Annotated in this window: 57 protein-coding genes, 23 tRNA genes, 1 other RNA gene and 1 pseudogene; 1 reads left to right on the forward strand and 81 read right to left on the reverse strand. The window is 67.3% G+C overall.

Annotated elements, in window-relative coordinates; all coding sequences use genetic code 11:
- Positions 1-2,264: 2,264 nt before the first annotated feature.
- From FFS51_RS11645 to FFS51_RS11820, 39 genes and pseudogenes are all read right to left on the reverse strand, one after another.
- Positions 2,265-3,263, reverse strand: coding sequence for a helicase associated domain-containing protein (locus FFS51_RS11645; RefSeq protein ID WP_137878434.1), 999 nt, complete (start codon positions 3,261-3,263; stop codon positions 2,265-2,267).
- A gap of 105 nt (positions 3,264-3,368) precedes the next feature.
- Positions 3,369-3,548: pseudogene (locus FFS51_RS15025) on the reverse strand (helicase associated domain-containing protein); the annotation flags it as partial.
- A gap of 298 nt (positions 3,549-3,846) precedes the next feature.
- Complete coding sequence (locus FFS51_RS11650; RefSeq protein WP_137878435.1) at positions 3,847-4,143, reverse strand: hypothetical protein; 297 nt, start codon at positions 4,141-4,143, stop codon at positions 3,847-3,849.
- 5 nt (positions 4,144-4,148) lie between these two features.
- Positions 4,149-4,412 (reverse strand): helix-turn-helix domain-containing protein, encoded by a 264-nt coding sequence (locus FFS51_RS11655; RefSeq protein ID WP_137878436.1) that lies wholly within the window; start codon positions 4,410-4,412, stop codon positions 4,149-4,151.
- A 144-nt stretch (positions 4,413-4,556) separates the two neighbouring features.
- Positions 4,557-4,871 (reverse strand): hypothetical protein, encoded by a 315-nt coding sequence (locus FFS51_RS11660; protein WP_137878437.1) that lies wholly within the window; start codon positions 4,869-4,871, stop codon positions 4,557-4,559.
- 22 nt (positions 4,872-4,893) lie between these two features.
- The gene (locus FFS51_RS11665) at positions 4,894-5,337 is read right to left on the reverse strand and encodes a hypothetical protein (protein ID WP_137878438.1); all 444 of its coding nucleotides are present in this window, start codon (positions 5,335-5,337) and stop codon (positions 4,894-4,896) included.
- Positions 5,334-5,597 carry a hypothetical protein gene (locus FFS51_RS11670; RefSeq protein WP_137878439.1) on the reverse strand — a complete coding sequence of 88 codons (264 nt, stop codon included), beginning with the start codon at positions 5,595-5,597 and terminating at the stop codon, positions 5,334-5,336. The genes FFS51_RS11665 and FFS51_RS11670 overlap by 4 nt, the downstream gene beginning before the upstream one ends.
- A gap of 25 nt (positions 5,598-5,622) precedes the next feature.
- Entirely contained in the window at positions 5,623-6,129 is a 507-nt protein-coding gene (locus FFS51_RS11675; RefSeq protein WP_137878440.1) for an HNH endonuclease, read from the reverse strand.
- A 58-nt stretch (positions 6,130-6,187) separates the two neighbouring features.
- Positions 6,188-6,258: transfer RNA gene (locus FFS51_RS11680), tRNA-Cys, on the reverse strand.
- Positions 6,259-6,270: 12 nt separating this feature from the next.
- A tRNA-Arg gene (locus tag FFS51_RS11685) sits at positions 6,271-6,342 on the reverse strand.
- A gap of 10 nt (positions 6,343-6,352) precedes the next feature.
- Positions 6,353-6,426: transfer RNA gene (locus FFS51_RS11690), tRNA-Gln, on the reverse strand.
- A gap of 1 nt (position 6,427) precedes the next feature.
- Positions 6,428-6,503 (reverse strand) — tRNA-Arg (locus FFS51_RS11695).
- 1 nt (position 6,504) lies between these two features.
- Positions 6,505-6,577 (reverse strand) — tRNA-Lys (locus FFS51_RS11700).
- On the reverse strand, positions 6,568-6,885 hold the full coding sequence (locus FFS51_RS11705) for a hypothetical protein (protein ID WP_137878441.1): 318 nt from the start codon (positions 6,883-6,885) through the stop codon (positions 6,568-6,570). The genes FFS51_RS11700 and FFS51_RS11705 overlap by 10 nt, the downstream gene beginning before the upstream one ends.
- Before the next feature lie 32 nt (positions 6,886-6,917).
- A tRNA-Pro gene (locus tag FFS51_RS11710) sits at positions 6,918-6,991 on the reverse strand.
- An 83-nt stretch (positions 6,992-7,074) separates the two neighbouring features.
- Positions 7,075-7,147: transfer RNA gene (locus FFS51_RS11715), tRNA-His, on the reverse strand.
- Positions 7,148-7,149: 2 nt separating this feature from the next.
- Positions 7,150-7,223: transfer RNA gene (locus FFS51_RS14715), tRNA-Gln, on the reverse strand.
- 20 nt (positions 7,224-7,243) lie between these two features.
- A tRNA-Ile gene (locus FFS51_RS11720) sits at positions 7,244-7,316 on the reverse strand.
- Between the two features lies 1 nt (position 7,317).
- Positions 7,318-7,401: transfer RNA gene (locus FFS51_RS11725), tRNA-Leu, on the reverse strand.
- Positions 7,402-7,474: 73 nt separating this feature from the next.
- Positions 7,475-7,560: transfer RNA gene (locus tag FFS51_RS11730), tRNA-Ser, on the reverse strand.
- 5 nt (positions 7,561-7,565) lie between these two features.
- A tRNA-Val gene (locus FFS51_RS11735) sits at positions 7,566-7,638 on the reverse strand.
- Positions 7,639-7,798: 160 nt separating this feature from the next.
- A tRNA-Thr gene (locus FFS51_RS11740) sits at positions 7,799-7,871 on the reverse strand.
- 105 nt (positions 7,872-7,976) lie between these two features.
- Positions 7,977-8,049, reverse strand: a tRNA-Ala gene (locus FFS51_RS11745).
- A 62-nt stretch (positions 8,050-8,111) separates the two neighbouring features.
- Positions 8,112-8,475: a transfer-messenger RNA gene (ssrA, locus tag FFS51_RS11750) on the reverse strand.
- A gap of 297 nt (positions 8,476-8,772) precedes the next feature.
- Positions 8,773-8,845 (reverse strand) — tRNA-Asn (locus tag FFS51_RS11755).
- Between the two features lie 19 nt (positions 8,846-8,864).
- Positions 8,865-8,941 (reverse strand) — tRNA-Ile (locus tag FFS51_RS11760).
- Positions 8,942-8,997: 56 nt separating this feature from the next.
- Positions 8,998-9,071 (reverse strand) — tRNA-Leu (locus FFS51_RS11765).
- Between the two features lies 1 nt (position 9,072).
- Positions 9,073-9,167: transfer RNA gene (locus FFS51_RS11770), tRNA-Ser, on the reverse strand.
- A gap of 87 nt (positions 9,168-9,254) precedes the next feature.
- A tRNA-Gly gene (locus FFS51_RS11775) sits at positions 9,255-9,330 on the reverse strand.
- A gap of 22 nt (positions 9,331-9,352) precedes the next feature.
- Positions 9,353-9,426, reverse strand: a tRNA-Asp gene (locus FFS51_RS11780).
- A 52-nt stretch (positions 9,427-9,478) separates the two neighbouring features.
- A tRNA-Lys gene (locus tag FFS51_RS11785) sits at positions 9,479-9,554 on the reverse strand.
- Between the two features lie 4 nt (positions 9,555-9,558).
- Positions 9,559-9,640, reverse strand: a tRNA-Tyr gene (locus FFS51_RS11790).
- A 149-nt stretch (positions 9,641-9,789) separates the two neighbouring features.
- Positions 9,790-9,862: transfer RNA gene (locus FFS51_RS11795), tRNA-Trp, on the reverse strand.
- A gap of 78 nt (positions 9,863-9,940) precedes the next feature.
- On the reverse strand, positions 9,941-10,075 hold the full coding sequence (locus FFS51_RS14960; protein WP_283205737.1) for a hypothetical protein: 135 nt from the start codon (positions 10,073-10,075) through the stop codon (positions 9,941-9,943).
- A 150-nt stretch (positions 10,076-10,225) separates the two neighbouring features.
- Positions 10,226-10,657, reverse strand: coding sequence for a DUF2493 domain-containing protein (locus tag FFS51_RS15030; RefSeq protein ID WP_137878442.1), 432 nt, complete (start codon positions 10,655-10,657; stop codon positions 10,226-10,228).
- A 5-nt stretch (positions 10,658-10,662) separates the two neighbouring features.
- The gene (locus FFS51_RS11805; RefSeq protein WP_137878443.1) at positions 10,663-11,829 is read right to left on the reverse strand and encodes an alpha/beta hydrolase family protein; all 1,167 of its coding nucleotides are present in this window, start codon (positions 11,827-11,829) and stop codon (positions 10,663-10,665) included.
- Positions 11,826-12,815, reverse strand: coding sequence for a hypothetical protein (locus FFS51_RS11810; RefSeq protein ID WP_137878444.1), 990 nt, complete (start codon positions 12,813-12,815; stop codon positions 11,826-11,828). Before FFS51_RS11810 ends, FFS51_RS11805 begins: the two co-directional genes overlap by 4 nt.
- An 8-nt stretch (positions 12,816-12,823) precedes the next feature.
- On the reverse strand, positions 12,824-13,288 hold the full coding sequence (locus FFS51_RS11815) for an ImmA/IrrE family metallo-endopeptidase (protein ID WP_137878445.1): 465 nt from the start codon (positions 13,286-13,288) through the stop codon (positions 12,824-12,826).
- A 68-nt stretch (positions 13,289-13,356) separates the two neighbouring features.
- Complete coding sequence (locus FFS51_RS11820) at positions 13,357-13,779, reverse strand: hypothetical protein (protein ID WP_137878446.1); 423 nt, start codon at positions 13,777-13,779, stop codon at positions 13,357-13,359.
- Between the two features lie 147 nt (positions 13,780-13,926).
- On the opposite strand from FFS51_RS11820, the gene FFS51_RS11825 reads away from it, so the two are divergent.
- On the forward strand, positions 13,927-14,754 hold the full coding sequence (locus FFS51_RS11825; RefSeq protein WP_137878447.1) for a sigma-70 family RNA polymerase sigma factor: 828 nt from the start codon (positions 13,927-13,929) through the stop codon (positions 14,752-14,754).
- Here FFS51_RS11825 and FFS51_RS11830 read toward each other — a convergent pair.
- The 42 genes from FFS51_RS11830 to FFS51_RS12020 all read right to left on the reverse strand — a co-directional run bounded on the left by FFS51_RS11830 (position 14,751) and on the right by FFS51_RS12020 (position 47,332).
- Positions 14,751-15,530 carry a metallophosphoesterase gene (locus tag FFS51_RS11830; protein ID WP_171006175.1) on the reverse strand — a complete coding sequence of 260 codons (780 nt, stop codon included), beginning with the start codon at positions 15,528-15,530 and terminating at the stop codon, positions 14,751-14,753. The genes FFS51_RS11825 and FFS51_RS11830 overlap by 4 nt on opposite strands.
- Positions 15,520-15,822: a hypothetical protein gene (locus FFS51_RS14720; RefSeq protein WP_171006176.1), complete on the reverse strand. Its 303-nt coding sequence runs from the start codon at positions 15,820-15,822 to the stop codon at positions 15,520-15,522. Before FFS51_RS14720 ends, FFS51_RS11830 begins: the two co-directional genes overlap by 11 nt.
- A 60-nt stretch (positions 15,823-15,882) precedes the next feature.
- Positions 15,883-17,907, reverse strand: coding sequence for an NAD-dependent DNA ligase LigA (ligA, locus tag FFS51_RS11835; protein WP_137878449.1), 2,025 nt, complete (start codon positions 17,905-17,907; stop codon positions 15,883-15,885).
- 256 nt (positions 17,908-18,163) lie between these two features.
- Positions 18,164-19,492 carry a WGR domain-containing protein gene (locus FFS51_RS11840; RefSeq protein ID WP_137878450.1) on the reverse strand — a complete coding sequence of 443 codons (1,329 nt, stop codon included), beginning with the start codon at positions 19,490-19,492 and terminating at the stop codon, positions 18,164-18,166.
- A 21-nt stretch (positions 19,493-19,513) separates the two neighbouring features.
- Positions 19,514-20,782 (reverse strand): DNA methyltransferase, encoded by a 1,269-nt coding sequence (locus tag FFS51_RS11845; RefSeq protein WP_171006177.1) that lies wholly within the window; start codon positions 20,780-20,782, stop codon positions 19,514-19,516.
- Positions 20,783-20,858: 76 nt separating this feature from the next.
- On the reverse strand, positions 20,859-21,434 hold the full coding sequence (locus FFS51_RS11850) for a ribonuclease H family protein (protein ID WP_137878452.1): 576 nt from the start codon (positions 21,432-21,434) through the stop codon (positions 20,859-20,861).
- 22 nt (positions 21,435-21,456) lie between these two features.
- The gene (locus FFS51_RS11855; protein ID WP_137878453.1) at positions 21,457-21,816 is read right to left on the reverse strand and encodes a hypothetical protein; all 360 of its coding nucleotides are present in this window, start codon (positions 21,814-21,816) and stop codon (positions 21,457-21,459) included.
- Positions 21,813-23,771: a hypothetical protein gene (locus FFS51_RS11860; protein WP_137878454.1), complete on the reverse strand. Its 1,959-nt coding sequence runs from the start codon at positions 23,769-23,771 to the stop codon at positions 21,813-21,815. The genes FFS51_RS11855 and FFS51_RS11860 overlap by 4 nt, the downstream gene beginning before the upstream one ends.
- Positions 23,768-24,307 carry a hypothetical protein gene (locus FFS51_RS11865; protein WP_137878455.1) on the reverse strand — a complete coding sequence of 180 codons (540 nt, stop codon included), beginning with the start codon at positions 24,305-24,307 and terminating at the stop codon, positions 23,768-23,770. Before FFS51_RS11865 ends, FFS51_RS11860 begins: the two co-directional genes overlap by 4 nt.
- Positions 24,304-26,088: an RCC1 domain-containing protein gene (locus tag FFS51_RS11870; RefSeq protein WP_137878456.1), complete on the reverse strand. Its 1,785-nt coding sequence runs from the start codon at positions 26,086-26,088 to the stop codon at positions 24,304-24,306. Before FFS51_RS11870 ends, FFS51_RS11865 begins: the two co-directional genes overlap by 4 nt.
- A 45-nt stretch (positions 26,089-26,133) precedes the next feature.
- Positions 26,134-26,550, reverse strand: a complete 417-nt coding sequence (locus FFS51_RS11875; protein WP_137878457.1) for a hypothetical protein — start codon at positions 26,548-26,550, stop codon at positions 26,134-26,136.
- A gap of 93 nt (positions 26,551-26,643) precedes the next feature.
- The gene (locus FFS51_RS11880) at positions 26,644-27,057 is read right to left on the reverse strand and encodes a hypothetical protein (protein WP_137878458.1); all 414 of its coding nucleotides are present in this window, start codon (positions 27,055-27,057) and stop codon (positions 26,644-26,646) included.
- Positions 27,058-27,165: 108 nt separating this feature from the next.
- Positions 27,166-27,594, reverse strand: a complete 429-nt coding sequence (locus FFS51_RS11885; RefSeq protein ID WP_137878459.1) for a hypothetical protein — start codon at positions 27,592-27,594, stop codon at positions 27,166-27,168.
- Positions 27,595-27,710: 116 nt separating this feature from the next.
- Positions 27,711-28,277, reverse strand: a complete 567-nt coding sequence (locus FFS51_RS11890; RefSeq protein ID WP_137878460.1) for a hypothetical protein — start codon at positions 28,275-28,277, stop codon at positions 27,711-27,713.
- Positions 28,274-30,139 carry a type II secretion system F family protein gene (locus tag FFS51_RS11895; protein WP_137878461.1) on the reverse strand — a complete coding sequence of 622 codons (1,866 nt, stop codon included), beginning with the start codon at positions 30,137-30,139 and terminating at the stop codon, positions 28,274-28,276. The genes FFS51_RS11890 and FFS51_RS11895 overlap by 4 nt, the downstream gene beginning before the upstream one ends.
- Complete coding sequence (locus FFS51_RS11900) at positions 30,139-31,302, reverse strand: type IV pilus twitching motility protein PilT (protein WP_137878462.1); 1,164 nt, start codon at positions 31,300-31,302, stop codon at positions 30,139-30,141. The genes FFS51_RS11895 and FFS51_RS11900 overlap by 1 nt, the downstream gene beginning before the upstream one ends.
- A complete protein-coding gene (locus FFS51_RS11905; RefSeq protein ID WP_137878463.1) occupies positions 31,295-32,422 on the reverse strand; it encodes a GspE/PulE family protein in 1,128 nt (375 codons plus the stop codon). The genes FFS51_RS11900 and FFS51_RS11905 overlap by 8 nt, the downstream gene beginning before the upstream one ends.
- A 12-nt stretch (positions 32,423-32,434) precedes the next feature.
- Entirely contained in the window at positions 32,435-32,839 is a 405-nt protein-coding gene (locus tag FFS51_RS11910; protein WP_137878464.1) for a hypothetical protein, read from the reverse strand.
- A gap of 12 nt (positions 32,840-32,851) precedes the next feature.
- Positions 32,852-33,832, reverse strand: a complete 981-nt coding sequence (locus FFS51_RS11915; RefSeq protein WP_137878465.1) for a ParB/RepB/Spo0J family partition protein — start codon at positions 33,830-33,832, stop codon at positions 32,852-32,854.
- Positions 33,829-34,728, reverse strand: a complete 900-nt coding sequence (locus FFS51_RS11920) for a hypothetical protein (RefSeq protein ID WP_137878466.1) — start codon at positions 34,726-34,728, stop codon at positions 33,829-33,831. The genes FFS51_RS11915 and FFS51_RS11920 overlap by 4 nt, the downstream gene beginning before the upstream one ends.
- Complete coding sequence (locus FFS51_RS11925; protein WP_137878467.1) at positions 34,725-35,366, reverse strand: hypothetical protein; 642 nt, start codon at positions 35,364-35,366, stop codon at positions 34,725-34,727. Before FFS51_RS11925 ends, FFS51_RS11920 begins: the two co-directional genes overlap by 4 nt.
- A 37-nt stretch (positions 35,367-35,403) precedes the next feature.
- Positions 35,404-35,940, reverse strand: coding sequence for a hypothetical protein (locus FFS51_RS11930; protein ID WP_137878468.1), 537 nt, complete (start codon positions 35,938-35,940; stop codon positions 35,404-35,406).
- An 850-nt stretch (positions 35,941-36,790) separates the two neighbouring features.
- Entirely contained in the window at positions 36,791-37,522 is a 732-nt protein-coding gene (locus FFS51_RS11935) for a hypothetical protein (protein ID WP_137878469.1), read from the reverse strand.
- Positions 37,519-37,929 (reverse strand): hypothetical protein, encoded by a 411-nt coding sequence (locus FFS51_RS11940; protein ID WP_137878470.1) that lies wholly within the window; start codon positions 37,927-37,929, stop codon positions 37,519-37,521. Before FFS51_RS11940 ends, FFS51_RS11935 begins: the two co-directional genes overlap by 4 nt.
- 22 nt (positions 37,930-37,951) lie before the next feature.
- Positions 37,952-38,095, reverse strand: coding sequence for a hypothetical protein (locus tag FFS51_RS14725; RefSeq protein WP_171006178.1), 144 nt, complete (start codon positions 38,093-38,095; stop codon positions 37,952-37,954).
- Positions 38,092-38,418 carry a hypothetical protein gene (locus FFS51_RS11945; RefSeq protein ID WP_137878471.1) on the reverse strand — a complete coding sequence of 109 codons (327 nt, stop codon included), beginning with the start codon at positions 38,416-38,418 and terminating at the stop codon, positions 38,092-38,094. Before FFS51_RS11945 ends, FFS51_RS14725 begins: the two co-directional genes overlap by 4 nt.
- Entirely contained in the window at positions 38,415-39,053 is a 639-nt protein-coding gene (locus FFS51_RS11950) for an exonuclease domain-containing protein (RefSeq protein WP_137878472.1), read from the reverse strand. The genes FFS51_RS11945 and FFS51_RS11950 overlap by 4 nt, the downstream gene beginning before the upstream one ends.
- Positions 39,054-39,058: 5 nt before the next feature.
- Positions 39,059-39,493, reverse strand: a complete 435-nt coding sequence (locus FFS51_RS11955; RefSeq protein WP_137878473.1) for a hypothetical protein — start codon at positions 39,491-39,493, stop codon at positions 39,059-39,061.
- Between the two features lie 1,343 nt (positions 39,494-40,836).
- A complete protein-coding gene (locus FFS51_RS11960; RefSeq protein ID WP_137878474.1) occupies positions 40,837-41,391 on the reverse strand; it encodes a hypothetical protein in 555 nt (184 codons plus the stop codon).
- A complete protein-coding gene (locus FFS51_RS11965; protein ID WP_137878475.1) occupies positions 41,388-41,642 on the reverse strand; it encodes a hypothetical protein in 255 nt (84 codons plus the stop codon). The genes FFS51_RS11960 and FFS51_RS11965 overlap by 4 nt, the downstream gene beginning before the upstream one ends.
- Positions 41,639-42,070 (reverse strand): hypothetical protein, encoded by a 432-nt coding sequence (locus FFS51_RS11970; protein WP_137878476.1) that lies wholly within the window; start codon positions 42,068-42,070, stop codon positions 41,639-41,641. Before FFS51_RS11970 ends, FFS51_RS11965 begins: the two co-directional genes overlap by 4 nt.
- Before the next feature lie 357 nt (positions 42,071-42,427).
- On the reverse strand, positions 42,428-42,568 hold the full coding sequence (locus FFS51_RS14730) for a hypothetical protein (RefSeq protein ID WP_171006179.1): 141 nt from the start codon (positions 42,566-42,568) through the stop codon (positions 42,428-42,430).
- A 185-nt stretch (positions 42,569-42,753) separates the two neighbouring features.
- On the reverse strand, positions 42,754-43,260 hold the full coding sequence (locus FFS51_RS11975) for a class I SAM-dependent methyltransferase (protein ID WP_137878477.1): 507 nt from the start codon (positions 43,258-43,260) through the stop codon (positions 42,754-42,756).
- Positions 43,261-43,531: 271 nt separating this feature from the next.
- Positions 43,532-43,861 (reverse strand): DUF4031 domain-containing protein, encoded by a 330-nt coding sequence (locus FFS51_RS11980; protein WP_137878478.1) that lies wholly within the window; start codon positions 43,859-43,861, stop codon positions 43,532-43,534.
- A 58-nt stretch (positions 43,862-43,919) separates the two neighbouring features.
- Positions 43,920-44,378: an ASCH domain-containing protein gene (locus FFS51_RS11985; protein ID WP_137878479.1), complete on the reverse strand. Its 459-nt coding sequence runs from the start codon at positions 44,376-44,378 to the stop codon at positions 43,920-43,922.
- Positions 44,378-44,665 carry a hypothetical protein gene (locus FFS51_RS11990; protein ID WP_137878480.1) on the reverse strand — a complete coding sequence of 96 codons (288 nt, stop codon included), beginning with the start codon at positions 44,663-44,665 and terminating at the stop codon, positions 44,378-44,380. Before FFS51_RS11990 ends, FFS51_RS11985 begins: the two co-directional genes overlap by 1 nt.
- Entirely contained in the window at positions 44,662-44,958 is a 297-nt protein-coding gene (locus FFS51_RS11995) for a hypothetical protein (RefSeq protein ID WP_137878481.1), read from the reverse strand. Before FFS51_RS11995 ends, FFS51_RS11990 begins: the two co-directional genes overlap by 4 nt.
- Positions 44,958-45,413 carry a hypothetical protein gene (locus FFS51_RS12000; protein WP_137878482.1) on the reverse strand — a complete coding sequence of 152 codons (456 nt, stop codon included), beginning with the start codon at positions 45,411-45,413 and terminating at the stop codon, positions 44,958-44,960. The genes FFS51_RS11995 and FFS51_RS12000 overlap by 1 nt, the downstream gene beginning before the upstream one ends.
- Complete coding sequence (locus tag FFS51_RS12005) at positions 45,410-45,820, reverse strand: hypothetical protein (RefSeq protein WP_137878483.1); 411 nt, start codon at positions 45,818-45,820, stop codon at positions 45,410-45,412. The genes FFS51_RS12000 and FFS51_RS12005 overlap by 4 nt, the downstream gene beginning before the upstream one ends.
- Entirely contained in the window at positions 45,817-46,149 is a 333-nt protein-coding gene (locus FFS51_RS12010) for a hypothetical protein (protein ID WP_137878484.1), read from the reverse strand. Before FFS51_RS12010 ends, FFS51_RS12005 begins: the two co-directional genes overlap by 4 nt.
- Positions 46,150-46,273: 124 nt before the next feature.
- A complete protein-coding gene (locus tag FFS51_RS12015) occupies positions 46,274-47,020 on the reverse strand; it encodes a hypothetical protein (RefSeq protein WP_137878485.1) in 747 nt (248 codons plus the stop codon).
- A 120-nt stretch (positions 47,021-47,140) separates the two neighbouring features.
- Positions 47,141-47,332 (reverse strand): hypothetical protein, encoded by a 192-nt coding sequence (locus FFS51_RS12020; protein WP_137878486.1) that lies wholly within the window; start codon positions 47,330-47,332, stop codon positions 47,141-47,143.
- Positions 47,333-47,608: the final 276 nt, after the last annotated feature.

Consider the following 47,608-nt stretch of genomic DNA (forward strand, 5'->3'; position numbering starts at 1 on the left):
CAAAGCCACCTGCGCTCGGTCTCTGCTTCCGAGTGCGGTCGCGCTGATGCTGTCGCCAGCTCGCGAGGGACCGTTCGGCAGGGTCATCGGCGGACCACCGTGGCCATCGGCCGGATTCTCGCGTGAAGCACCCAAGCTGGTCAGCGCGCTCCTTCCACGGGGTCAGGAGCCTTCGGTCAGCACGCCCCTCGCTCCGGCCCAGGGGCCTTCGGTCAGCACGCCACCCCGGTGCGACTTCGTTGAGGTACGCATGCCGGTCGAGCCCAGCCAAGAGTTGCTTCGGTGCCCGCCCGGGATCGCCCTGCCATCCCAGCCAGAGCGCGAGGGAGTGCTCGATCGGGTCAGATGAACCTTGCCGCGGCCACCTGCCGTGCTCGTGAACGAACCGACCTAGGTCGTCAGCTCGTACCTTCCAGCGCCCAGCTATCGCAGACTCCCGCTCCTGCTTTTGCGTGAGTCGAATCCTGAGAATCTCGGCGAAGAATGCCTCTCTGCTCGGTGTCCACAAGCCGCGGCCTCCGCTGCGCGCGCGATCCTGTCGTATGACCCACACGGCGAGGGCGCGCTCGGCCGCAACATCAGTGGACGGCAGCCGCGAGTTCTCTCGGAAGAACGCGACGTAGTCGTTGTACCGGCTCAGCCAATACTGCTCGCTTGACTCCAACGTTCGAGCATCGGACCACCAGGGGAAGTGCGCGTCGAGCTTGGCGATTTGCTCAGCCGTGGGTCCCGGTACCTTCTTCCGCTGCGTGCGCAACCACAACGCAAGTCGCCGCTCATCCAGAGAAGGTGAGTTCTCCTTCGGCCGACGGCCGTGCTCGCTCACGAACTGCGCGTAGGCACTGAAGGATGAGTCCCAGGCGCGCAGCAGGTGAGGTTGGCGACGTACCTCGCTCGACGCATCACGGTCACTGACCGATTCGACCATTGACCGTCACCCCCCTCCCGACACGCTGGTCACTCATACCCACATGCGCGGTCTAGCCACCCAGTGGGCTCCCGGCGCGTGCCACAGCCCATCCCTGAACTGTTCGATCGAGCACGGCCCGACGTTCACGCTGCGTCGGCCCAGCGTCTGAGCGGTGCAGCTTCAGCCGCTGCACCTTCCGCCATTCGGCAAGTCGGCGTTCCCCAGCCTCAGGCCCGGTTGGGGACGGCCATCGCTGATGGTGGGCAACGAAGCCGGCAAGCTCAGCGGCCTGGGCTTCCCAAGGGATCAGTCCTCGACCTTCCCATCCCGGCACGATCGCATCCAGGTGCTGTCGACGAGCTGCCGCCTGAGCGTTCGCGCCCTGCGCCACGTACGCTCGCTGCCTCAGTTGCCAATCCGCAAGCGACAATTCGTGAGGGTTGTTCGACCGAAAAGAAGGCCAGCGTCCATGCTCTCGGTGGAACTCGCGGAGAGCATCAGCGCGTTCCAGCCACGAGTCCCAGCGGACCGTCGACGCCCATCCTGGAGCCACCCGGTCAAGGTACTCGTGTCGCTCGGCCCCGCCGGCGCTTCGCGTCACATCCTTGGCTTCGGCGCGCTGATCCCGCAGCCACCGTGCTAGGGATCGTTCGGCAGGGTCATTGGCGTACTGCCGTGGCCGCCGGCCGTGGTCGCGCGTGAAGCACCCAAGCTCGTCAGCGCGCTCCTCCCACCGGCTAGCGCTCCACCCCGGCGCTACCTGGTCGAGGTACGCGCGCCGGTCCGACGTGCCGTACCGCGCCTCCTCCTTGCGGACCGACATGCGCTGGTTCTTTCGCCAGTGCGCGAGGGACTGTTCGGCGGGGTCATCAGAACGCTTCTGCGGCCACCGGCCGTGGTCTCGCTTGAACAGACCAAGCTCGTCGACGCGTCTCTTCCACTGATCGAGGCTTCTTCTACTTCCAAAGTGCGGCGCGCGCTCGCGCCACCCCGGTGCCGCTCTCTCCAGATAGGCGTGTCGGTCGAACCCATCAACGCCGACCTGCACGGCCCGGCTTGGATCGAGCTGAGTCCCTCGCCATCTGGCGAGGGACCGCTCACCTGGGTCGGCGGAGCGTACACGTGGCCACCTGCCGTTCTCACGGTTGAAGCGGCCAAGCTCGTCAGCACGCTCCCTCCAGCGAGCGTCCTGACGCAATGACGGATCGCGTCGAGGCATCTGATCCTCCTAGTGACGGACGTTAGGCGTGAATCTCAGTGTGGAGGTCGCCACGCCACCCCTGCGACACGGATGGACACACCTCGCCGTAGTCGAGAGAGAGACGTTCCATCCCTTTCGTCTCACATGCGCGGTCTAGTCCACGGACGCTTCCCGACGCTCGCCAGCCCACCCGGGCGCAACCTGGTCGAGATATGCGCGCCGGTCAAAGCCGTCCACGCTCGGGCACTCCATCCGGTTGCGCTGCTGCTCTCGCCAGCGAGCGAGGGACCGTTCGGCCGCGTCTTCGGCGTACTGTCCTGGCCACCGGCCGTGGTCGCGCGTGAAGCGCGCAAGCTCGTCAGCACGCTCCTTCCACCGGGCCGGGGACATTCGGGTGGCGCTCCACCCAGGCGCAACCTCGTCGAGGTACGCACGTCGATCAGCGACGCTCGGGGTTGAACGCCCGCCTTGAACGCGGTTGCGCTGCTGCTCTCGCCAGCGAGCGAGGGACCGTTCGGCAAGATCATCGGTGTCCACTCGTGGCCACCGGCCGTTCTCGCGCGTGAAGCGCCCAAGCTGATCAGCACGTGCTTTCCACCGGTCCGCGAGCATCAACCCTTCAAGGGCATCCTGAAAGAGCGCTTCTCGCCGTTCATCCCAGCGACCTTGTCCGCCCTTTCGTGCGGTTCGTTGGTTGGCGAGCCAAATCGCCAGAGGCCGCTCCTCTCCGGTGTGTCGCGGCAGCCGGCTGTGAGCGCGCGCGAATCGTTCGAGATCGCGAAGTCGCTTCACCCACAGCGCGTCGAGCGATTCGCTCGTCCTTCGGGAGGACCATCCTGGCGCGATCCGGTTGAGCTCGCGGATCTGATCTGTGCCCGCCGGCGCATGCAGTAGGCGCCGGCGCTGCGCACGTAACCAGAAGCCAAGCGATCTCTCCGACAGGTCATCGCCATACTCACTCGGCCATCGACCGTGATCGGTGACGAAAGTCTCGAACTCGTGCGCACTCTCCTCCCACGAGCGTCGAACGTGCTCGACTACCGTCCGGCCGTCCCACTCGGGCAGGTACACACGAATCTCCGCCACCCGCTCGTCAGAGAACGAGCTGACATTGCGCTTCAGCCACCCGGCGAGAGCGATTTCCTCGCTCACGCTAGTGCGTCGCGGTAGGCGTCCATGGGTACTCACGAACTGGACGAGCTCGCGATAGCGATGTCGCGCCACCCATCCAAGGCGGCCCTGTCTCCATCCGGGAGTCGCGTCGTCCAGAGCAGCGACCTGGGCTGGCGTAAGCGCCCCCGAGCGGCCCGCGCGCTGTTGCCTGTGGAGCCAGTTCGCGACCGAGCGCTCTTCCGCAGGCGTGCCGGCCGAGCGGCTGGGCCATTCGCCTGTCCGTGCAATGAATGCGACGGCCTCTCGCAACGACCGGTCCCACATTGACGCTCGGGAGCGGTCGGAGGGATTCTTCCGAAGCCACGCTTCGCGTCCCCCTTCCCAGCCCGGCACGGCACCATCCAATGCGTCGACCTGGGCTGGTGTCAAAGCTCCCGCCTTGTGCCGTCGTCTCTGCAGCGAGATCCACCTGGCGACAGCACGTTCTGCACCCGGTCGTTGCTTGCCGCTTGACGGCCAGGCGTGCTCTCTCTCTCGATGAACGTGGACGCGTCATGCAGCGCACGCGTCCACGACGGCGCGGGCAAGTCGAAGGTGCCGCCCGCCGCTCCCGCGTGCACTGTCACCAGAGACCCCCATCATCCGGATCGCTCACGACCTGCTCCAGGTAGTCGCCGGCGGCGTTCACGCCGCAGACCTGACAGCGGAGTGTGGCGATGTCGCTCGAGACCTCCCAGAGGTCTGACCCGAGATCGCCGGCAGACCACGCGACCGCTTCGAAGGTTCGCTTGTGCTCGTCGCTCATATGGTGAATGCACAGAGCGGTTTCGGCCATCGCGATACCCGTCAGAGAGACGAGGGCGTACATCGTGACGGGCGCGACCGCGACGTCGAACGTGCTCGGGAGTAGATCGCTCACCCTCCCTACATGCGCGGCGCCTCGGGTGGGACCGCGATCCGCAGGTGCATCGTCAGCCCGAGGCCCTCGACAATCTGGGTGAGGGTGACGAGCGCCGGGTAGGACTGGCCACGTTCGATCCGGCTGATCTTCCCCTGGGGCACGCCGCTCACCCGCTCCAGATCGCGCTGGGTGATGCCGAGGGCCTTCCGGCGTTCGGCGAGCAGCGCCCCGAGCGCGGCCCTGTCGGCGGCGATGAGGGTGGTGGGCGAGAAGTCCAGCTCGGTCATGGGATCTCCGTTGTCGTGGATCCCGAGGATAGTCGTAGCGGGTCACTACCGGCCCGCTCGCGCGTGATCGACGTCCTCCGGGGCTCACGGCCCGCAGACGCCAACGTCAGCCGCTCCAGTCGCGGCGGCGCGTCCGCCGCCTGTTCAGCGCCCGTCGACGGCAGCTGCGGCGACTGCACGGAGACGCTCGAGGAGGGTGCTCCCCGGCGGAAGATTCCGGAACGCGGCGAGGAGCTTGCTGTCGCTCGGAGCCGCGGCGGGCTGCGACAGGCTCTCGAGCGCTTCGCCGGCTTCCGCGGTCTCCTCCGGCTTCCACCGGAAGACAGCGTTCAAGGTGGAAAGGTCGCGGCGCCACGCGGCCGCAGCAGCCCGCGCATCCTCGTCGGGACGGTGCCCGTGAAGTTCGGCGAACAGCACGAGCACCGGGTTGGTGGACTCTGCGGCACGGGAGGTCGTCATGATGCCCACATGCGCGGTGTGATCAGCGCTGGTGCGCGAGCTCGACCCCGGAGCCGTCGTTGACCAGGATCAGCTCGCGACCATCCCACACCAGCCGTGCGGACGTGGGATGTCCGCGCAGGGTGAGCACGGTCACGCCGAACCGTTCCCGTGACCCGGCTGGTGGAACGTAGGAGGGGTACTGCAGGTCCTGCAGCTGGGGAACGGTCAACGTCACCCCGTACGTGCTTGCGGCGGCCGCGGCCCGCTCATCGTCCGTGAACGTCTGGCCGGCGACTGCGATCCCAAAGAGAGCGACCGCTGCAGCGGCGATGAAGGACACGATGGAGATCGACCGGAAGACAGGCACGCGAGCGGATGGAGTGCGCGGCCCGAACCACACGGCAACGAACATCCCCACCAACGCGAGGGGCGGCACCCCGTAGAACAGGGGCTGCACCCACCACGGGGTCAACACGACCGTCACTTCCGCCTGCCCCTGATGATCGCCCGGACCTTTCCCGCGACACCGAACAGGTCGGGGATGAAGGTCCACCAGCCCCACGTCGCCACGGCTGCAGCGACTGTTCGGGCGGGCTCGATCTCAACCCACCCGAACAGTGCGAGCACCGCGCACCCGATGATGATCGCGCCGGCGATGCGGGAGAGCAGGACGGTGATGTTCCAGACGACCCCGACAGCGACGCGAGCACGCTTCGGCAACCGTGAGAGGGCATGCAGGACCATGTCTCCTACATGCGCGGTGCCCGGCTCAGGCGATCCCGAGCCGGGCGATGTCCGCTCCCGTGGAAGCGATCCCCACGATGAGCGTGTCCCGGCGGGTGACGACACGCGGGTGACGCCTGAGCACCATGCCCGCCTCGAGCGGTGTTCGGTCCGCCTTCTTCCCGTTGCACGATGCGCATGCCGCGACCGTGTTCAGCCAGGTGTTCTGACCTCCCCGGCTGCGTGGGAGCACATGGTCGACGGTGGCAGCTGCCCGGCCGCAGTACGCGCACGAGTGGCCGTCACGTCGGATGACTCCACGGCGGCTCCATGGCTCCTCCGCCCACCGGTATGGGGCGCGGACCATCTCACGGAACTGCACCACCCGCGGCAGCGGGAGCTCAGCGCTGGCGGACTTGACCGTCATGCCGGGGACAGCGTCGACGATGACAGCTCGCTCACGCACCAGGTAGACGAGGGCGCGAGCGAGCGGAACTATGCCGAGGGGCTCGTAGGAGGCGTTGAGGACGACAACGCCAGGTGTTGCGCGCATCATGGCCTCCTTCGGTGTGTGCGTGCGTGAATGTGGGGTAGCGGAAGACATCCGTGTGAGGTGCCGGCCGGGCTCGAACCGGCGTTGACGGTGTTGCAGACCGTTGCCTTGCCTCTCAGCCACGACACCAGGTGATGCTCGTGCCCCGAGCAGGAATCGAACCCGCGCGCGCCGGGTAGAAGCCGGCTGCTCTGTCCGCTGAGCTATCGGGGCGTGGACGGTATGGCTCCCCCGCCTGGGATCGAACCAGGGCTGTCCGCTCCAAAGGCGGGCGTGCTCCCGCTACACCACGGGGGAATGGTGCGCTCGACAGGACTCGAACCTGCAATCTCCCGATCCGAAGTCGGGTGCCGTATCCATTGGGCTACGAACGCGTGGGCCCTCCGGGTCTCGATCCCGGGACCATCGAGGTAAAAGCTCGCTGCTCTGCCATCTGAGCTAAAGGCCCTTGCCGCGCCGTCCAGTGAGATTGCGCGGACTTCCCCACAGTCGTGCAGCGTTCCGCCCGATCGTGAAGATGTAGATCAGCAACGCGATGAAGAACACGATCGCAACACCGATCGGCGGCCCGGTGACGTGGGTGACGTTCGGGAAGATGAACTGCACGATGACTGACACCACAGTGACGATCGCGACCCAACGCCATTTCCGCCAGGTGGCCGGCTTCATCGGCATCATCATCATGATCGGGATCTGGCTCGCGAGCAGAGCTGTCGTCAGGCTGACGATGGTGATGTAGACGTCGTCGAGTTTCACGGGTGCCTCCTAGCTCGGACCATCCGAGCTCGTCGGGATGACACGATTCGAACGTGCGACTTCCCGCTCCCAAAGCGGGCGCTCTGCCAAGCTGAGCTACATCCCGGTGCGGTGTCTGTCACCGCCTCCCACCTACATGCGCGGTGCGCGCGAGCTGCCGGCGTGGCGCCGTGTGCAGGTGAGAGTTCGGGCGACCGGAGGGACTCGAACCCTCGAAGACCGGGTCCACAACCCAGCGCATTACCAGCTCTGCCACGGCCGCAGCTCCCAGGGCAGGAATCGAACCTGCGAACCCTCGATCCAGAGTCGAGGTGGCCGTGCCAGCAGACCGCCTGGGATCATCGCGATAACGCGAGAGTCGTCGAAGGTGGGCTCGAACCACCGACCTGCGGGTTATGAGTCCGCTGCTCTTCCACCTGAGCTATTCGACGTTGGTGCCCCCGCCGAGTCTCGACCTCGGACGCCCGCGGGCACAGCCGTTTGAGGGCTGCGTGTCTGCCGTTCCACCACGGGGGCTTGTGCCATTGACCTGGCGTTCCTGTGGCTTCCTCGCGGGCACGTCTGCCCGGTGAGGGTTCCACAGTCGGCGCGGAGCGGGTGGGATTCGAACCCACGAGGGATGGTTACCCCACGCCCTTAGCGGGGGCGCGCCTTCGGCCACTCAGCCACCGCTCCACAGGTGGTCCCGGAGGGGATCGAACCCCCGACATCCTCGGTGTAGGCGAGGCGCTCTCCCAGCTGAGCTACGGGACCAGGTGCGGTCAGGCTCGGCACCTGACCGCTTCCCGCGTTGATGCGGGCGTTCCGCCCCGGAGGGCGCGGACCGTGAGAGGCCCGGAGGTGCCGAAGCGTTCCCCTCCGGGCGTGACGGACCGGGCTCACCCGGGATCGTGGCCACTCCCCCGGGTGTGCGTGCCGCCGACAGGCATCGAACCTGCGACATCCGGTTTACAAGACCGGCGCTCTACCAGCTGAGCTACAGCGGCGTTCCGTCCTGGCCGTCGGGCGGCTCTCGCAGGACGTGGTCAGTTGCCGTGCACGGCTCCTGACCAATCGCTAGCCGCGCCCCTGCAGAGGATCGGCTTGCGACGTGGACCCTGCCGGGATCGAACCGGCGGCCTCCTGCGTGCGAGGCAGGCGCTCTACCAAGTGAGCTAAGGGCCCGTGTGACGGCCCGCCTGGGGAAGTGGGCCGTCACTTCTTTCATGCGCGGTGCCGTGCTGCTCTGGTGGAGATGGCGGGAATCGAACCCGCGTCCACGCTCCGTCTTCATGTTCTTCTCCGTGCGCAGCCCGGCTGGTTCCTTTCTCGACCCCTGCGTCCGCGTCGGGCGGCGTATCAGGCTGGTCTACCCGCGCTGGGGTTCGGGTGGCGCTGGCGCGGTGGCAGCATCCCCCTAGACCTGGGTGGCGACTGAGCCCCGCTGGCCCTGGTCATCCTGGGCGGGGCTCAGGCTCACGCAGCGAGGGCGTGGGCGGAGCGAGAAGCGTCGGCGTCTCTGGGTGCGAGGTGTGATTTACGAGGTCGCCGCGCAACCCTCGGCACGCTTCACCATGAAGCAATCGGAGCATGTCGAAACCGATCATCCCCGTGCGATCGACGTTCGGGCATCCTTTCGGTGGTTGCCCTGGCGTCGTCCGAGCCGTTCCTGGGAGTCGAACCCAGCTGCTCCGACCTACCAAGTCGGTGCTCGCCCACGCGAGCATGAACGGCAGGGCGGACGCAGGCGGGGAATTGCACCAGACCCGTGGGTCTCCGCTGGACACAGCGGCCGCCGGCTCCCCTCTCGGGTGCGCCCAGTCCACAGCCCGTTCGCGTTTCGAGGAGGGCAAGCACCTCGCAGGCTCTTTGGTTCCCTCGCCGGGCCGAGTACCTGATCTCTGGGCGCTCCCACGGCTGGATTCGAACCAGCACCCATCTCGTTAACAGCGAGCCGCACTGCCAGTTGTGCTTCGTGGGATCAACTGCCCGTCCGGGCATGGTCGCCGACCGAGGAATTGAACCTCGGACCTCCGCCTTATCAGGGCGGCGCTCTGACCATCTGAGCTAGTCGACGCGGTGCTACTTCGGGTAGACGCCGAGCAGCCGCAGCGGAACCTCGGCGGGTTCCCGTGCCCGACCAGGGGGTCGAACCCTGAACCTCCGGACCCTGAATCCGGCGCCTCTACCAGTTGGGCTAGTCGGGCGTGGCGGTGGAAGCGGGGATCGAACCCGCACGCCCCGCTGAAGGGGCCTTCTGTTTTCAAGACAGCTGCCGTCGCCGGCCTTCGGCTGGTCCCACCACTGTGCGTGCAATCGCACGGTCATGCACGCGACGCCGGTTGGCGTTTCGCCCCATCAGGGCTCATCAGGCGTGCTTCGTCATGATCTGGAGCGGATGACGGGCCTCGAACCCGCTACCTGGAGTTTGGAAGACTCCCGCCCGTCCACATGGGCCTCATCCGCGTGTGAGCTTTGTCTGCTCGAGCGGCCCCGACCGGACTTGAACCGGCGACCTCCCGGCTGACAACCGGGTGCTCTGACCATCTGAGCTACGGGGTCGAATGCTGGCTGCGCTGTCGCAGCTCTTCGCTCGGACGATGCGCATCGCCCGTGGTGCACCCCCTCGAGTTCGAACCGAGGACCCACCGGTTAAGAGCCGGTTGCTCTACCTGCTGAGCTAGAGGTGCAGGGTGGGAGTGGCGGGACTCGAACCCGCGATGTCAGATGACGGCGGATTTACAGTCCGCGGCGATGGCCGCTACGCGACACTCCCAGACCTGCATCGTGAGATGCAGGCTCGGCGTGGGGATGGCGCCCCACGCCTCATCACCACCCCCTTTCGGTGGGTGGTGGACGTCTTCCGCTGTTGTCTTGTGAGTGGGCGTTCGCCCGTCGTGCACCTTCGGCTGCGCCGTGGTGTCGCACGTGCGACAGGGGTCGAACCTGCAACCGCCGGTTTTGGAGACCGGTGCTCTTCCAGTTGAGCTACGCACGTATGAAGTTGTTCTCGGAGAAACAAGAAGCCCACCGTCCCGGCGGGGTTCGGTGGGCTGCGTGTACGCGGTTTCATCCGCTACATGTAGTCCACCTGGATCAGCTGCTTGTGCCCACCGTTCAGCACGGGAAGGTGTGACGGGCTCGTGAGCGCAGCGTCGACGGCGATGGGCGTCCGATACGCCGATCCCCAGCCGGTGTTGCGCTGATTCATCAGTGGTCCTCTCATCCTTCGATCCGTCCGGAGCGAAGCCTTTCAGGATACACAGTGGTGCCGACATTGCAAGGCACCGCTGTCGTGGTGCGGTCCTGCCCCGTGTGCCCAGGAGCAGGACCGCCTCACACCACCTACATGCGCGGTCCGTCACGATGTGGCATTCAGCCGCCCCGCGTCCCCCGCCTCATCGAACAACCAGGTCTCAATCCCCGCCCGGGCCGCCAGTCTCGCGGTCATCATCGAGCCCGCCGACTGTGCGATCACGAACACCAGGCACAGGTCAGCTCCGAGCTCCACCATCTGGGCGTTACGCCGGAAGCCCGCCGCCCTGCACCGAGCGAGACCCCGATGCCACTCCGGGCACCGCTCGGTGTGGGTCCCCCAGTCCGCGGGATGCCGTTCTGTGGGGACGCCGCGCGCGGTCCCCCACCGGTCCGCGATCGAATCGGCGCCCTGAGGGCACGCGCCGTGGACAAGGGTCACCTCACCCAGCTGCGCGAGCGCACCGTCGAGGCGCCAGAAGATCGCTGCCTCATCAGTCCACGCTCGAGAGCCCGCCACGAGAAGTCGTGTTCGCACCCTTCCTACATGCGCGGTGCGGCAGGCCCTCCGTGACGTTCAAGCCAGGCGTCAACGAGTTCGTCCCAACGCTCCGGGTCGCTGTTCCACGTGAGCGTGTGCCCGGCGGTGAACTCCTCCAACTGCACGTGAGCGTTCCGTGCTGCGAGCTCACGAGAGGCACCGATCGGAGCGGACCAGTCAGCGCTTCCATGCAGGATGAGGGTCGGGGTGACGAGCTCCTTCGCACGCGAGATCCAGTCGAGTGAGTCCAAGGAGATCGGCTGCGTCAGCCCGATCAATCGCGCGAGGGGGCGCCGCTGTAGCCACGGTTCGGCGGCCGTCAGGGCCTGTGCGGGTAGATGCGCGTGGCGGAGGTTCGCGCGGATCGCTGCCCTCCAGTCGATGATCGGGGACTCCAGAACGAGCGCTCCGACGAGCCCTGCGCCGCTGGGATCGTGCGCGGCTCGAAGGCAGATCGCTGCACCCATAGACCAGCCGAACAGCACCACACGGGTGGCGCCGGACTCGCGGGCGTACGCGATTGCGGAGACCATATCGGATGTCTCGCCGACACCGAGCGTGGAGCGCCCACCTCGGGTTCGTGGTCCGCCTGTACCGTTGCGGTAGGTGACCACCAGGGACGTCATGTGCTGCTTCTGCGCGGCGAGCACTCCGCGGAGCGTCCCCTCTCGGCCGGACCCGAGACCGTGAACGTGGATCGCCCACACTCCGGAGGGGCTACTGGGGCTGATCAACCATGCAGGCGCCGCACCTGCCGGGGTGGGGATGCTGACGTCGCGGGCCGCTAAACCCGCCGCCCGCGGGCTCTCGAACATGACGCCGCTCCACGACGCTCGCCGGGCCTCGTTGAGCGCGCTGGCGTCCGTGGGGTTGATCGCCCATCCGTTCCGGTCCGCGCCGCTGAAGGGTGCGCGGGCACCGACCGGAACGATGCGCTCCGCGGCACCTGCCGGCGCGGCGAGCCTGAGGCTGTAATGCCCGTCCGGGGTTGGTGCATCGGCGCCGTCGACCAGGACCATCGGGGCACCGTCGCTCGAGCGGACAACCCCGAGCAGCCGCAGCGGGTACCGCCGAGCGAAGGACGCGGCGGTTATCCGTCGAGCAACGTACGCCCCGCCGGCCGCGAGGAGGACGCCGGCGGTGACGATGATCCCCGCGAGAGCTTTCACGTCGCTGGCCTGACCGTCCGGGCGCGGGGCGCGCGGACCCGGTCCCCCGCGAGAAGGTGTGCTTCTGCGCGGTCGATGATCGTGGCTGCTCGCTCGTCCAGAGCGAACTCTGATCGAGGGTCGATTGTCGCGTCGCGAATCTCCACGACCTGGCGGTGCAGGAGCTGCTCCGGGTTCTCCGCCTGCCGGGTGATCGACCCCAGGCGTGTGGCTGTCGGGCGCTGCGCCGCGGCAGCCTCCCATGACGGGGTGAGCAGCTTGATGTAGCGCTTGGTGACCTGCAGGCGGGCAGTGTTCCGTGTCCATCTGGCCGCCGGCGGCAGGGCGAGCCCGAAGCACAGAAGCGCGATCGCCCCGACGTAAGACGGCCCGTAGAACAGGCGCATGACGTTCATCAGGGCGAGGTCTCCGGTGACGTGCGCGAGGTCCATGGTGATGACGACCGCGCACGCGATGATCGCGAGTCCGCTGCCGGCAGCGAGGGACGTGACGGACGCCCGAAGGGAGCCGGTCGCGCTGCGCTGCTGGTCCAGGCATATCCAGCCCATCGCTCCGACGACGACCCCGTAGTAGACGTACTGCAGGATCGAGTACACGGCGGCTGCCGGCTGCGAGCCGAAGTCGAGCATGAACTGGGTCGACGTGTGGGCGTGGTCGACGAGCATGAACGAGATGACCACTCCGGCGAGGGCGACGGTGAGTACTCCCCGTCCGAGCGCGAGGCGGGTCACGATGTTGCTGAAGTCGTACGCGGCGGTGACGCCGCGGCCGAGGAAGAAGATGCCGACCATGAGGGCGATGTTCGCGAGAAGGTCGCCCCAGTTCGTGCCACCGAGGAAGCGGTCGAACGGCACGTAGAGCGTGTCGATGTTGAGGGTCATCGACAGGGCGATCGCGACGGCGGAGTAAGTGACGGTGCGTGAGGAACGGCGCCGCCGGAAGAACAGCAGGATGATGACGAGCGCCCACATCAAGGCGGCCGCCACGATCGCTGTCAACCGAAGACTTCCAGGAAGCGGGACTTCCGCATGCTCGACTGCCGGATGCCGGCGGCGAGGATGTCCGCGAGGTGTTCTGCAGCGACCTCGATGTCGCTGTCGATCTCGTGCCGCGCGAGCATCTTGGTCACCGTTTCCGGCGGGATGTCGGGGAGCAGCGAGGTCGCGGCGGTCGCTTCCTCGAGCTGATCGTGGTGGAGGACCATGTGCGCGAGCTCGTGGAGGATGAACTGCTGGCGGTGCAGCTGGGATTCGCTGCGCGCGTGGAGGACGATGTCCTCCGACTCGGTCACCAGCCAGAGCGCGCAGACGCCGTCGGTCTGTCCGAGCTCGCTGAGCTCGACGATGCGCAGGGGTCGCTCTCGGGTTGTCTGGACGGCGCCGATCAGCTCATCGAACGTGAACCGGTCGCCGAGACCGAGATCAGCGATCGCCGCGGCGACGTCGTGCGGGTCGGTCATCCCGAGAATCATTCCTACTAGTTGCCAGCGGGTGTCGCGCGTGCACACCCACACGACTCTCCCCGTCGTCAACGTCGACCGGCGTCCTCGTCCAGGAATCTGCTGATCGCTGCCAACGCCTCTGGTGAGATGTCCCCGAGGGTCCTCGCGGCGTACGACTTTACCTTGGCTTTCCGCATCGCGCGTACCAGGTCGAGCTGCGCTTGCACCTGTGGTGGGAGCGAGCCGGTCTCCGCGGCGGTGAGGAACTCAGGGTCGACCTTGAAGAAGTCGGCGAGGGCGGCAAGGATCTCTGGTTCCTCGACGTGGCGGTGGCCGTTGATCATGTACGACCATCGTGCGCGCCCAAGGCTGAGCCCTCGACTTTCGACGAACGCGGCGATGTCCTTGTAGGTCGGTTCAGTTCCGGTCGCGGCGATCTCGGCGTCGATGAGCAGCCGGAGCCGCTTCGCGAGCGCGTCGGCCGCGTCGGCCTTGTCCTGTGGGTCCATGTGAACTCCTGATCGCGACGGGTGCCCCCTCCCGCCTGTCCCGGCGGTTGCGGACGCCGTTTTAGACATGTCCAACGTAGCGTGGTAGACATGTCCAACGCAAGCCGTTAGACATGTCCAACGCGCATCCCGGGGGAAAGGGAACCGATGCCAGCACACACCGACGTGGACCGTCACCTCGATCACGAGCCGCAACCGAACACAGCGCTCGCGACCATCACCGAGATCGGCGTCAGCCGAACAGCAGGCGACGACACCGCCGAAGGTGTCCGCGGCATCGCCGACGTCGACCTCCTCGCCGCAACACGGCAGAACGACCCGGACGCGTTCGGAGAACTCTGGCGCCGGCACTACAGCGCCGGCGTCGCGGCCGCCCGGCGGATCAGCGCAGACCTCGACGCTGAGGACCTCACCCAAGAGTCCTTCGCATCCATCTACACCGCACTCCTCCGCGGGCACGGCCCAACATCCGCCTTCCGCGCCTACCTCATCGCGACGATCCGCAACACGGCGGCCGCATGGGCGCGAGCTCGACGCGAGGACGCGGACGACCAGCTCGACCTCAAGGTCGACCCACGCCCGGCCGAGAAGGGAACCTCCGATGAGAGCGAGCTCGCGCTCACCGCCTTCGCCTCGCTCCCCCAACGCTGGCAGGACGTCCTGTGGCTCACGGAAGTCGAAGGCATCCGCCCTGCCGTCATCGCATCACGAATGGGGATGACCGCCGCCGGAGTAGCGCAACTGGCCTTCCGAGCTCGAGAAGGCCTCCGCCAAGCGTGGATTCAAGCCCACCTCACCACCCTCCCCGCCGCGTCGGACTGCCGCTGGGCAGTGTCCCGCCTCGGCGTGTTCATTCGCGGCAACTGCTCACCCCGCGACCAGGCGAAGACCGAGACCCACATCGCCGTGTGCGGCGTCTGCTCAACGGTGGCAACCGAAGCGCGCGAAGCGGTGCCCCTCAGACGGCTCGCCTAGTCGGCGATCCGCCGAACATGGACGCCGGCGGCGCTCACCTCGAGCAGGACGACGTTCATCGGCTGCCGGTCGCACCCGAGCGACACGACCGTCCTTCCGTCACTCGTCTTCCCGATCCCCGGCGCGTGCATGTGCCCGTGGAAGAGCACGTCAGGGCGCAGCGCATCCCACACCTCGGACACGCGAGCTCGTGACGCGGCTGACGCGAGAAGCGCTGCGCGCGGGAAACCGTGCGGGTTCGATGCGAGGACCGCGGCAACCGCCGCGACGGGAGTCGACTCCGGAGACTCGTGGGTGATCATGATCGCCACGTCACCGGCGTGAACGGCGCGGGACACCATGTCGTCCGTGATCTCCTCATCGGGCCACCAGCTGTCACCCTCAACACGCCACTGACGGTCGACGGATGACGCCCCACCGAGCGACAGGGCAGGAAGGCCGGCGACAGTGAACACGTACGGTCGTGGGAGCACCCAGACCCGCTCGGAGAGAAGCGCCGGCTGTCCATCCGTGATCAGCGGCGTGAGCTCAGCCCACGGCTCGTGGTTCCCCAATGTGACGATCACCCGTTCGATCCCGGCGTCCGCGCACGCGGCGTCAACGCTGGCGAGGAAAGACGGGGAAGGCCAGAAGTCACCCGCGTGGAGGATGTCCCGCACCTGAGGGTCCGCGATCGCGATCCGCGCGATCGCCTGCGTCGCCCAGGCCGCGTTCCCATGCCAATCTCCCGCGACCGCCACGGTCGGCCCAGCGAGCGTCAGTCGGTCAGCGCGCATGTTCCATCCAAGGCAGGGCCTGATGCCAGGCGTTCGAGTAGTCATTCCGCCCGAGCCGGAACACATCGAACCGCGGCGCGAGCGACGCGCCCGCGTACAGAAGGCTCAGATGGATGCGGTGCACGCTCGCATCCGAACCGTCGATCAGGCGGCCGTTCGTGAGGTGGATGACCACCCAGTCACCGACTTCCGCCGCGGTCTCTCCCCCGATGCGCACACGCTCGGTGATCTGAACGATCGAGCCGACCGGCGGCCAATGCTCCGGTCGCGTGGAACCCTTACCGACACCCACCGTGAGTCTCCACTGTCGAAGCGACGACGCTCGTGACCCGGCGCCGGGACGAGCCCGCCATCAGAGCAGCCCGAGGCGCGCTGCGAACTCGTCGGGCGAGATGACCTCGACGCCGAGTTCGGTGGCCTTCGCGAGCTTCGACCCGGCACCATCGCCAGCGACGAGGAGGCCAGTGTTCTTCGACACGGAGCCCGACGACTTCCCGCCGTGGCGCTCGATGAGCTCGTTCATCTCGTTCCGGCCGTACGCCTCCAGCGCGGTGCCCTTGGTGGAGCCCGTGACGACGACGGAGAGCCCGGTGAGGGTCGCGGAGCCCGCGTGCTCGTCGTCCTCGATCTCGCTGGTGACGCCCATGTCGATGAGCGCGCGGATCACGTGCTGGTTGCGGCGGATACCGTCGAGAATGACCCTGGCGCGCTCCGGCCCAATGCCGTCGACGGCGAGCAGGTCAGCCTCGGAGGCCGCGAGCAGTGCGCCCAGCGACCGGAAGTGCGCGGCGAGGCGACGACCGAACGTGCGACCAGTCAGGCGGATGCCGAGCGCAGTGATGACGCGGTTCAGCGGCTGGGAGCGCGCAACGTCGATCTGGTCGACAAGCTTGCGCGCCGTGACCGTCCCGAGGCGGCGGACACTGCCCGTGCTGGTGAACCCCATGTCGAGGTCGGCGAGCACATCCACGTCGAGAGTGAATAGGTCGCTCACGTTGTCGACGATGTTCTCCGAAGCGAGCGCGTCCGCGATCTCGCCCCCGAGCCCGTCGATGTCCAGCACGTCCCGGGACGCCGCGTAGCGGATGAGCGCACCGACCGAGTCGGCGGGGTTGGTGGAGGTGAGGAACTTCCCACGCTCGACGTACGGGAACCCGTCTGCGTCCTCGGTCGGCGCGACCCACGGGACGGTGCTCTCGTCGTTGGTCACCGACAGCACCTGGGGGATGATGTCGTTAGCCTTGTAGACCACGGCCTTCGAGCCGATGCGGATGTCCTTCTCGGCGATGAGCGACGTGTTGTGCAGCGACGCTCGACTGATCGTGGAACCGTCGACGAGCACCGGGTCGAAGACGGCGGTGAAGGAGAGGTTGCCGGTGCGTCCGACCTCCACGATGATGTCGCGGATGGTGGTCTCCCCCGTCTGCGCCTCGTACTTGAAGGCGACTGCCCACTTCGGTGCGCGAGACCCCTCACCGAGCCGTTCCCGCACCGCGGCGGACGCGGCCTTGATCACGATTCCGTCCGTCGGGTAGAGGTAGTCGGCGCGCTGGGCACCGAAGTCCTCAACGCGCGAGAGCACACCGGACTCGCCGTCTCCGGGAAGGGTGCTGTCCGTGATGAACGTGCCTGAGCCAGGAAGATCGTCCGCGAAGATGAACCCGGCAAGGCCGCCGGTCTCCTCCATCGCATGCTGAGTGCCGATCGTGTGGTCGTAGGTGACGAACGTCAGCTGCACGTCGTACTCGAGGGTCTCCGCGCGGACGGACCCGGCGGTCGCGTTCCGCGGGTTCGCGAACCCCGGCTTACCTGCGGCGATCCGGTTCCGGTTGCTGACCTCGAAGTCGTCACGGCTCATCAGCAGTTCGCCACGCACCTCGAACGCGACCGGAGCGGAAGTGCCAAGCTGCCGGGGAAGGCCCGTGATCGTGACGTTGTCGCGCAGGATGCGCTCGGTGACGTCCTCCCCGGTACGCCCGTCACCGCGGGTGACGACCTGAATGAGGTGCGCATCGTCATACACAGCGCGGATCGCCATCCCGTCCAGCTTCGGCTGGACGCTCACTCGAGTGGCCCATCCGGCATCCGCCAGACGCTCGAGGAACTTGCGGATGCCGTCCTCGTCGGTGACCTTCTCCAGACTGAGCATCGGGCTCGGGTGTGCAACATCGCCACCGGCCGAGACGCCCGCTGCGACCTGCGTGAACAGGCCGTGGTCGCGAACCTGCTCGGGGTGATCAGCCTCGTGCTGCGAAATCTCGCCGAGGAGCTCGTCGTACTCGCTGTCGGTCATCAGCAGGTCGGTGCCCGCGTAATACGCGGCGGCCGCGGACTGCGCGCGGGTGATTGCGGCTTCGTAGTGGAACAGGTTCGTCATGCTACTCACATGCGCGGTCTTGCGACCTCCGCCAGCCCTCCACCCATTCCGGTATGTGATCTGGGCAGTACTTCGCCTGCCTGCCCAGGAACCAGCCCGCACCGCCAGCCTTGATGTGACCCCAGTAGTGATCAGGGAACGAGGCATCGCAGTCCGGTTCCGCACAGACCGCGCGAGGGACCTGGTAGGTCATGATCGCTCCACCCTATGTGTTGCAGTCTGGTTCCGACCGCGACGAGTCACCAGCACGATCCGGTCAGTCGAACTCCACCAGGAACGCGAGTTTCACCTGCATCGGGTCCCACACGATCGCCTCATGGTTGCGCACACCACCAGTGCCCGGCTTCACGTTGATCGAGTCGTAGCTCTGGCCGCGTGCGTCCTTGGACGAGCGGGCGAGCGCGGGGATCCGGGGGCTGTACTGGGCGCCCGGACGGTACTCGTTACCCATCGCCGTCTCGGTCAGGAACATGAACGTCGAGCCGGCACGTGAACCGCCCCAGAAGCCCGTCGAGTAGTTCAGAGACTTCGTCGACGAGCGCGACAGGTAGACGCCGTCACCGAACATGCGCCCTGCGATGTGAATGCCCGAGCCCTTCACCGGGGGAACGTACAGTCCCCGCGCGAGGATCGAGAGGACATTGGCCGCCCCCGTCCCATGCCAGTAGCGGTGCACGTTACCGACGCGGGCGGCGGTCGCTGCGATCTCGTCACCGTGACGTCGGTCCTCGAGGGCGAACACGCGGGCGATGCGGCGGGAGGCCGACAGATGGAATGACTGTTTCGTGTCCTCATAGCGGGCGGTGACCATCGTGAACTCCGCCGATGCCGGGTCAACCACTCGAACCCGGTACCGGAACACATCGGGTACCGTGCCCTCCGAACCTCCCGCCTGTGCAGCTGCAGCAGCATCGGCGTAGCGGACGGTGGCATCCAGGGCATCAAGGAGCGCGTACTGCTTCTCCGCCGACGTCAGCTGGGTGATCCAGTTGGAAGCCCACCCGCGACCGGCTCGAACGGGCACCTGCTGCGGCACATGGCGCAGGAACGACTCGGTGAGAGTGGCGCGGTCACGGTCCGTGGGCGCCTCAACCAGTTCGCCGAGGAGCGCACGGGCACGCGTCAGCGACGCGGCGGACACGGCGCCGAGAGGGGTGGTCACCTTGCCGGCAAGGTCGACGCTGATCATGCCGCCCGACGCTTCCAGGATCTGGTGCTTGTTCGCGCTCACCAGACGCTCGATCAGACCGGTGAGAATCGGGTCCGAGGAGCCGTCAGCGAGGACGGAGGCCGCCGCCTTCAGACGCGCGGATGACGCGGACGCGGCACCCTTCTCGGGCGCGACAACGTCGACCCGGGAATAGCCGCGTCCGAGCTTTTGCGTGACGATGCTGTCGTACGCGCTCCGCCCTCCACTGCTGACGGACACCTGCCCGTCGGCTCCAACGCGGCCCCAGTTCTTCCGAACGGTGCCGTCTGCGTATAACGTCGCGCGGTAGAACTTGTTGGAGTTCACGTCGCTCGTGACGTTCACGAGATACGTCTCGTCGACGACCGGCGCGGTCGGGGTCTGTGCAGGGCTCATGCTCCCCACATGCGCGGCGCGTCAGCCGCGGATGCTGACCGGGACGCCGAACTCGGCCGCCACCGCGCGCACCCGCGGCACGGCGACCCGCTCGAAGATCCCACCGTCATCGTTGGTGACCAGCACTGCGCGACGGCTGCCGTTGTCCGCGGCGTTGAGCTCGCAGACAGCGTCGAAGGTGGTCGCCGCGCCCGCGAACGGGTCGAGTACGACCGCTTCCGGCTTGTTGCCACTCACCGCCAGCAGGATGTCGCGGATCAGGGCGACCGACTTCGGGTAGGGGAACGTGTTCTCGCCGATCAGCTCCCGCAACCGGGCGGTGCCGCGTGCGGTGTGATGTTCCTTCCGCGCCCAGATGGTGGGGATGTCGGCGGAGGTGGGGCGGTGGGAGCGGAGGATGAGCGCGCCGGCATCGTCCCGCCCGAGGACGTCGATCTCGCCCGACTCCACCCGTTTCGTTGCGCCGGCGGGGAGGTACTTCACGCTGAACTGATTCGGGTTGCCAGGCATCCGCGTCGGGTCGGCTTTGATGTGCCCACGTTCGATCGCGGCGAGGATCGCGTCGCGCGAGAGCCGCCACGAGCATTCCCGGCCGTGACGGGTGATCGGCCACACAGCGGCGGAACCAGCCGGCGCCGTCGTTTCGCTGAAACGGTAGGCCGTGGCGTCCTCGAGCTCTCCCCGGTCGAGGAGATCCTGCAGCGAATCCCCTACCCCGACCACAGCTCGGGTCTTCCGGTCGACGTAGACGGGGTAGACCTGGTTCGGCCAGCGGCCCTTCGGGGCGGTCGAGAGCGCCAACCCCTCCCAGGGCTGCCGCGGTTCCGACTGCGCCAGCGCCCACGGCAGCGGTGCGGGGCGGAAACCCGCTGGAAGGGCGAGCAGGAGGTATTCGGCGACCTGCCTGACCCCACCCGCGCTCTTGCCGCCGGACACTTCAACGGTGACCATGTGCACGCGGTGTCGCGTGAACGTCCGCTGGATGAGGCTTGCGAGCTCGTGCACCTGCTGGGCTCCGATCGACGCCGCTACGACACCGTCGTCGGCGAGCATCCCGCGGAGGAAGATGAGCCGCTCACGCATGAACTCGCCCCAGTCGTCACGGTCGTCGTCGTACATCCATTCGCGCTTGCCGGTGTTGTACGGCGGGTCGAGGTAGATGACGTCGACAGGTGGCAGTTCACCCGCGATCCGTGGGAGCACCTCGAGGTTCTCCCCGCAGATGAGCGTGTGCGTGGCGGGTGCGGCGAGCCGGGCAGGGCTGTGCTCGAGGAGGGGAACATGGTCCATGCACACCATGTGTGCGGCGAGCCCCGAATGCTGCACCGCGCGTTGTCACGGTCGCGGCGGTCGCGCTCTTGAACGGTCACTTTCGCAGCGCCGCACCCCGCCGGCGTGCGGCGCGCGCCTTCTCCCGAGCGGCCTGTGGTGCGTCGACGCTGACGTCGACGAGGTCCTGCCCACGGTCGGTAGACCAGGTTCGTTCCAAGCCGGCGAGGGCGTGACCGCTCGCTCGCCCGGCCCTCTCATCCGCCCAGCCGTTCAGGCGATGTCCGAGGTGACCGCGCACGTGAACGAACGCGATATCCGGGAGCCCGGCGAGAGCGCGCTCGCGTTTCACGGCGAGGAGCTCTTGGAGGATCGGCTGGTTCTTCGTCGGCGCCCCAGTGGACGTCGTCCACCCGCGCCGTTCGTGCGCGTCAATCCAGGTGCAGTAGGAGTCGATCGCGTATCTGGAGTCCGCGACGATCGTGAGCTCCGCGACAGTCGCATGGTCACGGATGGCGTAGAGGACGGCGAGCAGCTCGCCGACGTTGTTCGTGCCTTCCAACACCGAGCCGGCAGCCCAGCGACCGTCCTCCCCCACCCATGCCCACCCGGTCGGCCCGGGGTTGCGTTTCGCCGACCCGTCTGTGGCGATGATGTAGGGGGAGCTCAGCACCCTTCCCACATGCGCGGTGGCGTCAGGGGCCCGTGCTCGCGAGGCTGGTCGGATGCTGCGCGTCCGCAGCGGCCTGGGCTTGCTCCCACTCGTACACGCGGATCAGGGACGTGATGTTCACAGCCTTGTCGCTCGAGGGCGCTGCACCGATCAGGTCCGCTTTCAGCCCCGCGATCGCTGCCGCGTAGTCACCGGACGCTGCAGCCTGCTGGACTGTCGGAGGCGGGGTGTAGAGCGGCTGGGATGTCGCCGTCGGCACGGGCGTGCCTGCGGGTGCTGGCGCCGGTGTCGCCAGGATGCCCGACGCGGTGACGCCGACCGTCGCGCCGGCGACCACAGCGACGGTTGCGATGCCGATGATGACGAAGGTGCGAAGTCTCATGGTGCCGTCCAGATTCCCGAGTCGTTGGTGACAGAGTTGGCGCTCTTGGCTGAGGTGGTGGAGTTGTAGCACCACAGCTGCGCGTTCGCTTCAAACCGCTGGCCGCTCCAGATGTTCTTGCTCTGGTTGATGCCGCCGGAGACGTTGTAGGTGTTCGAGATTCGCCACGCTGGGGGTGAGACGTACCATCCAGTCAGGCCGGCGCGGGGCTGCCCGCTCGCCCACGCGAAGTCCCAGCTCGCCTCGACGAGGTTGCCGTACCGGCCGGTGAAGCTGCGGCAGGTCACGGCCGGTGTGAAGTAGGCGATGTTCGCGTACGTCGAGTCGCGAACCATCGTCCACCCGACCCACTTCGGGTCCTGCACCGGCTCGTCGCGGACAGAGTTCGTGGCAACGCTGGCGCTGCGACGCGTGGTCGCCAGATTGATGCACGCCGCGGAGGTCTGGTAGGTGATCTTCACACCGTCGTAGCTGTAGAACGTGAACGCCGAGGCGTTGGCGTCGGTTGCCTTGTTGAACCACGAGAACGTCCACGCGTTGTCCATGTACTGGTCCGTGAACTTCATCGACGTTCCCGGGCCGCACGTGCCGGTGGCCACGTCGGTGAAGGTCACCGTGTTGTAGGAGGACCCCGTCGACAGAGACTGGGTGACGGTCGGAGCCTGCGGCGGGTCGATAGCTCGGATGAAGGACACCGCGGCCGAGTCCGCACTCCACGGGCTGGACGCCTGAGACGTGGCGCAGATCGCGCGCACCTTCACCTGATAGTCGTACCCCTGCTGGGCCGTGTTGCGGGTTAGGGTCGCGGCAGTGGTGGTTGCGCTCCACGCACCCCAGGTCGCGGGCCCGTCCCGGTATTGCGCGACGGAGTAGGAGAGAGTCGCGCCGCTCGCGCAGCTCGCACCCGTCCATGACCACACGGCGGCGTCCGGCGCCGAACCGTTCACGGTGACCGTAGGTGTCGCGGGAGTCGTCACAGGGGACGTGACCGTCGCGACGTTCGAGGCGACAGCCGCAGACGATGTGCTCGAGTTGACGCACCGCGCTTCCGCCGAGAACGAGTACAGTGCACCCTCACCGAGCGCAGCCGTCAGGGTGGTCCCTGTGCCCCACGCGGAGAACGCCGACCAGGTGCCGGCGGTCGCTGTCTGCGTGGATGAGGCTCGGAGATGGTACTGCGCGGTGGAGCCTGCCTGGCAGGTGACCGCGGCGACTGTGCCGACACCACTGGACCCGTTGAGGGATGCGGTCACGACCGGGACCGTCGGCGTCGGCGGGATCGTGTACGGCGTGGTCTGGGTTGCCCGCATGCTCGTCTGACCGAACACGCGGACGGGGCTGGTGCCGATCGGCTGGTTCAGCGTGCCCGTCAAGGTCACGAACCCGATGCCGCTGTACCCCCAGTCCTGAGTGCTCACACCGGCGGGCTGGATCGTGTAGTCAGGTGCGGCGGCGACACCGCTCGTGAAGGTGATCGTGCGCCCCGCGGCGTTCTGGTAGGCGAACGAGGCGGACGGGAAGCCCGTGAGCTGTGTGGTCTGGGTGGAGACGATCGTCGACGTGCACGACCCGGTCGAGAACGTCGACGTCGCGACCTGCAGGGTGAAACTGCCATCCGGCGCCTTCGTCAGGCTCCACACGTTCTTCACACACACGGTGGGTGCCCCACCGGTCGGCGCGAGATAGTAGGCGTCGCGCGCTGAAGGCTGATCGTAGGTCGTCAACTGCGTCTGGTCGACGGCGGTGATCGCGGTCGCGTTGTGCACGTCCTGCTTGAACGACTCGCTCATGGAGGACAGCTGGGCGTTGCGGAAGAACACGTCGATGACGTTGCCGCCCGTGCGAAGCATCCCCAACGCGGCGAAGCCGATCACGCCGATGATGATGGGGGTGATGATGACGGCCGCGGCCGTCAGGTACGCGTTGCCGCGGATGTCTTTCCTGAGCCGCTTCAATTGATGCCTCCCATGGTCATCGACGTCGGGATCCAGATTGCGAGGACGGGTACGCCCGTCTCGGTGTCGAAGTCGTACTGCGCGGCCGTTCCGTTCGTCCATGCGAGGCCGGTCGCCCCCGCCAACTGGAGCACGGAGGTTGCGGTCTGCGTGAAGGAGATGCGGCCGGTCGAGGTGAACTTCAACGTCAGGGTGATGTTGCTTCCGGAGCAGCTCAGGCCGGTGATCGCTGTCGTCCCGGAGACCGCGTTGTTCGCTGCGTACGGGAACGGGCTGTAGCCCGCCGAGCCGGCCGCGGTGATCAGTGACTGGAGGGAGGCGACACCGTTCTGGTTCACCTGAGTGACGGCAACGTTGACCGTCGAGCGGATGGAGACTTCGGCGGCCCGCTGAGCCTGGTTCCGCAGCTCCACGGACTGCGCGGAGAAGATCGACGCGGTGATGCCGGAGATGATGGCGATCGCGAGGACGACGAACGCCATGACGACCATCGCGCCGCCGCGCTCGTCGCGGCGCAGCCCGTGCAGACGGATCATGGCTGCACCGCCGTCGGGATCACGTAGAACGACACGGTGACGTTTGATGGGTTCGCGTCATCGGTGAACACGGCCGCTCGAGGGGACGCGCAGCTGTTCGTGGGGACGGTGATGTTCACGTACCGGTAGCCGCCGCTTGTGAGTGACGAGGGCGCGGTCCCCTGCGAGATGATCGTGTTGGTGGTCGCGCACATCACACCGACCCCGACCACGCTGCCGGAGCTCTGGATCCCGATCTGAATGTTCGAGGTCCCCGTGGGAAGGTTCGCCGTTCCCGTCCACGGGGTGATGGTGGTCGGGATGGAGTTCGCGAACAGCTGGTGCGGGGTGTCCTGAGTCCCGGTGGTCCACGTGCTGCTCTCGTTGACCCCGAGGCCGTAGAGACCGCCGCCGACCGTCATCAGGAGCGTCGACTGGGAGCCGAGGGACACCTGCGTGTAGGTCGCGCTCAGGGAGGTGAGCTTCGTGAACGCCGGCACGGTGCCACCGATTGCGCCCACCCCGAGCGCACCGTTGAGGTTGTAGCCGGCGAAGTAGACGTTGCCTGCCGTGTCGATGATCGCCCCGGCCGTCGAGCCGAGCTCGATCTGGGCGGCCTTGAACGCGATCGGTACGAGGGTCGGTGTCGCCACGGGGTCCTGGTTGATGCCGAGCATGCGGCTGGGGTTGTTCCCCCATCCGTAGACCTGGCCCGAGGCGTTCATCACCATGGTGGTGTTCAGGCCCGCAGCGATCTGCGTGAACGTTCCCGTCAGCGCCTGGACAGGCGTCACCTGCTTCGTGGTGGTGCCAGGCAGTTGGCCCCAGGTCCACACGGTGCCGTCGGAGGCGAGCGCAACCACATGCGACGTGCCGACCGCGAGCGTGGTGAACGGCCTCGGCTCGGTGAGCTGGAGTGTGCTCGTCGAGGCGGCGGTGACTCCCTCGCCCAGCTGGTTCGTGCTGTTGTTGCCGGCCGCCCAGACGTTCCCTGCGAGGTCGAGGGCGTACGTGACGTCGGAGCCCGCGTAGACGGCCTTGAACGGCCCAGCGGCGATCTTCTTCGGGGTCGCGTTCGTTGTGGTGGCGCCCTGACCGAGCGCTCCGAGGGTGCTCGTGCCCCACGTCCACAGTGCGCCACTGCTGTCGAGCGCAGCCCAGTGGGTGAAGCCGGCGGCGACCTGCGTGAAGGTCTGCGCCGAACCCACCTGGACCGGCGTGTACGTCGGCGCCTTCGTACCCCACGTCCACATCTGGCCGTTGCGCTGCAGGGCGATCGGCGCCTGGTAGCTGACGGACATGCCCGTGAACACCGGGCTCGAGGTGCCGGTGACCGCCGTCCCCGCAGTTGCCTGCGTGATCGTGGGGGCGATGTCGGTGATGGGGAGCGCTGCGACATCCGATGCGCTGACACAGTTGCTTGGCGTTGTCGAGCATGTCGAGGTCGCGTAGAACGTGGTGCCGGTGAACCGGCCCGCGCTGATGGTGACTTTCTTGGCGCTGGAGCCGGTGACAGCTGCGATCGTCTGGGTCGCGGATACCGTCTTCCCGGCGACGCTGACGGAGATGGTGGAGCTTGCCGGCAGCGCGCCGAGCGCGTCGTAGCCGGTGGCGGCGGTGCGGGTGGCCTGTTCGGAGATGGCGGAGGTGAGAGCCGCGTTGACCTGCGAGACGCCGAGCGTCTGGAAGGCCGCGCTGATCGCGTACGTGATGCCAGTGCTGAGCACCGCGAAGATCACGACGGACGCGATCGTGAGGAACGGGGCTGCGCCCCTTTCGTCGCGGCGGAACTTCCGCTTCATCTCACTCCTTCTCAGGTGGAGGCCACCCGCATCGGGTGGTGCGTGTCAGCTGACGGTGGCCGGCGCGGTCAGCCCTGTCGGTAGGGTGCCGGCGGCGGTGACCGCGAGTGCGATGGTCGTGCCGGAGCCGATCTTGCCGCCGTTGATAGACGCGAAGTACTTCCCGCTCGCCGACTGCGTCACGACGACGTAGTCGGAGTTGTTGATCGAGATGCCGACCTTCACGCCGGTGGACTGCTGGATGGTGACGCCGGTGGCGGCCGTGTTCAGCGCCGAGATGGAGGCGAGGGGGCGGCCGGTCTGGGTGATCGAGCTGGCCTGCGCCATCTTGACCTGGTCGATGTCGTTCTGGGCGGCACCGTCCTGAGCTGCTCCGATCCACCCGGGAACCTGCGCGATGCCGAAGCCTGCGGTGACGATTCCGAGGACCACGCCGCCGAGGACGAGGAAGGGGTTTGCCATGGTGTCTCTTCTCCTAGATAGAGGAACGGGGGGATGACTCTCACTAGGCCAGTGGCACCCCAACCCGACGCACCCCGCTGGGGTGCGTTCCTCCTACGACGGGACCGGCGCCGACAGCCCCGTCGGCAGCCCGCCCGCGCGGGCGAGCGCGGTGGAGAGGTTCGGGCCCGATGCGATGGGCCCACCGTTCACGCGCGCGAAGTAGGTGCCAGACGCGGACAGCGACACCACCACCCAGTCGGTGGAGTTCGCTGAGACACCGACCTTCACACCAGCCGACTGCTGGATCTGCACACCCGATGCGAGCGAGTTGAGGTCGGCGATCGACGTGCCGTAGCGGCCGCGGTAGGTGATCGCGGAGGACTCCGCCATCGTCACCTGGTCGATGTCGTTCTGCGCGGCGGCGTCCTGCGCGCTGGCGACCCAGCCGGGAACTTGCGCGATCCCGAAACCTGCGGTCACCACACCGAGGACGACTCCACCTAGGACGAGGAATGGGTTGGCCATGGTTCTCCCTCCGAGAACGCGGAAGCGGCCGCCCCCTGAGGAACGGCCGCTCCAGGTGTGGGTGAGCGCGGGCGGGAGTGGGGAACCTTCCGCCCGCGCTCAGGCGCCTTAGGAGACGCTGGCCGGGGCGGTGAGGCCCGTGGGCAGCGTTCCGGCCGCGGTGACCGCCGCGGTGATCGACGCGCCGGAGCCGATGGCACCGCCGTTGATCGAGGCGAAGTACTTGCCGCTGGCCGACTGCGTCACCACGACGTAGTTCGAGGCGCCGGCGCCGGTGCCGACGCTGATGCCGACCTTGACACCACCCGACTGCTGGATGGTGACGCCGGTGCCGGCCGTGTTCAGCGCCGAGATCGACGCGAGCGCGTTGCCCGACTGGGTGATCGAGCTCGCCTCCGACATCTTCACCTGGTCGATGTCGTTCTGGGCGGCGCCGTCCTGCGCGCTGGCGATCCAGCCGGGGACCTGCGCGATGCCGAAGCCGGCGGTCACGATGCCGAGCACCACACCGCCGAGGACGAGGAACGGGTTTGCCATGACTGGCCTCCTTGTTGGTGAGCCAGTCCGTCCCTCACCCCTTTGGTGAGGAAGTCCGTCTGTCTGGCCTCACTCAGTAAGTGGCAGGCCGACACAACGCACCCCTTTGGGGTGCGTCAGAGTGCGACAGCGAGAACCCCGCTGACGCTGATGAACCCCGCCGTCGCCCACGGTGCAGTGCGATCGGGAGCGGCCAGCGCCCAAGGGATCGAGACCAACGCGAGCACCCCGAGCACGATGAACCCGACAGGGACGGTCGCAGCCGGCACGACGGCGCCGCCGGCGAGCACCAGCGCGGGAACGAACTTCACGTCACCTCCGCCGAGCGCGCCCATCCACCATGCGACGAGGAGCAACGCCCCGCACAACACCGCGACCACGAGAGGCCAGAGCGTGGCGCCAGCCTGCAGCCACACCAGCACCGCGGCGCCTGCGGCCGCCACGGACAGGACGTTCGGTATGACACCGAACGCCGCATCCCACACGGCTGCGCCAGCTGCGATCCCGAGGAAGAACGCCGTGCCGGGGCCGAGGTGAGCTACCGCCGTGACGGTCGCGGCCACCAGCGCGGCCGCGACTGCCGTCCACGCAAGCAACCGGTCCGACACTCCCCGCTCCCACCTCCGGGAGACGACGAGCACCGCGCTGATCGTCGCCGCGAACGCGATGAGCGAGGCGGTCACGACCCCATGCTCAGCGTCGCACCGAACACCTCGAGCGGCGGGACAGTCACCATGGAGACGACCACCACGTAGATCAGGGTCGAGACAGCTGTGACCGTTCCCACGACCGCCGCGACGCCCTGCTCGCCCGCGACCGCCGCTTCACGCCGGTACGTCGCCTCCAAGGAGACGATCGTGTCCACCGTCTTACCCGCCCGCTGGCCGGCAGCCATGAGACGTCGCGCGAGCGGTGGGAACAGTTCGCTGTCGAACAGCTCCGCGAACGTCTTCTCCCCCGTCACTAGCGCGTCCGCCGTCACCCGCAGATGCTCACGGACGGCACGGTTGTCGACCGCGGAAGCCGTGTCGAGGAGCGCCTCACGTTCCGTTGCCCCCACGGTCAGATACGCCTTCAGGATGTTCAGCACCTGGTGGGTGACGGCCGTGATGTTCGCGTTGCCCATCAGTGGCATGTGCAGCTTCCACCGGTCGACCTTCAGCCGGAAAGCGTAGGAGTTCCGGGCGTACACGAACCAGTAGATGCCCCAGAGCACCGCGATCACCGCCGCGATACCCATCACCCACACGAGCACGTCGGAGAGGATGAGCACGGCCTGGGAGATGGGCCCGACAGGCTTCCCGATCGCCTTGTACATGGTGACGAACTGCGGCATGACGAGCCAGGCCGTACCGAACAGCGACAGGACCGAGATCAAGCCGACCGTGATCGGTTCCCCGAGCTCCTTGCGGAGCTTCCGCTTCGAGTCATCGTTCTGATCCATCAGAGTGACGGCTTCGCGCAGCGCGCTTCCCGGGGAGACGGTCTTCGCACCGACCCGCAGCATGTTGTGGACGATCGGCGGGAAGACCTTCTCCGGACCGAACGCCTCCACGAGCGTCGCGTTGTCCTCACGCATGCGGATGTAGATGCGCGCGAACGCCGCGCCGATCTGCGTTCCCGCGAACTCATCCGCCATCGCGTCGATCGGTTCGAGCTCACCGTCGCTGGACTCCAGCACGGTCGCGAGAGCGCGCACCGCGTTCGTCACATCGATCAGCTTCGGCTTCGTTCCGCCGGTCGCCTTCCGAACCTTCTTGCCCTTGAGCTTCGTGGGCTTCCGCTTCGCAGGCTTCCCCGTCTTCTCCGACCGGGCGGCCGCCTTCGCCTCATCGGCGAGAGCTTTCGCGCGCGCCGCGGACTCCCGCTCCGCGCGCTTCTTCGCGGCGTCGATCTCCTTCTTCTCCTGCGCCGCGCGCGCAGCGTTCTCCTTCGCGAGCTTGCGCTCACGGGAGCTCAGCTTCGGCGACCCGCCGTCCTTCTTGGACTTCGGCGCGTCCGCACTCTTGGATGCACGACGCTCCCAGAACGACTGCTTCGCCGGGTTCGCCTGACGATCCGTCGGGATCGGGTCCGCGGGAGCGTCACCGATCTCCAGATGCCCGTCGACGATCGCGGTCGGCTCCGCCTCCTCGTCGATGAAGCCCCAGACCGAACGACCATCCTGCGGGGCCACCCCCACATGCTGGTCGTCGACCTCACGCCAACGGCGCCGATCCTCCTTCTTCGCCCGGGGCTCACGGACCCGTTCCGGGCGCGGTGGCCGCTCCGTGCGCGACGGCTTCGGACGCTTCTCCCGCGGCGTGCGCACGAGTGGCTGCGCGGCCGCACGCCCACGCACCTGCTCGGCACGAGCGTCATCGTCGTCGAAGTTCCACTGACCGTGAGCGACCTCCTGCGCGCTCCGTGCAGCCGCGTCCGCAGCGTGCTGGGCGGCGACTGCATGCTCGGCGGCGAGAGCGGAGTAGTACTCGAACTGAGCGCGCGCCTCGCGCCGCGTCAGAGCGCGCGGCTCCTCCTGCTCCGGTGTGATGGTGTCGCTCATCAGCGTCGTCCTCTCTCGAGACGGGCCTTCATGTCGTTGGCGGAGATCGCGTGCTCGAGCGCCGTCGACTCGGTGATCAGTCCCCGCTGGAACAGCTGGAGCAGATCGGCGTCACGGGAGAACGTGCCTTCCCGAAGCGCCGTGGACTGCAGCATCCCCCGCAGCTTCGCGCCCGACTGTGGTTCGCGGATGAAGTTCGCAGCGACACTGTCGACGGTGATCATTTCCCGGACAGGGACGACCTTGCCGTCGGCCGAGGGGATCAACTTCTGGACGATGACCGCCCGCAGCGACTCGGAGAGCCGCTGGGACACCTCATTCTGCTCGTCGGAGGGGAACGACCCGATGAACGAGGAGACCGCCTCCGGTGCCGCCGATGCGTGGCTGGTCGCCATCACAAGGTGACCTGACCCGGCCGATTCGAGAGCCGTACGCATCGTCACCGGGTCACGGAGCTCACCGAGGAGGATGATCCCGGGCTTCGAGCGCTTCGCGGTGATCAGTCCCTGCAGGAACGAATCGACGTCCGTGTGCACTTCACGCTGCGTGATCAGCGACCGCTGCGACTCGTGCACGAACTCGACCGGGTCCTCGATCGTGTAGATGTGCTTGTACTGGGTCTCGTTCACCTCCCGCACGAGCGCGGCCTGGAGGGTGGACTTGCCGGAACCCGTCGGACCTTCGAACAGCACCAGCCCGTCAGTGTTGTTGCGGATGATGTCGACAAGATCCTGCGGCACGGGGTTGTTCGCGAACCGCGGCGACGAGAGACCCGGCGGGTTCGACGGGAGGATCCGCACATTCAGTGCGAATCCTCCGAGCTGACGACGCCAAGTCATGCGCAGACGAACCCCGGCGACATCCACAGCCTTCTCCAGAGTCCCGCTCTTATCGGTCTCCAGGTGGTCGGCGCCGCCGCGCGAGTCCGCGAACTCATCCGCCCAAGCGAGGATGTCATCGTTGCCGATCTCCACCCTCGTGCGATGCTCACGGCCGTTCGCGTGCACCCACATCTGGCCGCCACCGACGAACTGGACGTCGGACGCCTCAGGCTTGTTCTCCTGGACCCACTCGATCAGATCGGCGAGCTCGAGGTCGCCACCGGGCGCCGCGAGCCCCGGTTCGGTGAGCTCCGTGTCGGGAGCGGTGAGAGTGTCACTCATGGCCGAGCACCTTCCGTACCTCGCGTTCGTCGGTAACCCCTGCGGCAACCAGGTCCAGCGCGTTCTCACGCAGGCTCGTCATGCCCGCGACGCGTGCGACGTTCCGCAGCGCTGACGCCGCGCCGCCGGCGATCAGCACGTTCACGAAGTCGTCGTCGAGCACGAGCACCTCGTGGACGGTTCTCACACCGCCGGCGTAACCGGTGCCGCTGCAGACCTCACACCCCGCACCCACACACGCGACGCAGCGCACCCGAAGGAGTCGCTGGCTGATCACACCTCGAAGCTGGTTGCCGAGGGTGCGCGGCGGAACCTTCGCCAGTTCCATGAGCATGCTCACCGCGCCGACCGAGTCGTTCGCGTGAATGGACGAGATCACCTTCGCGCCCGCGTTACCGATCTCCAGCGCCGCGGAAGCCTGATCCTCGTCACGGACCTCGCCGATCATCATCACTTCGGCGTCCGAGCGGCGCAGCCCTCGAAGCACCTCCCGCCAGCCGTTGCCGGCGGAGCTGTTGATCTGGATCTGGTCGATCCCCTCGAGCTCACGCTCGACAGGGTCCTCGACGGTGTACACCGTCCGGTCCGCGGAGCCGAGCTCGGCGAGAAGGGCGTACAGAGTGGTGGTCTTTCCCGCGCCCATGGGCCCGGCGACGAGGACGAGCCCGTTAGCCATTCCCACCAGCTTCGACACCCGTTCGCGGTTGTGCGCGCTGAAGCCGACCTTCTCCAGAGATGGGAGATCGCCGACCGACGGAAGGCGCAGCTGGATCGTCTCCCCCGCGAAGGTGGGAAGCACAGCGACACGGATATCGAGCCGCTGGCCGTCAACGGTCTGGTGCGGGTACAGGCCATCACCGATGACCTGAGCAGGCCCGGACGGGATCCCCGAGTTCGACTTCACCCGGACGGTGATCTCCGTCGCCCGGTCACCGTTCGCGCGACCAACGACCGCCATGACACGGTTCACACGTCCGCGCACGACAAGCGTGCGCTCCTCACGGTCGAGGCGGATCTGGAGGTCACTGACCCGATCCGCGATCGCACGGTTCAGCAGCTCGTTCAGCCACTCGCTCGATCTGCCCGACGATGAGTTGGTCAGCTCCGGCATCTCAATCATGCGCGATCACCGCTACAGCTTCGGGAGAGTGGCAGGCCCGATCAGCGTCGATGGGGTGGGAGAGAGGGAGGTGACATGCACGCTCAGTTCGCTGACCGCTTCCAGGTCCTGGATGAGCGGGGTCAGGGTCGACGAGCCCGCATGCTCGAAGAACGGCAGGCCGCAGGCGCTGCAGTAGCCGCGGGCGACGGTCGGTTCGCTGTCCGTGCTGCCCAGGACCAGGTCGACGGGGTGGTCGTTGCCGGCTTCGACCGCGGCGACGGTCGCGGCGAGCTGTTCGGTGATCTCCGACATGGGAAGCCCGGAGAGCTTCGAGAGGAGGTCAGCGACCTCGTCGTTCCGGCCGTTCACCGTCGACGGGTCGAATGCGCCGGCGACAGCGCGGAAGAGGGTGATGGCGACGTTCGTGGTGAGCATGGTTCTCCGGGGTCAGTGGTCGGTCAGAAGATCGCGGACACGAGCGGCGTGCCGTTCGACGATCGCGAGAGCGGAAGTGAGGCGTGCGCGCGCATCCGCAGGCAGGGCATCACGCTCGCGCAGGTCGGTGAAGGAGGTGAGGATCGTCGAGTCGCAGGACGCAGCGAAGCTCTCCCAGCGGGACAGCTCGTCCTCCACGACCACATGGTGGGCGACGGACTCCACCCCATCCCAGGCGCGTTTCAGCGTCTCGAGCTGGAGCGCGCGGGCATCCTCCGTGAGCGTGTCCAGATGCGAGCTCATGTGGAGGATCGCTTCGCTGTTCGGGAGGACCGCCAGCTCCGGGTAGCGGCTGACGGCGGCGGACGCGGCCGCCGTCTCCCGGACGGAGCGCAGCACTGTGTCGACTTTCGCGACACCGCGATCGATCGCATCCAACCCTTCGGCGGCCGCGCGGCGCACGAGCACGGGTTGGTCGGCGCTCTCGGCGATGCGGCTGATCTGATCGACCCGATCCATGGTCGTTCGGGACACGCCTGTCTCAGCGACAGCGAGCTCGCTCGACCAGCTCTTCCGACGTTCGGCGAGCGGACGGCCGGTGTGGGTGCGGCGGCCTTCCCGCATCTCCCGCATCCGCTTGCGGGCGGCAGCAGCCTGCACAGGAGAGAACGGGGTCCGGATGTTGTTCGATGCCGCTTCGATCTGAAGCCATTCGAGGTCCGTTTCGGGGTTGCGGATCATCACCGGGACTTCTGTCGCGCCCAGCCGTCTGAGCGCCTCAAGCCGTTGGCCTCCGTCGACGAGCGAGCAGTCGTCGTTGACGAGGATCGGTGTGATGAGACCGAGCGTTCTGATCGAGTCGATCAGAGATCCGATCGTGGCTTCGACCGGACCGCGAAGCCGGTCATCGCGGATGGTGATGCTGTCGATCGGCACGACCCGGTGCGCCCGAAGGTACACGCGCACTGCGGGGGCGGGTTCCACCACGGTCATGCAGTCCTCCCCAACGGGCTGAACAGCCTGCCGATGGCGGCCGCGATGTGTTCAGCGCGCGCCGGCGCCGGGTGCCCTTGCGCTGTCAGCTCCAGCACACCCGGCTTACCTCGCGACGTGCCGAGGATCACCGACACCAGCGCACGCCACTGCTCATCGGAACCGGGGAACGCCGGGTCGGGGTTGCGGGTGAGCGCGGCCGCGGCCCGGCGAGGGTCACCGCCGCTTCGCTCCACCTGGTCGGCGAGCGAAGACAGGAACCGTTCCCGCTGCCCGACCGACAGGCCAGCGATGATCATGAACTGGGCGGCAACCCCGAGTGCGGGGTGCACAGCTTCGGGTGCGACTGGGGTCTCGTCCGTCTCGTACGGGAGACCGTCGATGCCGGCGGTGGGCATCACCCGCTCCAGTGCGTCGACGGAGATGTCGACACGATCGACCTGGACGGCGATGTCGGCGCCGGTGCGTCGGACGCCTGCAGCGCTGGTGAGCTTCCGCTCAGCGGACGCTTCCCGCCAGAGCTGACGTCGCACCGCCTGCTTGGTCCATGCCCAGAGGTTCAGGTCCGGGCTGGCGAGCACGAGCTCGGAGATGGAAGCCCACGCCTCGAACGCGTACGACAGGGCGAGGTCCGGGTCGACCTTCAGGGATACCGCGATCGGGCGAAGATGCTCCCGCGCTTCACGTAGCAGCGCGGTCGCGGACGGCGTAGACCAGCCGTCTGGGCGTGCGCGAATCTCGCGCAAGGTCGCGCGAGCGTCAAGCTGTGATGTGGCCTCGGTAATCCCCACCGTCGTGCCCTTCCCGGGGTTCGCCGCGGTCGCCTGCGTTCCCCACCCCAGGACCCCTGCGGCAACATCCGCGTGCACGCCGGATTTAGCGTGCTGGGTCGTCACGAGGCGGTCTTCCTCAGCTCCTGGTGCAGTTCCCGCAGCGGCTTCGAGTGCAGGACCTGCGCCATCAGCGACCGGTCGGCGTTCTGCCATCCGTGGCCCGGGAAGTGCCGGCGGAGCGTGCTCACGTCAACGTCGAGGGTTCGCCCAGCCTCCAGGTAGCTGACCTTCTCGTCGACGATCAGTCGGCGGGCCTTCTCGAGGGTCTCGTCGGACACCGGACCGAACTGCGTCTGCGTTTCCCGGAGGCCAAGAGTGATCTGCGTGCGGCGGACCGTGTGCACTTCGACCCCCAGTTCCGCTGCGATCGCCGCCGTGTCGAGCTGCCCGGCGAGGGTCAGCTCGGTGAGGCGGTCGACGTCGGTCAGGCGCCGATACGTCCTGCCGGGTGCACCGAGAAGATCCCGGCGTTCCCGGACGATGTCGCCGCTGACGTGAAACCGGCGGATGATCTGCGCGTTCGTGGTCAAGGGGTCGCGCACGGCCGCGTCGACCGCGGCGATGCAGTGACGGCACAGGCGTCGACGATCGATCGTTCCGCTCGGCTGTGCGATCTGGTCGAACTGGTCGAGGAGCCGGGTGAGCTTGCAGGCGGTGCACCGCCGGTACCGGCCCGGTGCCGTGGAAGCTTCTGTCGTCACACTCACCACATGCGCGGCGACCGCCTGAAAGTGTGCGTCACCTGCAGGGCAGGTCGGTTTCGGTGAGACCGGATGATGTCGCGATGCTGATCGCGAGGTGGCAGGTGCTGTCGGCTTCCGCGGACAGCGGCATCCAGAAGCCCAGGTTCCCGCTGACCGCCGCGCCGGCGGTCAGGGCAGCGGGGCGCAGCTCGTCTGGCATCCGAACGCTGTAGCGGTCGATGTCGGAGCTTGCGACGTGCCATTGGCCGGCGCTCAGCGTGACGACGTACTGGCCGGTGGTCGCGTCATGGTCGGTGATGTTCGTGATCGTCACCGGCAGCAGGACGTAGCCGTAGCCCGCGGGGATGGCGGGGCCGTGGGGGTTGTGTGCGGCGACGGCCGCGGTGCGGGTCCAGTCGGTCGATGCGAAGTCGTATCGGAACGGGCCCGCCTCGAGCTGCCGCGAGTCCTCCGCTGCAGCGGTCGACGTGGGCGACGGTGCGGTGTGCGCTGGGCGCTCGGCGGCGCAGCCGGTGAGGGCGATGGCAAGCACGAGAAGGGTGGCGGTGCGCTGCAGGTGTCGTCGGGTCACGTGGGTAACCCCTGCGGCGCCGTGCGTCCCGGCCCGGTTGGCCCGGTGCTGTCCGGCGGGTGCCGGTCCGGGTCTTTCCTTACTCTCGACTGGGATCGGGGGTCGATTTTGGGGGTCGGCCCGGCGGCCCGGCATTTCCGGAGGACATATAGGAGAGGGAAGACATATGTGAGCCACCGAACGGTGGACATAGAGAGAGAGATAGATAGAGGAGAACTACTTATCTCTTCTTCTTCTTCTAGGGGTGGGGCTTCGATCCCAGTCGGGAGTAGGGAAAGACCCGGCCCAGCAGGGTCAGGGCCGGGTGGGCCGACCCTTGATTTTCCGCGGCAGAACAGGGCATCGGGTTCTGGACCGGCGCTGGGCCGGGCGGGCCAGAACCCCCGAAAACGGGTGATTCAGACCCCGAAACGCCCTCGGGAGCCGCCGGCACCCCTCACACGGTCACCGCCGGCATCCCCGCCCGAGGACGCGGTCATAGGGAACGCAAAGCGAATTGTGGTGGCCGAATCCACCCGACACCACCGATCTGACCCCGAAAACACGCCCGGACACGACGAATACCCCTCCACCGACCCCGATTCTCGAGTGAAATCAGGGCCCGTCAGGGGTCAGGATGCGACGGGAACACGCTGCCATGCAGCGGAGGAACCATTCCGTATCGCCACATCAACGCACACTCACCCGTACCACTGCACAACACCGACAGACGCTTCCCCGCACGCCGATCTCGTATCGGAAACTCGCGGAGACAGCCGCCCAGAGCAGTGCCCGAACATCATCCACCCCCACACCGACATCCACCACACGACAACGCGAACAGGGCGGGCAGAACGAGGGGGTCGGAGCGTCAGACCACGTGGCCCACGGGAGCGAAATGGAAACCGTGATACCCGCACGACGAGTCCGGGTAGGTGTGATCGGGCTGCAGGTACGCGGAGCCCTTGGCGTCCGCACCGCACCAGCGGCACGCGAGCGCCGTGCCCGCGATCTGACCAGCCGTCTTCCGAGACCAGTTCGCGACCGATCCGAGACTCACGCCAAGCTCGGTCGCGATCTGCGCGTGCGGCGCCCCGACCCGACGGAGCCGCACGAGCTCGCCAGCCTTCTCAACCGTCATCCGGTGGTACCCGCGCGGAACCGTCGTCTGCAGCCGCGGGGCGGCCGGCTCACGCCGCGGGGCGCGCACTGGCTCGACGACGGGCACCTCCACACGAACGACCGGGCCTGTCGGAGCCCCGAGGATCATCCGCTCAACCATCAGCTCCAGGATCCGGCCAGCGGTCAACCCAAGACTCGACGCCTTCGCCGCGACCGCGATGTAGCGAGGTCGAGACAGCTGAATGACCTTCCGCCGGTAGCGAGACACATCCCGCATGGCCGGCGCGGCACCACCATGAGCCGCGCCGCGCGACGTCACACGCGGTGACGCATCGATCATCTGCGACAGGACTGTGGACAGCATGGTGTGCGAGGGCACGCCCAATCGATCCGCGCGGTCCTGCACCAACGTGGCCAGGGCAGGGCGAAGGTAGAGGATCACGGAGACGTGGTCTTCTGACACTCCGAGCGCGCCGCTCACAGCGCACTGCCTTCCTGATCGCCACCGGCAGCCGGCGGGTCGAAGTTCGCGTAGTTGCCGCCCCGCTGACGGCAGTGCCGCACGAGCGCGGCCCGCACTTCAAGGCCGCGGGCGGAGAACGACATCCTCGCCTCGTCGACGTGCTCGAGGAGCCCCGCTGCGGCGAGATCGCCGAGCACGTCCAGATCCGTGTGACCCCACAGTTCCGCGTCGCGGACGATCGTCGGCCCTTCCTGCCAGAACATTCGGCGGAAGGCGACGTCAGCGGGCCAGGTCATCAGCATCGCCCAGTGGTCTGACCCGAACCGCTCCATCGGGACAGCAGTGCCATCCCAGACGAGCGTTCGTTTCCGCAGCCGGGGCGGCGCCGCCGACAGTCTGGGCCGGTCGATCTGGGAGAGGGTCATGCTCCCCACATGCGCGGTACGACTACTCGTCCGGGTCGTCCTTCGGCGCTTTCGCGTCGAGGATCTTCATGAGCCGACTGATGGCGACCGTCCACCGCCAGTTCGCGGTCATGTAGCCGACGATGAACGACCCGCAGACGGCGAGGAGCACCCACCAGCCCGTCATCGACCCCGCCCCGTTCCGGTCGCCCGGAGGGCGCGGCCGGTCGCCGCCGGGACCAACCCGACGAGAACCTCCAACTCCGCACGCCCACGGGAGGTCAGCTGAGCCTGCCCGGTGGTCTCCGCGAAGGTGATCAGGCGGGAGCGCTCCAGCTGCCGGACGGCAAGCTCGAGACGGCCACCGTCGAGGATCGCTTCGTCGACGAGGACGAACTCCCGCTCGAACAGGGTCGCCCGTCGAACGAGGTGGCCGGAGACGAGGAGAAGGGCGGCCGCGGCCGCGGCTTTCGACGGGAGCTCCGCCCGTGACGCCACCGCCACGTTCACGTGTGCGACCCTGCCGTTCGATGGGGCGGGCGCGCGGATGGTCGATGGTGCATATCTCCCCCATGCGCGGTGCGGGCGATGCTCGCCAGGTGCAGGAGCAGCAGGGCGGTGACCGCGGCGTCAGCACCCGCGTCATGATGCAGGAACACGCCCAGCCCGTAGCGTTCCGCGAGCGTGTCCAGCTTGTGGTTCGGAGCGGCAGGGTCAAGCTGTCTTGCGAGCTTCACTGTGTCGATGTACTCGAACTCGGGCGCCTGGATTCGCACCGCAGCGCTCGTCTGCACGATCACGGAACGTTCCACGCTCGCGTTGTGCGCGACGAGAGGGAGTCGGCGACCGCCACCAGGTGTCGTGAACCGGTCGATCCGTGCGAGCACGGCCGCCCATTCGGGAGCGCCGGCGATGTCCGCGGGAGTGAGCCCATGGACACGCTGCGTCCGCCAGTCGAACTCGTCATGCCCTGCCGGCGGGGTGATCGCGCTCACATGCGCACGACCAACCCGCCCGTCAAGCACACGGGTAACGCCGACCTGGATTGGGCTGGAACGGCGGGGGTTCGCGAGCTCGAAATCGATCGCGACGAATGAGTCCGGCAGCGCGAGGGCTGCAGGGCTGCGTGCAGCGGGCGGCGCCATGACGGTCAGCTGTGCCGTACCGCTGCGGTTGCGAGGTCGACGAGCGCCTGCAGGTCGTCCGCTGCTGCTCGCAGCTCGAGAACGATCGGGGTTGGCGGGAGGGGACCGCAGATGTTGTTCTCGAACTCGTGGATGTCCGCGGTTCGACGGAGGGCCTGCACCCGCTGCCGCCCGGCGGCGACCGCCGCGGACCGGGAGCTGCGAACCCAATCCGCGCCCGCAACGAACGCTTCCCTGAACGCGGCGGTCACTGCCGGGCGGGTCCACTCCGTTTCCGGGAAGCGGATCTCCGCCTCGATCCGCAGCTCACAGCTGTCGCAGACGTCGAGGTCCGAGTTGTCGGCGTCACCCGCCATGATGTGAGCACCACATCGCGCGCACGTCGACGGCACGAGCATGTTGCGCTCGGCCGCCGGGGCTTCGCGGTCAACTTCGGGCATGTCCTTCTCCCCCTCTTGCGGGTTGCTGGTCACCTTCCACATGCGCGGTGGCCGTCATCACCGGCGGTGGGCACCTGAACCTCATGCCTGTGCTGCAGCGTCGAGGTGTCCACGGTCCCGCTGTTCACGGTCCAGGTCACTGCCGACCGGCGAAGGATGCGCGGGTCTCACTGCCCGCATCAGGGCGCGCGACCTCTGGTTCGCCGTGAGCGGGCACGAGCGTTCCCGGCGCCGACCGAACCCACACGTGCAGCTCCGGGCGTGACCCATCGGAGCTCTGAGCTGCGCGGCGCTTGGACATGCTCCCCACATGCGCGGTCGGACGGTGACGCAGCACCCGCCGGCGGACGCTCTAGCTCGCGCGATCGCTCGCGGCGTCCTTGAAGGATCCGCAGCGGCAGATGACGCACTTCCCGCTACCGTCAGCTCGATGGCTCTTCCGGGCATGCTCGCAGGCGCAGGGTGCCCGTTCGACGCGGACTGATTCGCGACCGACCTTCCCGCGCAACGCGTGCCACCGGTCCTCCTCGCGCTCAGTCGACGCGTCAGCAGCGCGTTGGAAGAGCGCGTCGGAGACCATCTCAAGCTCCGACATCGTCAGATCGAGAGCCATCGTTCACCACTCCGGACCGTCTGAGGGGACGGGCCGCTCCCACAGCGGCAGGCCGCCCCCATCGACCTCCGCGGAGAACTGCAGCGGCTCGACGGTGCCGGCGTGGTACCCGAGTGGGAACCACCCTTCCGGAGCCGATTCGTCGATGACCTCATGTCGGATGGTCCGCCGAACGAAATGTGGGTCACCGGAGATCGGCGTTGGAATGCCATGGTCACGCCAACTGCTCACGGCGTGCGACACGGGCGGCGCCCCGAGTGCACACAGGACGTCGAGCGGGATCGGACCTTCCGGATCCAGGTTCAGCATCCGCACACCAGGAGGATCAATCTCTTCATGCTCCCCACATGCGCGGTCGCACGCTCGCGCGCCGACGCTGACAGCTTCGTCGATCGCGGTGACTACGTCTCTTCGAGCGCCTGCACCTTGAGTCCGGCTCGAGAGCCGTCAGCTCGTCAAGGCCCTGTCGGTGTCGGGCAGTATGCGCCGTCGTGTGTGCTCGCTGGGTCACCACACCCAGGGCAGTTCGCGGGGATGCCCGGCTCCCGCCACCACTCGCTCGAACCGGGATCGTGCGGATGGTCGGCCACGACGTGTCCGATGCCGCCGTGCCCCTCGGGCTGGATGCAGCGGAAACCGGGCGCTGGGCTCCACCCGCATGCATCAGGGGCTGGTGCTACCGGCGCGTCCTGCATCGCGGCGATCGCTGCGTGATCTTGCTGGCTGACGGTCATCGCTCGACGCCCTCTGTGTGGCTGGTGACACGCTCGTTATAGGACTCGCGGGCGGCATGCCACTCACTGGCCTTGATCTCTTCCCAGCCGCCGTCGGCGGGGTTGGGGTCGCTCTTCGAGTTGCGGTCCTGCGGGACGAAGTTGAAGCCAACGAACACTGCCCCGTCGAGCACGAACGGTTTCGGGCTCGCGATGTAGTGGCGCATGTGTTCGTCGTACTCGCTCTCGACGTATTCCGGCAGTCCCGGAATGGCGTTCATGCGAAGCTCGATTGCTTCGAACTCGTTGTAGAGCGGGTTGTTCTTGTACGGGATGAAGCCCTTGCCTCGGGGGTGCTCCCGCCAGCGGCCGGTCGTCGGCAGCTCCTTGACTGCAATGGCGGCGACGGAAACAGTTGAGCCCCATCGCGAGGAGTAGAACCCGGTGCCACCGTTGGCCTCAGCGAAGGCCTGGCCTTTGTCGAAGAATGCCTTGTCTAGCTCCTTGTTCTGGCGGATCACCTCGAGCACGGCGGCACTGGTGGTCTTGGCGTACTGCGGGAATGCGGTCATTTCGTCTCCTTCTGGGTGACAACCGTGCGGTCGGGTGACGGATCGGTCGGTTCGGTCGGCCCGCCGCAGTCGGCGCATGTCGCAAGGCCGGGCCACACGCCGCCGTCGTGCGTGCAGACGGCAGGAGACGGATCGGTCGGTTCGGTGCGGGCTTCCTCGCGTGCGAATCGGCGCGCCGCCTCGGGAGGGATGCCTGCACGCACGTAGTCATCGAAGTAGTCCTGCTCGGTCGGCGTGATGTTCACCGTCATCGCTCAGACTCCAGATCGGTTGGGCAGGTGGGCGTGTGAGTGCAGGTCTCGTCATCGCCCGGTTCGAGAGGCGGGCAGAATGACGGATCGGTCGGCTCGGACACCTCGGTGGGGTCGACGTCCGTGTGTCGGATGATCGTGAAGTGGCACGCCTCGATGTCGGTCTCTCGGACGGCGAACCAATGGCCGTGCCAGTCGCCTTCCATGTCGCACGACCAGCCGCCACTCAGAGGGTGGCGGGAGCACCACTTGACGCGCGGGACGTAGTCGAAGTGCGCTTCCTCGACCTCCGTAAACCAGCCCTCCTCGGGCTTGCCGATCATTGCCAGTTCAGCCGCTTGCAGGTCTTCCGCCGCCAGACCGTGACCGCGCAGGATCGCCGCGTAACCGCTGTCTTCGACCATCAGGGCCGGGTATTCCTTCGGCATCAGTTGCCTCCTTCGCTACGGTTCGCGTGGTCGGGTGACGGATCGGTCGATCGGCGCACCGGCTCTTCGGTGAGGAACGGCACGAGGTACGAATGCGTCCAGCACGTCGTGCACTGCATCCAGCCGTCCGCTTCGCCCCACACATCGCAGTCTGATCCGCATTGCGTGCACGTCCACGTCGTTTCGATGTGGCATCCGGTGATGCGCTCCGGGCGCGGTGCTCGGTGTGGTGGCTGGAAGTCGTGGCGTGGGCCGCCATCAACCCATCTCACGCGGTGGTCCGCCTCCGGCAGGCCGCACACCCTGCAAGCGTCCCGAATCGGGGTGAGCAGATCATCGTCTGTCTCGACGGGCACGTCAGGCATCCGGGCCCCCGTCCGTGTGGCCCTGGCTGCTCTGCTGAATCAATCGACCCCAGTGAGCTACGTCGTCCATGAAGCCCAGCTCGAGCGCGAGCCGGCGCAGCTCCCGCAACTGCGCGAGCGAGTACTCAGTCATCACCAGACCCCCGATCGGTCGGTTCGGTGCGGGAGACCATGACGGCGGTGACGCCCGCGCACCAGTGCCAAACGCTCGGGACACCTGCCCACCACCCGTGCGGCCCGTGACGCTCAATGGCACCGCACCACTCGCTACCCTCGTCGCGCTGAGATTCCCGAATAGCGGTGAGCAGCTTCGCAATGTCAGCCACGCTCAGACTCCTGACTTGTCGGTTCGTGGGTCTTGATGAACGTCACCCAATGGGTGCACGCCGTCTTGCCCGACTTGTGACCGACGAGCGGACGGTGCGGGGTCAGCGCGAGGATCTGCGACACCGGGATCTGCGTCTCGTTCCACTTGAAGATCAGAACCCCGTCGTTGGCGAGCACTCGGAAGCACTCAGCGAAACCCGCGGCGATATCCGTGCGCCAGTTGAGGGGGTCGAGGCGCCCGTACTTCTTGCCCATCCATGCGTTCTCGCCCACCCGAACCAGGTGCGGCGGGTCGAACACGACGACCCGGAACGTCCCGTCCGCGAATGGGAGGTACCGGAAGTCCATCTCCATGTCGGGCTCGATGTTGAGCGCGCGACCGTCGCAGAGGACGTGTGACTCAGTGCGGATGTCTCCGAAGAGCACGCGGTCGTCGGTCTTGTCGAAGTACATCATGCGACTTCCGGACGCCGGGTCGAGCACCAGCGGCTCAGTCATTGCCACCCGCACTGCTCGTCGGCGCGGGTGCATTGTCGCTGGTGGTCATATCCCCTACATGCGCGGTGCCGGCCCACATGACAACGGCGGCCCCTGGAACCAGGGGCCGCCGGGCCTAGCTGAGGTCATCAACTAGGGGTGGTGATCCCGCCGGACGGAGTTGTGCCGGCTCCTCGACGGGATGCACACCGAACGGAAGCTCGTGCGCGACACAACCGTACGGCCGGCCACCGACACTGGGCAGCGGGCGGCCTTGCTCACACCGGGCGTCTCAGAAGATCGTCTCCGCTGGGGCATCCGCCGACGGTGGCGCACCGTCGACGCCCGCACGCTTCCGTCGGTACAGCTCGACCGCCTGGCTCAGGTCGATCTCCACAGCCCCAGCGCGCACCGCCGCGGCGCGCTTCGTCAACGTCACGTCGTAGTGCTCCTTCCAGGTCCCCGGATGCTGGATCCACTGCCGGAGCAGGCCGATCCGGTCCGCCATCGCATCCAGCTCCGCACGTGTGTCGGCGGTCATGTGGCACCAGCGGCCACGCACCACACGCCCACCGTGGGGCACGTCCGCTCGCACCATGAAGTTGTCGACGTACACGGTCATCAGCTGGCCGTGCCCGGTCGCGACCGCTGGGCGGGCGTGATGGTGATGCGGTGGATCGTCACGTGAGCTCTCCGATCTGCGCGCGGATCCGAGCCGTGGCGCTTTCGTCGAGGTGGCGCAGGCCGAGGGCACCCCGGTATGGGATCGGCTCGGCGAAAGGGCGCGGGTTCGCGAGCACCAGGTGGTGACCCGATCGTTCTGCCCATTCGGAGCAGACGGTCCAGTCGCCATCGTGCTGTTGACGAATGCAACTCTCGACGGGGTGGGAGTCGGTGAGGTCCACGACGCCAACGATGGCGCCGCCGATCAGCGTCTCGCGTGCGTCGAGTGCGAGACTGTAGGCAAACCGGTTCAGGCGACCGAGCGCGCTCCACGCTCCGAGATCGTCAGCTTTCGCGGCGTGGATTGCGATGGGCCCACGGTAGTCGCCGGCGATGTTGCGGGTGCGGTTCTCGACATCCTTCCCGCCGTGGATGATCACCCACGCCCAGGGCTGCCGAACAGTCAGGACGCGCATCAGAGCGAGGCATCGTCACTGTCGGCGATGGGTGCCGCAGCGCGCCACGCCGGGGCGCTGATCCCGACCTCAGCCTTCTCCGCGAGCTTCTCGTCCCCTCCGACCATCACGGAATCCAACGGAACCTCGAACACCACGGCGCCGTCTTCCGTGCGCCAGGTCTGGCCCTCAAGGGAACCGAACTCCTCGCCGAACTCCTTCAGCGCAGCGGCGAGCTCCTGGACGTCACCGCCTCGCACGTAGGTGACTTCGGTGGTTTCCGTGCGCGTGAACCGGCTAACGGTCACCGTCCGCTCCTCTCGTTGGCCTTCGCGCGCAGCCACTGGGCCGTGCGCATGTCGTAGAACTGCTGGTCGGGCATGTCGTCGACGTCGTCCGGCTCGCCTCCAGAGAACAGTTCGTCCGCCACTTCCCGCAGGAGTGCGGTCTCATGGGCGGCGATGGCGCGGTCGAAATCAGCGCCGGCAGCCTCCCGGATGGCCTCCACCGAGACACCCGTCTGATAGCTGTCGTGGTGTCGCGTGTTGGCCAGCATGTACTCCTCTCGAAGCTCATCCAGGCTCGGCGTGTGCTCGCTCATCAGTGCTCCTTCGTGTCCGGGGTGGTGTCTTGGAGGGCGGCGGTGAGGATGCGGTGCGACTCAGCCAGCAGGCGATCGACGTGCCGGGCCTCACTTACACCGAGAGGGACGGACGCCCCGGGGCGCACGATGTCGCGAGCTTCCCGGATCGCATCCGCGAGGCGGTCGGCGCGGGCCGTCTCCGCGTCACGCTGGCTCTCGGCGACACGAGCGCGCTGCACGCCGTCCAGATGAACCGGGTGACACTCACCGAACAGTCGCTTGAACTCATCCCTCTCAGCCCGCAGCCGTTCGTTCTCCTCGATCAGGGCCGGGAGACCAGCATCGGTGAGGACTCTCCCCACGTCGGCCGCGTAGGCGCTCCGACTCGCGTCATTCTGGTCAGAGTTCAACCATGGGGACGACTTCCAGCTGCCCTGGACCGCCTTCTCGGCGGCTTCCTCGTAGGTGGTCATTTCCCGGTCCTCTCGTCGGCCCACTGCTCCAGGGTCAGGGCGATCGTGTACTTGTCCTGCCGATCAGATCCAGCGCGAATCTTCCCCGCCAGCTCACGGAGGAGTGCCGCGTCGTGACCGGCAAGCCGTTCGTCGCGTGAGTGCTCCACGCCGGTCGTGATGGTGCCAGGCGTGAGTTCTGTGTGGCCGGCGTCGCGGATGACGACCTCCATTGCCTCGATCCGCCCCTTGCCTGCGGAAAGGACGACGATGGGGTGCGTGTAGTCGATCCCGTAGGCATGCAGGGCCGCGTGCGCAGCGTGAGCGGCGAGCTTGCCGGGGGTGATCTTCCCGTGAAGGTTGTGGTTCCACCAGATACGCAGCGGTTCCTCATCCGCCTTCTCGACGGCTTCCTCGTAGGCGGTCACCGGAGGCTCCGTTCGTGCGCGATGTCAGCCGCTCCGAGCGCGAACTTGGCGACGTAGTCGAAGTGACCATTCGCGAGCTTCTCGGCCCGAACAATGAGCTCCACGGGCACGGGCGGCAAGCCGCGGCGCGCCCGGAGACGGTTCACAGCGGCGTGCATGACCTCACGTTCGTACCGGACCCATTCGAGCTCACCGTCAACCAGATCAGGTCGTTCGTTGCGCTCCGCGGTGGCAGTGATCAGCACCGCTCTGAGTTCCTTCGCGTCACTCTGATAGTCGCTCAACGCCTGCTCCTCAGGGTCAACCAGTGGGTTCCGTACCTCCCACATGCGCGGTCCCCGGCGCGAAGCCGCCCGAAACCACCTTCGTGCCGTGAGGAGGCGCGTCCTCGACGGGGGCATCCCGGGAGAGGATGCGGCGGATGACACCGAGCACGTGCTCTGCGCCCTCGATTTAGGCGTCCTCCGCAGCAGCCCACCCGCCGGCGCCCTGGTCGTCAGGCGCGTAGATCACGTTCGGACCAACCGCATCGGTGAGCTCCGCGATCACGTTCTCTGCCGCGTCCGCGCGAGCCCTCGCAGCGTCACACTCGGTGACCCGCTCGCGGCGGTTCCGCCATACGTCCAAGGCCAGGATGTCTTCGAGGATCTCCCCTGCGTGCCGGAACGCTTCCGGGACGAGGGTGTGCCACTCATAGTCGGTGACCGGTCGATTTACCCATCGTGTGTACTCCGAGCGTTCCAGGAAGGCGACTGGCTTGATTCTGCGAGCAAGAATCTCCACCAGCGCTTCCCGCTCGTCGGAGGTGGGCGGCTGTGCGCCCCGCAGTCGTTCGTTCTCCTCGATCAGGGCGGGGACGCCGGCGGCATCGAGAGCGATGCGAGCTTGGACCCGGATGTGCTCGACTATCGATTCACGCCACCCGGCGTCGCTCTGGTCGTATGCCATCCACGCCTCGGGATTGATCGCACGCGCCGCCCTCTCGACGGCTTCCTCGTAGGTGGCAGCGAGCCCCAACTTCTCGTGCGCGGCGACCCGGACCTCAAGCCCGGCGATCCGCTTGTCCTTCTCGGCATCATGAGCAGCGAGCCAACGATCGAACTCGACGGCAGCGGACGAGAACCTCTGATGCTGCCAGGTGGCTCCGGTCGCGTACTTCTGACGCAACTCCTCGGTCGTCGGCGTGTAGTCCTCAGGCATCAGATGTCCTTCGCATTCTGGGTGTGGGTGAAGCGGTCCGTCCGGAGTCCTGACGTCAGGCATTGTTCAGTCCCTCGATGACCTGCTCGACGGTGCGGTCGCTCGTGGACGTGACGGCGATCATGCCTCGGGCTCCTTCACGAGCTCGTACTTGCGGAGGAACTGGCTCCGGTCGGAATCGATCAGACGCTTCGCCTGGTGCCGCACCTGGGGCCACGGCGCACCCGAGACGTCGGCACTGATCACCGTCGTCTCCACGCCGTCGCTCTTTCGCCGCCATACCTGGCCGGGCTTGATGTCGATGTCGGTCACGTCTCGGCCTCCAATTCGTAGGCGCGGAATGCGGAAACGCGCTTCGTGAAGGGCAGGCCGCCCGGTAGGGGGTAGCACACGGCCCGCTTCGCGCCGACCGACACGACCCGGAATCGTGACGGCCCGTAACCCTTGACGCGACGCCATACCTGGCCGGGCCTGACTTGGATTCCAGCGATCGTCGCAACACTGATGACGAGGGGGATGGATGCCGGCACGGAAGTACACAGAGCAGCAGCGGCGTGAGTTCATGGCGTTGATCGACCGGGGCGGGTC

Origin of the sequence: Microbacterium sp. 4NA327F11 (genome assembly GCF_005503465.1) — a bacterium.
GTDB classification, from domain to species: Bacteria; Actinomycetota; Actinomycetes; order Actinomycetales; family Microbacteriaceae; genus Microbacterium; species Microbacterium ginsengisoli.

Coding starts and splice junctions, on each gene's coding strand:
- FFS51_RS11655 (WP_137878436.1), bottom strand. CDS start 4,412: ATGACCGAGCTGGACTTCTCGCCCACCACCCTCATCGCCGCCGACAGG.
- FFS51_RS11660 (WP_137878437.1), bottom strand. CDS start 4,871: ATGACGACCTCCCGTGCCGCAGAGTCCACCAACCCGGTGCTCGTGCTG.
- FFS51_RS11670 (WP_137878439.1), bottom strand. CDS start 5,597: ATGGTCCTGCATGCCCTCTCACGGTTGCCGAAGCGTGCTCGCGTCGCT.
- FFS51_RS11675 (WP_137878440.1), bottom strand. CDS start 6,129: ATGCGCGCAACACCTGGCGTTGTCGTCCTCAACGCCTCCTACGAGCCC.
- FFS51_RS14960 (WP_283205737.1), bottom strand. CDS start 10,075: ATGAATCAGCGCAACACCGGCTGGGGATCGGCGTATCGGACGCCCATC.
- FFS51_RS11815 (WP_137878445.1), bottom strand. CDS start 13,288: ATGACCGACCCGCACGACGTCGCCGCGGCGATCGCTGATCTCGGTCTC.
- FFS51_RS11820 (WP_137878446.1), bottom strand. CDS start 13,779: ATGGACCCACAGGACAAGGCCGACGCGGCCGACGCGCTCGCGAAGCGG.
- FFS51_RS11825 (WP_137878447.1), top strand. CDS start 13,927: ATGCCAGCACACACCGACGTGGACCGTCACCTCGATCACGAGCCGCAA.
- FFS51_RS11830 (WP_171006175.1), bottom strand. CDS start 15,530: ATGCGCGCTGACCGACTGACGCTCGCTGGGCCGACCGTGGCGGTCGCG.
- ligA (WP_137878449.1), bottom strand. CDS start 17,907: ATGACGAACCTGTTCCACTACGAAGCCGCAATCACCCGCGCGCAGTCC.
- FFS51_RS11840 (WP_137878450.1), bottom strand. CDS start 19,492: ATGAGCCCTGCACAGACCCCGACCGCGCCGGTCGTCGACGAGACGTAT.
- FFS51_RS11845 (WP_171006177.1), bottom strand. CDS start 20,782: ATGGACCATGTTCCCCTCCTCGAGCACAGCCCTGCCCGGCTCGCCGCA.
- FFS51_RS11855 (WP_137878453.1), bottom strand. CDS start 21,816: ATGAGACTTCGCACCTTCGTCATCATCGGCATCGCAACCGTCGCTGTG.
- FFS51_RS11865 (WP_137878455.1), bottom strand. CDS start 24,307: ATGATCCGTCTGCACGGGCTGCGCCGCGACGAGCGCGGCGGCGCGATG.
- FFS51_RS11870 (WP_137878456.1), bottom strand. CDS start 26,088: ATGAAGCGGAAGTTCCGCCGCGACGAAAGGGGCGCAGCCCCGTTCCTC.
- FFS51_RS11875 (WP_137878457.1), bottom strand. CDS start 26,550: ATGGCAAACCCCTTCCTCGTCCTCGGCGGCGTGGTCCTCGGAATCGTC.
- FFS51_RS11880 (WP_137878458.1), bottom strand. CDS start 27,057: ATGGCCAACCCATTCCTCGTCCTAGGTGGAGTCGTCCTCGGTGTGGTG.
- FFS51_RS11885 (WP_137878459.1), bottom strand. CDS start 27,594: ATGGCAAACCCGTTCCTCGTCCTCGGCGGTGTGGTGCTCGGCATCGTG.
- FFS51_RS11895 (WP_137878461.1), bottom strand. CDS start 30,139: ATGAGCGACACCATCACACCGGAGCAGGAGGAGCCGCGCGCTCTGACG.
- FFS51_RS11900 (WP_137878462.1), bottom strand. CDS start 31,302: ATGAGTGACACTCTCACCGCTCCCGACACGGAGCTCACCGAACCGGGG.
- FFS51_RS11905 (WP_137878463.1), bottom strand. CDS start 32,422: ATGATTGAGATGCCGGAGCTGACCAACTCATCGTCGGGCAGATCGAGC.
- FFS51_RS11910 (WP_137878464.1), bottom strand. CDS start 32,839: ATGCTCACCACGAACGTCGCCATCACCCTCTTCCGCGCTGTCGCCGGC.
- FFS51_RS11915 (WP_137878465.1), bottom strand. CDS start 33,832: ATGACCGTGGTGGAACCCGCCCCCGCAGTGCGCGTGTACCTTCGGGCG.
- FFS51_RS11940 (WP_137878470.1), bottom strand. CDS start 37,929: ATGACCCTCTCCCAGATCGACCGGCCCAGACTGTCGGCGGCGCCGCCC.
- FFS51_RS14725 (WP_171006178.1), bottom strand. CDS start 38,095: ATGACGGGCTGGTGGGTGCTCCTCGCCGTCTGCGGGTCGTTCATCGTC.
- FFS51_RS11950 (WP_137878472.1), bottom strand. CDS start 39,053: ATGGCGCCGCCCGCTGCACGCAGCCCTGCAGCCCTCGCGCTGCCGGAC.
- FFS51_RS11955 (WP_137878473.1), bottom strand. CDS start 39,493: ATGCCCGAAGTTGACCGCGAAGCCCCGGCGGCCGAGCGCAACATGCTC.
- FFS51_RS11960 (WP_137878474.1), bottom strand. CDS start 41,391: ATGACCGCATTCCCGCAGTACGCCAAGACCACCAGTGCCGCCGTGCTC.
- FFS51_RS11965 (WP_137878475.1), bottom strand. CDS start 41,642: ATGACGGTGAACATCACGCCGACCGAGCAGGACTACTTCGATGACTAC.
- FFS51_RS11970 (WP_137878476.1), bottom strand. CDS start 42,070: ATGCCGAAGGAATACCCGGCCCTGATGGTCGAAGACAGCGGTTACGCG.
- FFS51_RS14730 (WP_171006179.1), bottom strand. CDS start 42,568: ATGACTGAGTACTCGCTCGCGCAGTTGCGGGAGCTGCGCCGGCTCGCG.
- FFS51_RS11975 (WP_137878477.1), bottom strand. CDS start 43,260: ATGACTGAGCCGCTGGTGCTCGACCCGGCGTCCGGAAGTCGCATGATG.
- FFS51_RS11980 (WP_137878478.1), bottom strand. CDS start 43,861: ATGACCGTGTACGTCGACAACTTCATGGTGCGAGCGGACGTGCCCCAC.
- FFS51_RS11985 (WP_137878479.1), bottom strand. CDS start 44,378: ATGCGCGTCCTGACTGTTCGGCAGCCCTGGGCGTGGGTGATCATCCAC.
- FFS51_RS11995 (WP_137878481.1), bottom strand. CDS start 44,958: ATGAGCGAGCACACGCCGAGCCTGGATGAGCTTCGAGAGGAGTACATG.
- FFS51_RS12000 (WP_137878482.1), bottom strand. CDS start 45,413: ATGACCACCTACGAGGAAGCCGCCGAGAAGGCGGTCCAGGGCAGCTGG.
- FFS51_RS12010 (WP_137878484.1), bottom strand. CDS start 46,149: ATGTGGGAGGTACGGAACCCACTGGTTGACCCTGAGGAGCAGGCGTTG.
- FFS51_RS12015 (WP_137878485.1), bottom strand. CDS start 47,020: ATGCCTGAGGACTACACGCCGACGACCGAGGAGTTGCGTCAGAAGTAC.